This is a genomic window from Shewanella sp. SG44-2 (genome assembly GCF_014164215.1).
Lineage (GTDB): Bacteria > Pseudomonadota > Gammaproteobacteria > Enterobacterales > Shewanellaceae > Shewanella > Shewanella frigidimarina.
The window spans coordinates 1-55,149 of sequence record NZ_JACJEU010000009.1 but is presented as its reverse complement, the minus strand read 5'-3'; the positions used below and the strand labels follow the sequence as shown (position 1 = coordinate 55,149).

Here is a 55,149-nt window from a genome sequence, read left to right as displayed (position 1 = left end):
GCATTGTTGGCTGAGTTTGATATGCCAGCTGAATCGGACGATGTTGCTGTTGAAGAATCAGTAAAATCAGCAGAAACAAAGGCGGATGACGATATTGATGCATTGTTGGCTGAGTTTGATATGCCTGCTGAATCGGACGATGTTGCCGCTGAAGATCCGATAAAATCAGCTGAAACAAACGCGGAAGATGTTCTTGATTCATTATTATCAAAATCTGATTCAGAACAAACTGATGTTGATGCTCCTACTGCAACGGACGACGATATAGATGAACTCCTAGCTGGCTTGTCTGTGACCAAGGATGAGAACGAACAAGATAGTTCAGAAGATGATGGGGATACTGAACCTCAGCCACTAAACAGTGATTCAGTTGATAACGATGATGATATTACCGCGTTAATTGCCGTTGAGTTACAAGATGATGATGCTAACGAAGATATCCCAGACGTAGAGTCTAGTGACGATGACATTGATGCATTGTTGTCTAGCTTGAATGAGCCTGTTATTGAATCAGTATTTGACGAAGAAAGTGATGAATTATCTACAGGTGAACAACCACCTTCCGATAGTGATGATTTAGCGGCGCAAATTGCAGCTGAGTTAAGCGATGATGAAGATGTCGCTGACTCTATTGATGATAATGAAACCAGTGACGATGACATCGATGCATTATTAGCGAGTCTTAACGAGCCGGTGGTTGAGTCAGATGCTGATGTTCAGGAAAAAGCGGCAGTCCAAGCACAGATTGCAGCTGAATTAGATGATGATACGTCTAGCGAAGAATCTACATCTGATGATGAGTCACTCGATGATGACATTAATACCTTATTGGCAAGCTTTAAAGACGATATAAAAGACGACGCTCCGTTGATTGGCGAGACTGAAAATATTGACTCTGACAGCACTCAAATTGACGGCACTCAATCTGATAATGAAAGTATCGACGATAATGCATTGTTTGATGAGTTTGATGAATACCTTAATGATACCGATTTAGTCAACACAGATGATGTCGCAGATATTGAAACGACCCCGTTTATTGAGCCTGAAACCGATGCTGATAAAGCTGCAAACAGCGATGACGAAGATAACAGCTGGTTAGATGCTGAACTTGAAGCCGCGTTAGCATCAACGAGCAATAATGATGTTGAGTCCGATCAAGAAACTGCAGCTGCACCAAATCCTGTAGCCACGCCTACATCAGAAACTGATGCCGATGATGGCTTGGATGCATTATTAGCGCAAATGGACGATGATGATAAAACTTCATCTACAGCGCAAAATAAAGCCAATAAAGATTCAGGTTTCTTTAATGACCTTAAATCAAGCAAACCTAAACCTGAACTTTTAGATTGGGAAAGCGATTTACTTAAAGCTGCCGAGTCTGCTGCTGACGAGAGAGAAGTCGATGAAGCAGATGTGAGTGATGATGATCTACTGGCGGCATTTTCACAGTCACTCAAAGATGATGACAACGATGATGACTTTACCTCTGAAGATGAGTATATCCTTAGCGATGACAACTTAACGGTTGATGAAGCATTAGCAGCACTAGATCAAAAAGAACGAAGCCAATCAACAGAATATAAAGCCAGTGACGATGACTTAATGCGTTTTGAGCGTGAAAACGGTTATATCGACATTGATAAACTGTTGAACGATGCTGATGAAGATGACGATAAAACCGACCAGTATAAAGACGTCAATGTTGATATGGGCTCTGTGAATTCGTTAATCGGTAACCCGAACATGATCGATGTTGATGATGAAGAAAACTCCGTTAATGCGAAACTTGATTTAGCGAGGGCGTATATTGAAATTGAAGATCAAGACAGTGCCCGAGCGTTATTAAAAGAAGTGCAAATGGACGGTAATGAACGTCAACAATTAGAAGCCAAAAATTTACTGAAAAGTATTAATTAACGCGAGCAATTGAGGCTGAATAGGCAAAAACATAGGCTTATGTTGACCACATAAAAGCAAACGGCGCAGATACATGCGCCGTTTTTTTGTGATAAACTGCGCGCCATTATTGAGTAGAGGATATAGGCATGCGGGTCGCGTTAGGTATTGAATATGATGGTAGTAGTTTTTGTGGGTGGCAGCGCCAACTCGAGGTCGATTCAGTGCAAGCCCAGATTGAGAAAGCGTTAAGTTATGTGGCTAATGAACCTATAACCGTATCGTGTGCCGGAAGAACAGATACTGGTGTGCACGGTACCGGGCAGGTGGTTCATTTTGACACAGATGTTCAACGTCCAATGACGGCGTGGACACAGGGCGTTAATGCTAATTTACCTGACAGTGTGGCTATACGCTGGGCAAAAGAAGTCGATGACAGTTTTCATGCTCGTTACAGTGCTACAGCCAGACGTTATCGCTATGTGATTTATAATCATAAACTGCGCCCTGGTATTTTAAGTGCAGGTGTAAGCCATTATCACGGTGATATTGATGAAACCTTGATGCATAAAGCGGCACAGCTTTTTGTTGGCGAACACGATTTTACCAGTTTTAGAGCCTTGCATTGTCAATCTAAAACACCGTTTCGAAACGTGCATCAAGTCAATGTAACTCGCCAAGGCATGTATGTGATGGTCGATATTCAAGCTAATGCATTTTTACATCATATGGTGCGCAATATTGTCGGTTCATTACTGCAAATCGGCTTAGGTAATCAACCTATAGAGTGGATAACAGAATTGTTTGCCCTGAAAAATCGTAAGCTAGCGGCACCTACCGCTAAACCGAACGGATTGTATTTGGTCGATGTGACTTATCCTGAACATTATCAATTACCTAAGTTAGCTTTGGGTCCATTGTTTATGCTCGATTAAGCCCTTTAAGCTATCTATGTAATTTAAGTTAGCTAAGTTATCTTTATTGAAATGTAAAACGAATGTTCTGTATTCGCAGGCCGAGTAAGGTTTGAATAAGTTAAATGGTATTGAATTATGTCAATCGTGTCTGAAATAACTGTGCCCAATCAACAGTCAAGTTTAGCTCAATGGCTGGATTATTTGTTGGCAATTCATCCTAGCGAAATTGACATGGGTTTAACTCGAGTCAGCGCTGTTGCCGAGCGATTGAGTGTGCTTGATTTGGCGCCAGCTAAAGTGATTACCGTAGCTGGCACCAATGGCAAAGGCACAACCTGCGCCATGTTGGCTTCGATTTTACGTCAGGCTGGTTTGTCTGTCGGCGTGTATAGCTCGCCTCATTTGCTGCATTACAATGAACGGGTGCAAATAAATCAACAAGACGCTAGTGATGACGCTCTTATCGAAGCTTTTTGTGCCATAGAGGCGGCGCGAGGTGATATTTCATTAACCTTTTTTGAATATGCTACCTTAGCTGGTTTATATTTGTTTAAAGCTGCTAAAGTCGATGTGATCATCCTTGAAGTGGGTTTAGGTGGACGGTTGGATGCAACCAATATTATTGATTCCATAGCCACTATTTTGACCTCAATCGATCTTGATCATCAAGAATATTTAGGCGATACCCGCGAACTGGTTGGCAGAGAGAAAGCTGGTGTGTTTCGCCCCGATTGTGTCGCTATTATCGGTGAGCCAGACTTACCGTTGAGCATCACTGAATATGCGAATCAACTCCATACAACCCTTTATCGTGTTGGGCATGAGTTTAATTACCATAAAGATCAGACTCAACCAGCATTGTGGCACTTTGAATCTGCACGGCAGTCATATACAGGTTTAACTGTGCCAAGGTTACCGCTAGCTAACGCTGCTAGTGTTGTTGCGCTGCTAAGCCATATTTGGCCGCAAATAAGCCAACAGCACATAAACCAAGGATTACAACAAGCTCAACTCGCTGGGCGACTAGAGCAGGTGAGTCAGCAACCATTAGTATTATTAGATGTTGCGCATAATCCACATGCCGCCAGATATTTAGCGCAACAGTTACAGGCTTACCAAGGCCGTCGTATTGTAGCCTTGTGTGGCATGCTTAAAGATAAAGACATTAAGTCAGTATTGGCGACATTAGCCGAGCAAATTAGCCATTGGAACTTGGTGAGTTTAGATAATCCACGAGGCGCATCAGCACAAACATTGCGTCAAGCATTGCCCAATGACGGTAGCCGTGAGCATGTTAGTGAGTTTGCTGACATCGCTAGCGCATGGCAAGCTATACAAGCTACAGTCAATGCAGATGATGTGGTTATTGTCTTCGGTTCTTTTTATACTGTAGCTGGCTTTAAATCTTTATAAACACTATTTATGTCAGACGTCGGTCGTGCAAGCCATCATTAACGTCATTTGGTTAAAAAAGGGAATTAGCTTTGAATCGTCAATTTCAAAATCGTTTGGTGGGTACCATCGTATTAGTGGCCTTAGGTGTGATTTTTTTACCCGATTTGTTAGACGGTAAAAAAACGCAGGTGGTTGAGGAGTTTACTGAAATTCCTTTACGTCCAGCTCAGTCAAGTGCTTCAAATAAAGTCAATTCTGACAATAACGCTGAACCAGCGGAAGAATTCCAAGTGTTAACGATTGCTGAGCCACAAGATCTCAGTAATGATATCGTTGCATTAGGGGAAGCTGAACCGAAAAAAGAATCGACACAAGCTGTTAAGCAGCCGACTCCTGCTCCAGCTAAAATTACAACAGCAGTTAAAAAGCCTGAAACCCAGGTTGCTAATAAAGTGAAATCACCCATGACAGCTGGGTTTACATTGCAGTTAGGCGGCTTTAACAATATTACCAATGTAAAAGCATTGATAGCACAACTGCGTAAAGCAGGGTTTAACGCTTATACACTACCTAAAGTTCCCGTAGAAGGGAAACTAACCAGAGTGTTTGTAGGCCCTGAAGTATCAGAAGAAAAACTTAAAGCTCGTCAGCAACCTATATTCAAATTAACCGGATTAAAAGGCAAAATCGTAGCCTATAATCCACAGGAACAATAACCTCTTCAGACGGTGTTTTGCGTGCGTGATTAATATTTACAATTTGATTGTTCTTAATCACGCAAGAATAATTTGTGCAATCAGAGGTGAGAAACATCTCTGTCTCTGTTAGAATCCCGCCGTCTTGAACCCTATACCGGATCACCATCTCCATGGTTTGGATTGATTACGCAATAATTATTGTCATCGGGTTATCAACTATTATTAGTTTGATCCGCGGATTCGCCAAAGAAGCCATGTCTCTTGTGGTTTGGTTTGCCGCTTTCTTTATCGCTAGCCAGTTTTATCTTGATCTTGCTGCTCATTTAACCCAAATGCAGGACGAGTTAGTCAGAAACGGTGTGGCGATTGCCATTCTTTTTATCATTACCCTGATCCTAGGGGCACTCGTTAATTATTTATTAGGCCAGTTAGTGGCTAAAACCGGATTATCGGGCACAGACCGTGTTTTAGGCCTGTGTTTTGGTGCCATACGTGGCGCGTTAATCGTTAGTGCATTACTGTTTTTTATGGATGCTTTTACGGCATTCCCTGACACCAAATGGTGGCAGGACTCTGTTCTTGTACCTGAATTTGGCGTGGTTATTCAGTGGTTTTTTAACTACCTTGAAAATACCTCAAGCTTTGTACCCAAAATATAAACATAAAAACACCTTACAGTGAGGAACCTTACCCATGTGTGGTATCGTCGGAATAGTAGGAAAATCAACAGTTAATCAGACCATTTATGATGCGCTGACTGTGCTCCAACATCGTGGTCAAGACGCAGCAGGTATTGTGACGGTTGACATGAATGCGTTTCGTTTACGCAAAGCAAACGGCTTAGTCAAAGATGTGTTTGAACCTAAACATATGCAGCGTTTACAAGGCAATGCCGGTATTGGACATGTTCGTTATCCTACCGCTGGCAGCTCGAGTGCATCAGAGGCACAACCGTTTTATGTTAACTCGCCATTTGGTATTTCGTTAGCGCATAACGGTAACTTGACTAATACGATTGAACTGGCTGCTAGCCTAGTCACAAAGCGTCGTCATGTTAACACTACCTCAGATTCTGAAATCTTGTTAAATCTGTTAGCCGATGAATTACAAGAAACGCGCAGTTTAACTTTAAGTGCCGACGAAGTGTTTGACGCAGTTGCTAAAGTACATGCGCAAACGCGTGGTGCTTATGCGGTAGTTGCGATGATTATTGGCCAAGGTTTAGTGGCATTTCGTGACCCATTTGGTATTCGTCCTTTGGTATTGGGTAAACACGAAACCGCAACGGGTACCGAGTATATGGTTGCTTCAGAAAGTGTTGCTTTAGACGCTGTTGGTTTTGAAGTGATGCGTGACGTAGCACCTGGTGAAGCTGTTTATATTTCTCTTGATGGCCAGTTATTTACCCGTCAATGTGCAGCAGACCCAAGCTATGCCCCATGTATTTTCGAATTCGTGTATTTTGCACGTCCCGATTCGAGCATTGATAAAGTGTCTGTTTATGCAAGCCGTGTAAACATGGGCGCTAAATTAGGCGAAAAAATTAAGAAAGAATGGGAAGATCACGACATTGATGTTGTTATTCCTATTCCTGAGACTTCGTGCGATATCGCATTAGAAATTGCACGTTGCATGGATTTACCGTACCGCCAAGGTTTTGTGAAAAATCGTTATATTGGTCGTACGTTTATTATGCCTGGGCAGTTAGAGCGTAAAAAATCAGTACGTCGTAAACTGAATGCGATTAATACCGAATTTAAAGGTAAAAACGTATTATTGGTTGATGACTCGATTGTACGTGGTACTACGTCTGAACAGATCATTGAAATGGCGCGTGAAGCTGGAGCAAAGAAAGTATACTTTGCATCAGCAGCACCGGAAATCCGTTTCCCGAATGTGTATGGTATTGATATGCCAACGTCTAATGAGCTTATTGCTCATGGCCGTGATGCAGACGAAATTGCCAAAATCATTGGTGCCGATGGCATTATTTTCCAAGACTTAAGCGACTTAATTGAAGCGGTAAGAATGGAAAATCCAGAGATTAAGCGTTTCGAAACATCAGTGTTCGACGGTCATTATATTACCAACGACGTTGACCAAGCTTACTTGGATCATTTAACGCAGTTACGTAACGATGATGCCAAAGCCAATCGCTCAAAAGACATTGGCACTAACTTAGAAATGCACAACGAGTGTCATCCATAAGTTAACCACTGTTTGTGAGTGATAAAAACCAGCATGAAAATGCTGGTTTTTTTATTTTAAAGCCTAGATGCTAGAACGCTTCGCGGCTAGAGGCTATAAGGGCGGTAAAGATCGATATCAAGTGAATGCTGCGAAAATGCCTAGATGCTAGGTCGCTTCGCGGCTAGAGGCTATAAGAGTGATAAAGATTGATATCAAGCGATGACAAGCGAATGCTGCGAAAATGCCTAGATACTAGGTCGCTTCGCAACTAGAGGCTATAAGGGCGATAAAGATAGATAACAAGCGATGGCAAGCGAATACTGCGCAAATGCCTAGAGGCTAGGTCGCTTCGCTGCTAGACGCTATAAGAGCGATAAAGATTGATAACAAGCGGTAACAAGCGATAGATATAGAGATCAAGCGATCAAAAACGACAAACATCGATCACAAGTGCATCAGGCTTAAGGGGACGCTTTCAAATACGATCATCGAGCAATATTGCGGTAACGCTTTTGAGCCGGGATCCAGCTTTTAAAGTGGTGTAGCGCACTCGTCGGAGAATGTCCGTTGTAGATGCTATATAAGTGCTTTAATCGCCAAATAATCTTGCAACGTTTGTGAGGCTTTTTGTGGGTTCGACAGGTTTATTTTTTGGTAGTGGGTCAGCACTTTGTTTAAATATCGCTTAGCAATATCGCGCTCTTGGTCATTGTTACATTGCCAAAATTTAGTGCCTACAGCGCTAATTTTAGCCGTAGTACTATCGCTATTTATTTGTGATGATGAATTGCTACGCGTTACGTAGATAATTTCATAAAAACGACGGTTTTGTTCAATCAGTTTTTCATCAATTAATTCACAATCAAGTTTGATAAGTTGTTGGCGTAACTCATATTGATGGTGAACTGGACACAATAAAAAATCGATACTGCGATCAGAATATTGTTGGCAAAGTGAGTTAACGAACTCGATCATCAAATCTCCACCCACTCCGGCAATAATCACCAAGGGCGTATGCTCATCTTGATCCAAAGGTATTGCTGACACATCACTACAGTGTACTTGCCATTTTGGTGGATTTTGCGGTGGGTAAAAACATTCGAGCTTGGCGGTTAACTGCTGCATCAATGCTGGCACAATGTCGACGAAATGGATCATGGCTGCATGTCTGTCTAGCAACGCGGCGCCGAGTAATCCATGGTCGCAACAGCAATCCCAAATATGAGTGTAACTATTGGGGATCATCATGTTGATATGTGCTAAGCGGTGGCCGAGTTTCATCTATTTATCAAGTTTGGAAGTGAACCTGCGCATTGTAATGATTTAAGTGACAAAGTGGTTAATTATTTCATATTTGCAGCTTGGCGTATTTAACGCTAATCTATACTGTAAATTTATACAGTTAAGTGGCGCGGTTCATCTTTTGAACGCTAGCGACCCAACAGTGGATTATGATTTTATATATTGCTGAAAAACCCAGTTTAGGTCGTGCTATTGCCGATGTTCTGCCAAAACCACATAAAAAAGGTGATGGCTTTATCACTGCTGCTAATGGTGATTGCGTGTCATGGTGTATTGGCCATTTGCTCGAACAAGCAGAACCGGACGCCTATGACGATGCATTTAAGTCATGGAAACTCGAACATCTTCCCATCGTGCCACAAACGTGGAAACTACAGCCAAAACCTAAAACACGCAGTCAACTTACGGTGTTACGTAAACTGGTTAAGCACGCGTCATCGATAATTAATGCTGGCGATCCAGACCGAGAAGGGCAGTTGCTGGTCGATGAAGTGATTTCTTATTTGGGTGTGAAAGGAGACAAACTCAATCAAGTTCAGCGCTTATTAATTAGTGATTTAAACCCACAAGCCGTAAAACGCGCGCTAGGGCAGTTACGCAAAAATCGTGAGTTTGTGCCGTTATCGACCTCGGCATTAGCACGAAGCCGCGCTGATTGGTTATATGGCATGAACATGACTCGCGCTTACACTATCCAAGGACGAAAAGTCGGCTATCAAGGTGTGTTGTCGGTTGGTCGAGTACAAACACCGTTACTCGGGTTAGTGGTACGCCGCGATGATGAAATCGCTGATTTTACCCCTAAAGCATTTTACGAAGTATTAGCCCATTTATTGACAGACCAACAACAAGCATTCACCGCAAAATGGCAACCTAGCGAAGCATGTCAACCATATATGGATGAAGACGGCCGAGTGTTAGCTAAAGGTTTAGCCGAAAATGTCGTTGCCCGTATCAATGATAAACCTGCGGAAGTCACTAAAATTGAAGCTAAAGATAAGCGCCAAAACCCACCATTACCTTACAGCTTATCGGCTCTGCAAATAGATGCTGCTAAACGTTTTGGGTTATCGGCAAAAGAGGTACTGGATACTTGCCAAAGTTTGTATGAGCGCCACAAATTGATTACTTATCCGCGCTCAGACAGTCGCTATTTACCTAAAGAGCAGCATGCTTTGGCACCAAAAGTATTGGATGCCGTGCTCAAAGGCGCTTCAGGCTTAATTGAAGGTTGTGAGTCTCCTAATAGCAAACTTAAATCTAAAGCGTGGGACGACAGTAAGGTAGATGCTCACCATGCGATAGTGCCAACTGAAAAGGTGGCTAACTTATCGACATTATCAAGCAATGAAGCCAAGTTATATCAACACGTGGCAAGGCAATATTTAGCCCAGTTCTATCCCGCTTATATCTATGCAGAAACCGCAGTTGAAGTGACCATTGCCGGTGGATTATTTACCACTAAAGCACGTCAGGATAAAACTTTAGGTTGGAAGCAATTATTTAAGCGGACTGCCACAGTAAATCAAGCTAGTTCTAATTCAACTAGCAGCGATGACGACAATGATGATGCGGTACTGTCGTTACCGCCACTGGTTAAAGGGCAAATATTGCATTGTCAGCGTGGTGAATTACTACAGAAAATGACTCAAGCACCGAAGCATTTTACCGACGCCACTTTATTAGGCGCGATGACGGGCATTAGCCGTTACGTAACAAACAGTGAAATTAAAAAAATCCTTAAAGAAACCGATGGCTTAGGTACAGAGGCCACTCGTGCAGGAATTATTGAATTGCTGTTTAAGCGCGGTTATTTAGTTCGCCAAGGAAAATCAATATTGGCAACGCCCGTCGGTGTTGGCTTAATCCGCAGTTTACCCGAATCAGCAACCACACCCGACATGACCGCCTTATGGGAAAACAGCCTCGATGCTATCAGCCAAAAACGTTTAAAGTACGATGCCTTTATGCAGCCATTGTTGAGCCAGTTAGATGGCCTAATCACTCAAGCATCGAGCCAGTTACCATCAGCATTACAAGGTGTTACCAGTAGTGCACCAAAACGCAGTTTTAAGAAATCGTATAAAAAGAAGGCTAAAGCGAAAAGCTAAATTGGCAAGGGTTATTTGCATTACAGCCTAGGTATTTCGGGAATATAGTTGTGTAAACTCACAATTAGGAACTTTGTAAATGTCATTGTGAACTTTTAAACCATTAAGTTCATATAGTAGATATTTAGAGACAAACATACTAATAATCTAGGAAAATAAAGGAGAGTGTTATGAAAAGCACACTAGTGTTAACGATATTTGCAGCAAGTTTATTGTCTTATGCATCGAACGCCACCGCAGATAAAACCATTTTAGCTGGCGGATGTTTTTGGTGTATGGAGTCAGATTTTGAGAAACTTGATGGCGTAACCGATGTGATCTCTGGGTTTACTGGCGGAAACATCAAAGACCCTATCTATAACGGTAACCATCGAGGGCATTTTGAAGCGGTTGAAATAACATACGACCCTAGCAAAGTGAGCTATGCAGATCTGTTAGAACATTACTGGGTCAACATTGACCCTTTTGATGCAAGCGGACAGTTTTGCGATAAAGGTTCTAGCTATTTAAGTGCCATTTTTGTGGCAAACGACACCGAACGGCAAATTGCACAACAGTCTAAAAGCAAAGTAGAAAAGCTGTATCCCAATAGCAAAGTGGTCACGCCGATTTTGAATGCGTCTACATTTTATCCTATAAAAGGCGATGAAAGTTATCATCAGGATTACTATAAAAATAACCCTATTAGATACAATGCCTACCGCTGGAACTGCGGCAGAGACAAAAGATTAAATGAGATTTGGGGTGATAAAGCGACACATTAGGCTTAATTTATGGCAGCCGCTACTTGTATTTTGGCGCTTCAGGTATCACCCATACAAAAGCAATGGGGTATGAAGGTTGCGAAGAATTTGATTGTGAAAAAGAATGTGAGTGTGAAAAAAGTGAGTGTGTGAAAAAGAGTTCAACGCTTTAGAAAAAGTACTTTTTTGAATTAATCGGTTTTTAGGGTTATGTTGGCGTATAACAACATAACAAAAATATTATTTTGCTCGCAGGCAGGCTTAGACACTGACTTGCCGCAGTTCCGTGTATTATCACTATCAAATTGAATTATGATTTTATACGGAATAAAATAAAACAAGGAATAGGATTAATGAAAGATTCAAGGAATGAAATAGCGAAATATGGAATAACCTTTGGAACAGCGTTGTCTATCGCTATTTCATGGAGTGTAAACAAGTCTGTTTTATGGGCGATTTTTCATGGTTTTTTATCTTGGTTTTATGTCATCTGGCACGTCGTGACGCGATAATCTTTTGCTTCTTCAACGCAGGAGTTAGCGAACGTTAAAACGTTAATGCCGTAGGCCAGAATTGAATAAGATTATCGGAATAATGATGAATAAGATGTCATCGTTAGTCTTATCAATCTAACACGCTTTTATCTAAGATCCCTTTATCGATTAGCTGCAACAATATATTGCGAGTTTTATCTTTTAAGGTGTCACGTAGTAATCGGGCTGCGGGGGTAATCGATTGCCTGCTGGGAAATATGAGCCACAGTTCTGTTGGCTTTGTTTGGTATTCTGGTAATACATGCACGACGTTACCGTTAAGTAAGTCACTTGATATATCAAGGCAAGACTTAAGCCCAATGCCTTTGCCTGATACACACCAGCGATGCACTAATTCACCGTCATTTGAGATTCGGTTGCCTTTCATTTTGATTTTTAATAACTCATCGCCGCGATAAAACTCCCATACATCGTAAGTAATGTCATTGAGTTGATATAACAGTCCGTTATGTGAGGCGAGGTCTTGTGGGTGTTTTGGCATACCATGTTTTGCTAGGTAAGCTGTAGATGCACACAATAATCTGGGGACATTACAGATTTTAAACCCGTAAAGATTAGCGTCATTTGGCGAACCATAGCGCAAGGCTAAATCGACGGAGTCGCGGTAAAAATCGAGATTACTGTCATTGATATTGGCGCGAATACTGACCTTTGGATAAGTATCCATAAAGTCATCAATCCATGGAATGACAATATTACGCCCAAGGTCTGACGACATGGCTAAACGTAAATCGCCGTCAACAATGTCTAGCTCACCTTTCATGTTCTGCTTGGCTTGCTCTAGCATTAACATCGCTTGTTCACATTGTGGGATGTATTTCTCCCCCGCACTAGATAAGCGAAGTTGCCGGGTGGTGCGAATAAAAAGTTCAACGCCTAAACTGGCTTCAACCCTTTTTAATGCTGCACTTGCGGTGGCGGTGCGCATGTCTAAATTGGTTGCTGCGGCAGTGATGCTGCGAAACTCTGCGACTTTAAGCACCACATAAAGGTCTTCTAATAACATGATTATCCATTTTTAATTGATAATGTTTCAATCATTATGCTGTTTGTGAAAGATAAAACAAGCGCTAATATAGCTTCATCAAGTTTGAGCAACCTTATTTTATATATCACAGGAACAACCTTATGAAAGCTATTGGATATAAACAGTCTCTTGAAATTTCGAACCCAGAATCATTAATCGATGTGACATTGGATCAACCAATTGCAACAGGTCGTGATTTATTGATTAAAGTGAGTGCCATTGCAGTTAACCCTGCCGATTATAAAGTGCGCTTAAACATGCCACCTGCGGATGGTGAAGTTAAAGTGATTGGTTGGGACGCGGTTGGCGAAGTCATTGCAACAGGTGACAAGGCAAGTCAATTTAAACCTGGTGATGTGGTGTACTATGCTGGTGATATTACTCGCACAGGAAGCAACGCTGAATATCAGTTAGTTGATGAACGCTTAGTGGGCATGAAGCCTAAGAGTTTATCGAATGCAGAAGCTGCTGCACTACCTTTAACGGCGATAACAGCATGGGAATTGTTGTTTGAACATTTATCGATTAAGCAGCAAAGCCCTGGCGCTGTAGAGAAATCAAACGAAGTGATTTTGGTTGTTGGCGCAGCGGGTGGTGTGGGTTCTATATTTGTACAATTGGCTAAAGCCATTACGGGTGCAACCATTATTGGTACCGCATCACGTGCCAGCTCAAGTGAGTGGGTTAAGAAATTGGGTGCGGACTATGTTGTCGACCACACTAAACCGCTTGTTGCGCAAATAGCGGCATTAAACATTGGCCCTGTTACTCATGTTGCGAGTCTAAACAGCACCGATAGTTATTTTGACAGTTACACAGAGTTATTAGCACCGCTTGGTAAGATTGCGATGATTGACGATCCAGTTGCGCTTGATGTGACTAAATTAAAGCTAAAGAGTTTGTCATTACATTGGGAGTTTATGTTTGCTCGTTCGATGTTTAATGCAGTCGATATGGATGAGCAGGGACGTTTACTTAACCGAGTAGCGGATCTTGTCGACCAAGGTTTTATTCAAACTACGTTAGGCCAGCACATGGGCGCAATAAATGCTGCAAATCTTCGTGCTGCACATGAGGCGTTAGAAGCTGGCCGTGCGATTGGTAAAATTGTGTTAGAAGGGTTTTAATTAAGACCTTAAATTATATTATTGAGTAATGTTAAATACTTATATTATCGAACACTTATATTATCGAACAGGAATCAACATGTCACATTTAACGATTGTAGCCAATATTAAAGCCAAAGCGGACAAAATTGAATTGGTGAAAACTGAGTTACTGAAGCTGATTGACGTTACACGCGCTGAACAAGGGTGTATTAGCTATGAATTACACCGAGACAATGAAAACTCTGCCCACTTTATGTTTTATGAGACTTGGCAGACCCGTGAATTATGGCGTGTGCATATGGAAAATCAGCATTTAGCCGATTTTGTGGCTGCAACTCAAGATGCAGTTGATGAATTTACGTTGAATGAAATGACCGTTATCGGCTAGTTTTATGTAAGTTGGCGATTCAATTGAGTGACATCCAAAAGCAGAACATAAAATGTTCTGCTTTTTTGTCGATTTTTTTTAGTATCTTATGAGACACTCAAGTGATGAATCGCTTTAAATACAAGGATAAGTGACAAGATGGAAATCAGATTTACGCAGTTGCAGTGCAGTTCATCGAGTGTCACTGTCGACATTAATGATTGGGTTATTGAGCCTCAACAATCTTGGGGGATATTTAGCACCGAAGGTGATGTAGGTGCATTGCTTGGCCAGTTATTAACTCAGCAAGTTGATGCGCAAACCTTAACGTACAGTGGCGATATTATCGGTGTCACGCCAGCAAGTGTGGCATTAGTGTCATTGCTTGAGCAACAATCACTGCTTGAAGCTATTTTAGAGCAAGATGACAGCGAATCACTGGGATATACCGATCCTAAAGCGTCCGTGTTTGGGGTTGTTTTTAATCAATGCCATGACAATGACTTAACCCATCAATTGCTGCAGCAATTAGATTTAACGCATTTAAGCTTAAGTCCTTTTGCTCAATTGTCTACCGGTGAAGGCCGCAGAGTAATGCTTGCTCGTGCAGTAGCAACTCAAGTGCCTTTTCTAGTGCTCGACGAACCTTATGCAGGTCTTGATGTTGCACACAGACAGACTCTCACAGAATTTTTACAACAATTATCTCAAACCAAACAGATACTGGTCGTGGTGTCGCGTGAAGAAGATATGCCAGATTGGATTGAACATGTTGCTATGTTCAGTCATGGTAAATTAGACACTATGATGACCAAATCACAGTGGGATAACCATCCTGTTATTGCCCAGTTAACGGCGCAAGCGGGTCAACAAAGTGATGATATACTGGCACTTATTCGTCGTCACAGACACAAGCCATTATTTGCTAACCCAGTTTTTCAGTTAAACAGTGGGCGAGTGGCTTACAGCGATAAAGTGATTTTTTCGGGCGTGAACTGGCGTATTGATAATGGCGTGCATTGGCAAGTAAAAGGGCCAAATGGTTGCGGTAAAAGTACTTTACTGGGGCTTATTTTTGGCGACCATCCACAATGTTACAGTAATGACATTGATATTTTTGGTAACAAAAGAGGTTCTGGCGAAAGTATTTGGGAAATTAAAAAACACATCGGTATGGTGTCTTCGGCATTACATCTGCAATATCGGGTTAACTGTAGCGCACTGGATGTGATTGTTTCTGGTTTTTATGATTCTATTGGTTTGTACCAAAAACCGACGGCACAGCAAATATCTGTCGCTACAGAATGGTTGGCCATTTTACACATGGGCCATTTAAGTAAAACTGCTTTTCGACAATTAGAATATGGCCAGCAACGTTTATTACTCATCGCTCGCGCCATTGTCAAACAACCCACCTTATTGATCCTCGATGAGCCTTATCAAGGTTTGGATTATTTGGGGCGCCGACTGATTAAAAATGCGCTTGAACTCATTGCCAAAGAACACTTAAGTCAATTGTTGTATGTCTCGCATTATCAAGAAGATAGCCTAGACAGTATTCAGCACTATATTGAATTTGTGAAAGATGAAAACCAAGATGGTTATCGGGCGGTGGTTTCTCAGGGGTAATACCGTCGTGTTAAAAGAGTTTCTAAATAGCTAACTTAGGTTGGCTATTTTTGTTTGTGAGTTTATTTTCTAATAATAATTGATAATGTTTCAATTATTATGCTGTATATGGCGATTAAACTTTTGTATATCATAACCACATTAATGCAGATAGCCTTGAATATTGAGTGAATTGAGCTGTAATAGGGCTATAGACATACAGCGACACGCTTAAGGAAACTGATGCTACTTGATACACCCATTTGCGATTATGGCTGGAAAGCCCCTGATTTCACCTTGAAAGATGCCAATGGTAATGCTTTTACCATGAGTGAGCACTTAGGTGAAAAGGGCTTATTGATTATGTTTATTTGTAATCATTGTCCTTATGTTAAAGCCATTGCGACGCGTTTAGCTGTGGATACAAAGCAATTAATGGCTGAAGGCATCAATGTGTTAGCGGTCATGTCTAATGATTATCATGATGTTGAGGCTGACTCGCCACAAAATATGCTGAGTTTTGCTGAGCAACATGGTTTTGAATTTGCTTATTTAGTGGACGAAGATCAGCAAGTGGCTAAGCAATATGGCGCTGTGTGCACTCCTGACTTTTTTGGTTTTAATTATCTCGGTGAATTGCAATATCGTGGCCGCTTAGATGATGCGCGTTTGCAAGATGCGCCGAACAGAGAACCTGAACTACTACAAGCCATGCAAATGATTGCTGCAATAGGCAAAGGGCCTAAACAGCAAACTGCCAGCATGGGTTGCTCTATTAAATGGCGATAAGCCCGTTCAGTTGGCTATAAATTTAGTGCGCTATAAACCTTGAAAAATTGTTTTTAAGCACCATAACAGGGTAAACAGATTGTTGAGTAAATCACGTTGTTAACCAATTGTGTTTATTGTTAATTATTGTTTTATTTTTTTGTGTTTAGTTTGAATTTTAGATGTTATTTACGACCAATGGTTGTGACTAGCAAGGTTAGTTAATCGATAATATTAATCACCTGCATTAATCAATGTCGTTAACTGCCAGTCCTTTTACTCATTGTTAAAATCGAGATATCACATGACCAATGCCATTATTGCTGATTTAGAAAAACGTTACACTGCCAAACGCTATGATGCGACTAAACGCGTGCCTAAAGAAGATTTAGCCGTGATTTATGACGCTATGGTGTTATCGCCATCATCAATTAACTCTCAACCATGGAAATTTATCGTGATTGAAAGTGACGAAGCCAAGCAACGTTTACATGACTCTTATGCTAATAAGTTTCAGTTTAATCAACCGCATGCTAAAACGGCTTCACATACTATATTGTTTGCATATAACCCTAAGTATACCCGCGAAGACTATGCCAAAGTGGTTGATCAAGGCATTATTGATGGCCGTACTAAGCCTGAAGATCGCGAAAGTGCATTTGGTGGATACGCATTTGTTGATTTAAACACTGATGAAGCGGGTAACAATGCGGCTTGGACTAAGTCACAAACCTATTTAGCATTAGGTAACACTATGCATACGCTAGCACGCCTTGGTATCGACTCTACGCCAATGGAAGGTGTTGATAGTGAAATGCTAGGTCAAATATTTGCTAAAGAGCTGGACGGTTATGTGTGTGAAGTTGCATTAGCATTTGGTTATCATCATTCAGATGAAGACTACAACGCCAAGTTACCAAAATCTCGTTTAAACATTGATCAAGTGTTACAGGTTTTATAATTAACGAGTCGCTATTTACGCGGCTGATGTTAAAAAAAAGGGGGATAAGAGTAATCTTATGCCCCTTTTTTTATGTTATTGAAGCCAAAAGCTGAACACATTTACGAGTATTGAGTCACTAGCGTAAACAGTGGCCGCGATTGAGGCTTATCAATTTATCGAGTACGCGTTCGCCGTCCATACGAATGCCATTGTGCTCATATTCTGATGTGAGCCAATACTTAAGGTTCGCCACTTTTTTTGTGGTTTCTAAACTGTATTGCATTTCGACATACATATCTTCGCTGTATATTGCGGCTGCAACCGGGACTTTATTATTAGCCAGTTTTTCTAGGTCATATAACGCAGGCCAGTCTTTTTTCGCTGCGATAAGCTCAGCGGCTTGTTGCAGTGGAATGAGTTGTTCAAATTGGGCAAACATCCACGGATAGACCATTTCGCCAGTGAACAATAATGGTTTGTCAGGGCGATAGTTAAATTGGCTGTATTGTGCTCGTATTCTGTGTGCCGCCCAAGCTGATGCTTGTTGCTGACAATAAATAGACTCATGCATTAATGCAAAAATAGGGTTGGTGTTGTAGTCGAGAAATTGACTGAACTGATGTAGAAACAGTGGATTAACGTCGATACCATGCGGTGTTTCAATTAACGCTTGCTCAAGCAGATAGTAAACCGCTTCTGGGCCTTGTTCCATACCGATATTAATGCCTAGCAACTGCAACATTTCAACTGTGAGTTGCTCGCCAGTTGCTAAGTAGACTTTGTTTTCGTAAAGGTATTTGGCTAAGTCATCGACTAAGGTGCGTGCATCACTAAAGCGTTTGAAAAAGTCATTGTTTTTAGCGATGACACGTTGATAAGTGGCTTGGTAAACCTCTTCGGCAGGGCGGTCTACTGAAGGAATACCACCGGTAATGTATGCCTCTTTGAGGCCTTCTGGTGCAGCAGATAAATAATGCAATACACAAAATCCACCAAAACTTTGGCCTAAAATACTCCAAGGTTCATCTGGCGATAATTTTGCGCGAATATACTCTGCATCTCGAACAATATTGTCTGCACGGAAAAAGCTTAGGTAGTCTGCTTGGTCTGTTGAACTCATGTAACTTAAGCTGGTGGCATTAACCGGGCTTGATAGTCCGGTGCCTCGTTGGTCGAGTAATAACACTCTATATTCAGTTAGCGCGCGTTTTATCCAGCCACTATTGCTCACAGGTCTTACTGCACCAAAACCTGGTCCACCTTGAAAAAATACTAAATAGGGTAGTTTTTTATGTTGGTTTTCGACACTGACAATTTCCCGTGCGAAAACCGTAATCTGTTTACTTGGACTTTGTTGATAGTCTAACGGCACAGAGAAAAAATGTTTACGGGCGACGATGTCTGATAAGGTGAGATCAATGTGCATATAAGGCCTGCTGAGTCAGAATTAATGTGTATTGCCAGCGGTGATAACGCTATTTTATAAGCCATATTGTACATCAGTAATCAGTAACTTGATGGATATCACATTAAAAAGGTATCTAGATCAACGCTGCCTAGTTAAAATTAGTGATAATAAACCAAATGATCATAAGACGAGGTTGCCAATGAAGTATCAAATCATCCCCGTAACGCCTTTTCAGCAAAATTGTAGTGTTATTTGGTGTGAAAAAACCTTAAAGGCTGCGGTTGTTGATCCTGGTGGCAACATTGACCGGATTTTAGCTGAGGTGGCTAAGTTAGGAGTAAATGTTGAAAAAATATTATTAACCCATGGTCATATTGATCATGTCGGTGGTGCAGCTGAATTAGCCAAAAAATTAGCAGTGCCGATTATTGGTCCGCACATAGCGGATAAGTTTTGGTTAGAAAACTTAGTTAAACAAAGTCAAAACTTTGGTTTTCCACGCACTGAAGCTTTTGAACCAACCCAGTACCTAAATGAAGGTGATGAGGTTAGTGTAGGTGAGCAGCATTTACAGGTGTTACATTGCCCAGGGCATACACCAGGACACATTGTTTTTTATGATAAAATAGCTAATTTAGCTTGGGTCGGTGATGTGCTATTTAGAGGCTCAATTGGTCGTACTGATTTCCCCCAATCCAATCATCAAGACTTACTTCACTCCATTACCACCAAATTGTGGCCATTAGGGCTCAATGTCAGTTTTATTCCCGGCCATGGACCAATGTCGACGTTCGCCGACGAGCGACAACATAACCCTTTTGTTGCCGATCAGTTATTTGATTAACAATTTGTTATGTAATCAGGTCATTGAGGTTATTTATTAATAAGTTGAAACCATTGATTCTTTGCATTGTAAAGCCAGTCTGTTAGCTTAAGCTAATGCGTTTACAAATGATGGACAACCAACATGGTTCAACACCTCGTTGATTTACTCGATACCTGGTTACCTTCTTATCAAGAAGACTGGGTACTTGCCGTTCTTACCCAAGTAGAAGGGTCTTCTTACCGCAAACCTGGCGCCATAATGCTATTTCATCCAATGGGTAAAAGCCTGGGGATGTTAAGTGGTGGCTGTCTTGAGGCGGATTTACGTCGTCACGCCCAGCGCGCTATTCAAACTCAGCAAGTTATTCAGTTAACCTATGACGCAACGGATGAGTCTGATACCAGTTATCAGCTGGGCTGTGGTGGTATTGTCAATATCATGATGGTGTCGCTGAATAAAGCGAACAATTACCTTGGTTTGGTGAGTGTTCATGATGCTTTAATGCGTGGTGATCGTGGTACATACCAGCTTGAGATTGTTGCCGATGGCGTTTCAAGCCATCAGATATCTGGCCACTTTGTAGAGGCGTCTAGTGACGCAGCACCTATTACCCTAAATACCAAAACCCTTAAAGTGACTGAGCAACATAAAACGTTACTGCAAATTCCACTGCGCCCGCCGGTGCATATTGGTATTTTTGGCGGCGGATTAGATGCCAAACCTATAGCCCAAATGGCACAAACCATGGGCTGGAAAGTGACGATATTTGATGAGCGTACTGCTTATGCTCGCACCTATGATTTTCCGGGCTGCCACATTATGAAACACCCGACATCGTCGATATCTACTGATTTACTCAGTGGGTTAGATGCGGCTTTTATCATGAGCCATAATTTACAGATTGATGCTAAAACGCTAAAAACATTGCAACCGTTGCCACTGGCCTACATATCATTGTTAGGTCCAGTACATCGGCGCGATAAAGTATTGGATATGGCAGAACTCAGTTTGAAAGACTTTAGCGGTTATTTCTCTGCACCAGCAGGATTAGCGTTAGGTGGTGAACTGCCAGGCTCTGTTGCGTTGAGTATTTTATCTCAGTGTCATGGCGTGCTGTATAACAGCAAGCTCACTAGTCTTGATAGTGTGATGTTGTAATGGCGGGTCAATAATGAAGCCCAATATCATTACCGTTATTTTAGCCGCTGGTGCCAGTAGCCGATTTCATGGCGCCAAAATGCTCGCTAAAGTAAAAGGTAATCAAAGTTTATTAGCCCGCAGCATCGTATCACTTAACAAGGTGACAGCCACCGCAGGAATAAAAGCGCCAGCAGTAGTGTTAGGCGCTCATCTTAATGACGAGATCATGGCAATAACCGCAACAAGCCATCAGATCATTAACCCTGATTGGCAACAAGGGTTATCCAGCTCCGTTAAACATGCCAGCCAATACGCTATTGAACAGCAAGCCGATGCATTGTTGCTCGTGCTTGCTGACCAAGTCGCCATTGATGTTGATGACTATTTACACCTTATCGAACGCTATCAGCAAAATGGGTTAACAAGCTGTGCTTTTTATCGACAAAATGTGGGTGTTCCAGCGATATTTTTAGCTAAAGATTTTGCTGTGCTAATGTCGATCGATGGCGATAAAGGTGCTAAAAGTATTCTAAAACAACATGATAAAAATAATAGCTTGAACATTATTCCAATGGAACAAGCGCAATTTGATATTGATACGCCTGCTGACTTAGCGCGCTGGTTAGATAATAAGGATTAATTATGACAACCCCAACACAAAAATTAATGGTCAACGGTAAGGACTTTACCCTTGATGCCGATCCTAATATGCCAGTGCTATGGGCTTTGCGCGACATACTTGGTTTAACAGGTACAAAGTTTGGTTGTGGTGCAGGACTCTGCGGCGCTTGTACCATTCATGTTGATGGCAGCCCAATGCGTGGTTGTTTGACCAGCCTTAAGCAAGTACAGGGCAAACAAGTGACAACCATTGAAGGTCTTGAAGCGCAAAAATTGAAAGACGCTTGGCTTGAACATAATGTGCCGCAATGTGGTTACTGTCAGGCGGGGCAATTAATGTCTGCTGCTGCGTTATTAAAAACCACAGCTAAACCAACAGAGACGCAAATTGACGATGCAATGTCGGGCAATATTTGTCGTTGTGGAACTTACCCGCGTATTAAAGCGGCGATCAAATCAGCTTCGGAGGCGTAATCATGACGACATTTACCGCAGTTGAAAACATTAGTCGCCGTAACGTGCTTAAACTCTTTGGTGCTGTGGGCGGTGGTTTAGCCCTTAGTGGCACAAGTTTAGTGTGGAGCCCAATGGCACTGGCACAAGACAAACAGGCATTGATGAATTTATTTGTCGCCATCGGTGAAGACAACAAAGTGTATTTAACCTGCCATCGTTCAGAAATGGGCCAAGGTATTCGCACCGGTATTCCGCAAGTCTTAGCCGATGAATTAGAAGCCGACTGGGATAAAGTTGTAGTAGTGCAGGGGCTAGCTGATAAACGCTATGGTAGCCAAAACACCGATGGTAGCCGCAGTATCCGTAAGCATTATCATCGTATGCGTCAAATGGGCGCAACAGCACGTACCATGCTTGAACAAGCCGCTGCTGATAAATGGAAAGTACCCGTTACTGAGGTATATGCCAAGGCGCACAAAGTACACCATAAAGGCAGTAATAAAAGCTTATCTTATGGTGAGCTTGCATTAGCGGCATCAAAACTGACTATGCCAGAGCTGGACAAGGTTACGTTAAAGCCTGAAAGCGAATTTGTTCATATTGGCAAGTCTCATACTATTGTCGATATGGATGCGATGCTAACGGGCAAAGCAATATACGGATATGACATTAAGCTTGATGGAATGTTGTATGCCAGTATCACTCGCCCGCCAGTGTTAGGCAGTGATGTGGTTAGCGTTGATGATGCTAAAGCTCGTAAAATTGCTGGTGTGGTCGATATTATTACCTTACCAGTACCAAAAGGTGCGCCGTTATTTCAGGCTCTAGGCGGCGTAGCGGTTATTGCCACCAACAGCTGGAGTGCCATTGAAGCCCGTAAAGCATTAGCGATTACATGGTCAGAGTCAGTAAACGACAGTCATGACTCTGATGTGTATCTTAAAGGTTTGGTTGAGCGCGTTAAGCTGCCAGGTAAAGTGATCCGTCAGTTGGGCACTTCAGTAACGGACTGGCCAGCAGAACACACCTTGAGTGCCGTTTATACGGTTCCTTATCTTACTCATGCGATGATGGAACCACCAGTGGCGACAGCAAATGTGACCGCAGATGGCTGTGAGTTGTGGGCATCAAGCCAAACGCCGCAAAGTACCCAACAAAATGTTGCAGGTGCATTAGGGCTTAAAGAAGAGCAAGTCAAAGTCAATGTCACCTTATTAGGCGGTGGTTTTGGTCGTAAATCAAAACCAGATTTTAGTGTTGAAGCCGCTATTTTGTCGCAAAAGCTTAATAAGCCTGTCAAGGTATGTTGGAGCCGAGAAGATGAGATTCAAAATGGCTATTACCATGCCATTAGTGCGCAAATGTATCAGGCTAAAGTTGATGGCAACAGCATGCCTACAGCGTTGCTAGCCAGAACAGGGTTCCCTTCAATCAGCTCAACCTTTGCAGAAGGTGTTGAATATCCTTCTGATGGTGAATTAGATTTAGGCTTTAGCGACGTGCCGTTAGCCCTTGAAAGCATTCAACTCGAGTCAGTTAAGGCTAAAGCACATACCCGTATCGGTTGGATGCGCTCGGTATGTAACATTCAACATGCCTTTGGTATTGGTAGCTTTGTTGACGAACTAGCAGTAAAAACCAATAAGCCATGTGTACAAATGTGGCGTGAATTACTGGGTAAACCACGGATAGAAAACTTTGAAAACCAAGGTTTCAAATACGGTAACTATGGTGAAGAGCTAGCTGAGCATCCTGTTGATGTGGGCCGTTATCTCAAGGTGCTCGATACATTAGAAGCTGCATTAGCTAAAGCCCCTAAAGCGGGTAAAAACCAAGGTTGGGGGATGGCAGTGCATCGCAGCTTTGTGAGCTACGTTGCCGTTGCGACATTAGTTGAAGTGGTTGATAACAAACTTAAAGTGATTAAGTCTATTGCGGTAATGGATGCAGGGACTGTAGTAAACCCAGACCGTGTTAAGTCGCAGCTTGAAGGTGCGATTATTTTTGGCTTGAGTTTAGCTATGATGGGAGACATAAGCTTTAAAGGCGGTAAAGTCGTGCAGTCTAATTTCCATGATTATCCTTTATTGCGTTTACCTCAATGCCCAGAAATTGAAACTCATATTATTGCGTCAACCGCTAAACCGGCTGGTGTGGGTGAGCCGGGGGTACCTCCTGTGGCGCCGAGTTTAACCAATGCGATCTTTGCTGCAACCGGAACTCGACATCGTGATTTACCGCTCAATAAGTTTCTATCGGTCTAGCTATTTTCGTGAGCGATAGCACTTAAGTTTTACTCGTTTAAGTCGATAATAATTAAGTCAAATGCCTAAGTGTATGCACACTTAGGCATTGTTATTGTGTTAAGACAAAAAACTTAAAATTACGGTTATTGAATAGTAAATGAATCTGGATAATCAGACTCTTGTATAATATTAATTGACGTTTGTTTTGGTGTTATTTGTTTATGTCGTTTTGTTCTCACTTTGAGATAGTGGCAAATTGCCTTAGGAAGCTTATATGAAGCAAATCCAGTTTAGAAAAATTGATGCAATGTTAATTAAACTTAGCCTGAATGGAAAATTTTGGTTGGTTTGTTCGCTAGTTGCATTGATCACCAGTGTTGTTGCCTTAATGAATTACCAGCAAACACACGATTTAATTGAACAAACATCGTTACAGCGTGTTAAAGCAAGTATTGAAAGTTATGCTTCGGTAGCTAATAACCAAGGTTTAGCAAATGAAGCTCTTAAGCAATTTGCCCAAGATAATCAATTGCAACTATCTGGGCGCGACAATACGTTAAGAAGTGGTGACGTGATAACAGCATCTGCGGGTGTTGGCAATCAGTTTTTAACGATAAATCAAAATGTTCAGCAGTGGGAACAAGAGCCGTTAAGCCAAATTAATTTTATGTTAATCATGGCATTAGTGGGCTTGTTACCATTATTTCAATTGAGTTACTGGATCTCTACTTCACTAGGCGGAGGTTTGTGGGATATGTACATGGCAATCAAACGTTTAGCCGACGGTAATTTAACCATGAGATTAAATTTTTTTGGTACTGATGACTTTAGTTTAATTGCTAATGAGGTCGACCGTTGCGCTGACAACATGAGTGAAATGGTTGGTGCTATCCGTAGTAATGCTGAAACCTTGGCTATTGCTGGCAACGAGTTTAATAATCAAGCCAGTACCAATGACGAACTGATAGATCAACAACATCACTTTTTAGACTCTGTGGCACATGCCATGGATCAAATGACCGCGGCTATTGCCGATGTGTCACATCACGCAAGTGATACGTCATTAAATACTAAGCAAAATGCAACGCAAATAGAGCAAAGTCAAAGTAAGATTAACGATGCGGTTAAACGTATTAGTTACCTATCTGAGCGTATCGCTGAAGCATTTTCATCTGTAGAGCAACTTTCTCGTGATGCTACCCAAATTAATGATGCCGTTACCACTATTGATAGTATTTCCGAACAAACCAATTTATTGGCATTAAATGCCGCCATTGAAGCGGCGCGTGCCGGTGAGCAAGGTCGTGGTTTTGCGGTCGTGGCGGACGAAGTGCGTACCCTTGCAGGGCGTACCCAAAAAGCCACCGTAGAAATTCAAAAAATGATTGAAGGGTTGCAACAAGGCTCCAAAAAGCTGACCGGTATTACCAATGTGATAGTTACTGAAGCAGACCAAGGGAGTGCCAGTATCAAAGCGGTGGGTGATGATATTACTCATATGGCTGAGTCTATTAATGCGGTGTTCGATATGAGCAGCCAAATAGCTGCATCCGCGGAACAACAAAGCATGTCTGCAAGGGATATTGCCTCACAACTTAATCAAATTCGTCATCAATCGGAAACGATTCGCAGTACTTCTAAACAAGCTGGTGTATTAGCTAAAGATTTGAATCAATCGTCTAAAGGTTTAGCGGCGATTTTAAGTCAATATAGAATCTAGCGCTTACGGCTTTATCAATAAAGAGGAGATCGTTGATATATTTTTGATTAGCTTGAAATAAAGTACTAAGGTATCTGGTCTGTTACTAAGTTGTTAAGTGGGGTTTGAGTGTTCGGACTCGAATTAAGCGTTGAACACCACTTAAATTAGTAACATTACACGATTAGATATCTGTGAATAGCATGGTGCATGTTTGTTATCGCCACCTTATTTCGGTGCTTTCTTGTGTCATTAAGCAAACATCATCAGGAGTATCAATGATCATTACCTCTACACGTGTTGCTATAACGCTGACCTTAAGCGGTATATTATTTGGCATCTCTATCGTGAACGCGGCACCTCAAAACATTGTGGTGCTAAACGCTCAAGGTCAACCAGCACAAAACATGGTGGTGTATTTACTCCCAAGCGCTCCTGCCAATATTGTGACCACAGTTGCTCCACATAAAGCTGAAGTTCATCAAAAAGATAAGCAATTCTCTCCTTATATTACCGTTGTACAAAAAGGTAATGATGTGGCTTTTGTCAATGAAGATGATATTACTCATCATATTTTTTCAGCACTAGGGCCTAAGCGTTTTTCATTCAAACTTCGTCATCAGCAACAACAGCAAATATTGAGATTTGAGCAAACAGGGCATGTGTCTATGGGCTGTAATGTGCATGACTGGATGTCGGGGCATTTATTGGTGGTCGACACCCCATTTTATGCTGTGACTAATTTACAAGGAAAAGTGACATTTGAGCATTTACCGGCAGATGACTTTAAGCTGGTTGTGTGGCATCCACAGTTAAAAATGCCTGATAATCAGCAAGTGAAACCTGTTCATTTTCCCAGTGATAACACGATGACTATTACACTGCAGGCAGATTTTGATAGTATCCCCAGCCAGCAAAGTTTAGATGAATTTGAATTTTTAGAAGGATACTAGTATTGCTATTTTTTAATCGGCTGCAAACACGGATTTTTGCTTTTTTTGTATTGTTAATCATTACCGTATTGAGTTTGTCTTTTTGGTTAACATACCAAGCTAATCAAAGGTTAGAGCAACAGTATGTGGCCAATCAACTTGAAGTAGCGAGCTTAGTTTTCGAGTCGCAATACGATAACCGAAACTATTATTTGGCGGCATTTGCCGCGACGGCCGCAAAAGACTTTGGCTTAAAAGATATCTTTATTGATGGTGATAATCGTAGTTTTCTGGTGGCATTAAATAATCATCGCAGTCGGATTAATGCATCTTTAGCAATGGCGGTGTCTGCCGAAGGTAACGTTATTGGCCAGCTGGTGGCCTCGCAAGGTGAATTAGGTCGTGAATCCGTTGCTTTGGGCTCGGAACAGAGTGAAGTGTTTCGATACAAGTTAGGTTCCGAGTTTGAAACACTGAGCCCATTTTATTTATTAGATAATAAACTGTATCAAATTAAGTTTTCACCACTCACCAGTGGCGGTAATAGCGTTATCGGTTGGGTGGGTTTTGGGTTTCTTATCGATGATACCTTAGCTAATTCGTTGCAGAAGCTCACCGGTTTAAACAGCGGTTTTATGTTAACAACCGAAAATAATGTCATTGCGGTTGGCCATTCTGGTCTGTCGTTGCCAGACGATGAAACCTCACTATTATCGCGTTATATCATCGAAGAGAAAACCAACCACGATTATATTCTGTGGAAGCAATTTTTAGGTGAAGTCGATGGCCAGTCTTTACATGCCTATATGTACAAATCCCGCTCTGATTTGTTGGCTTCAATAGAATCACAGTGGTTACAACAAGTCGCAGTGTTAGTTATGATGTTACCGGTGTCTTTGTTGTTGGCATTTTGGATATCGGGCAGTATCACTCGGCCGATCACACAATTAATAGCCCAAGCACGTTTTATCGCACAAGGTAATTATGACTCCAGTGTGAGTGTCGATTCCAGTATTGAGCTACAACAATTAGCCACTGAATTTACCTCAATGCAGCAAGCTATTTTACAACGAGAAAAAGCCATTGCTCATCAAGCTTATCATGACCCATTAACCAATTTAGGCAATCGTAATGAATTACAGCGCACGATTGAACCTTGGTTAGTCGCGGGGTCAACGATGGGGCTGTGTTTAATTAATATTCGCCGCATGACTGAAATTAATGTCACGTTAGGTCACGCTGTAGGCGATGAGGTGATTAAAGAAGTGGCTAAGCGTTTATGTGAGGTAAATCCCGATGCCCTAGCTTATCGATTATCGGGTGATGAATTCGTTTTAGCATTTAAGCATTGTGAACATCAATCGTTTGATGTGCTTCTCAAAAAGCTCCAACATCAAATTGGCCAAGATTATCACTATCAAGATGTAATGTTACATTTGCAGTTTACTGCTGGTGTCAGTTTTTATCAGCCAAACGTAGATATTGTTACCCTACTAAGACAAGCTGATACCGCTCTGCAGCATGCTAAAATAAATAAGCGTGACTATCAAATCTACGACGCCAATATCGATAAAAATAGTATTGAACGTTTTCAGCTCATTAATGAACTTAAAGTGGCTATTGAGCAAAATCAGTTAGTGTTGTATTACCAACCCAAATTAAACTTAGCCAAACAAAAAATTACCCATGTTGAGGCACTCGTTCGTTGGAATCATCCTGCTAGAGGCATTATTCCACCTGATACGTTTATCCCTATCGCCGAGAAAACCATGCAAATGGATGCATTAACTCGTTGGGTGATTACCGAAGCGATGGATCAATATCATCGTTGGCAATTACTGGGTATTAATATGTGTATAGCGGTAAATATTTCGGCTGAAAATTTAAAAGATGAACAATTTTGTCACTGGGTTATTAATGCTCTCGCTGAGCATAATGTTCCGGTTGCGGCGATGACGTTAGAAATAACTGAAGATGCGGTAGTGTCAGATCCTGAACTTGCGGTAAAGCAGCTTACCTTACTGCGTAAAAATGGACTGACGTTATCAATAGATGACTATGGCACGGGCTATTCTTCATTGGCGCAATTGAAACAACTGCCAGTCGATGAACTTAAAATTGATAAGTCATTTGTGCAAAAGTTGCTGGAAAATGAAGCTGACCAAATTATAGTGCAATCGACGCTACAATTAGCTCATAATTTGGGCCTTAAAGTGGTTGCCGAAGGCATAGAAGACAAGGCTACTTTAGAATGGTTAACCAAACTTAACTGTGAAATGGGCCAAGGCTTTTACTTGTCGCGTCCATTGCCTGAGCAGCAGTTTAATGACTGGTTAGGGCAATCTGATTACCTGTAGGAGAATTGATTATTTGCGGCTTACTTACAAGGATAGTGTGTTGCTTACTGTATGTGAGTAGCTGTGTTTATGCCGACTCATTGGACCCTGACATGAATGGTCGTATGGATGTTGAGCATGATGTCAGTGGCGTGATTGATGTCCGTGTTGGTTATGCTGATAGCATCGATTCATATTTGGATGGTGGATTGGGCAAGTTTGGCGTTGATAATGGTGCACACTTAGCCTTATCACAACTGGGGTTAAGTTATCACAGCCAATGGGGCGATGCTTGGTCGAGTCGTATTGTGGCGAATGGATATGTTGATGGTATCAATAATGGATTAGGTATCACTGAAGCCATTTTACGTTATCGTGATATTCCGAGTGAGCAAGGTATTCGGTTTGATGTTCAGTTTGGCTTGATGTATCCGCAAATATCGTTAGAAAATGTTGCTACAGCGTGGGCGTCGCCTTTCACCTTAAACTATTCAACCATTAATAGTTGGTTAGCCGAAGAAGTCAGGCATGTTGGCCTGTCGACAACGGTTGAATCATTAGGGAAATATCGGCAATCAGAGCATGATTTTTCATTAACAGCTGAAGCATTTATGTTTAACGATACCACTGGAGCTATGTTGGCCTGGCATGGCTGGACTCAAACCTCAAGACAAACCTTAGTGCAAGAAACCATTCCCATCACTGCCATTCCTGCAATGGAAGAGGGTGGTATGTTAGATGTTCAAGCCGCTAACTCAGATCCTTTTACTGAACTTGACGACCGTATCGGTGGCCATGTACTCGCAAAGTGGACTTGGCGTAATAAAGGCAGTGTTCAAGCCGGTTATTATGACAATAACGCCAATACGCATATTGTTCAGCAAGGTCAATATGTGTGGTTGACCCAGTTTGGTCACATCGGGGCAAAATGGCGTTTGCCATTTGGTGTCAGTTTAATCAGTCAATTTATGCAAGGAACCACCTTAATGACCAATACTGACGGTTATCCTGTGGTCGATAATGATTTTTATTCTGGCTACGTGTTATTGAGCAAACGTTGGGACAAGCACAGATTAAGCCTAAGAGTTGAAGACTTTTCTGTTACCGATAATGACCTTACTCCTGAAGATAATAATAATGAAGATGGCCAATCATTGACCCTTGCGTATCAATATCAACTCGATAGACCGTGGTTTATTCAATTTGAATATAATGCTGTCGATTCAACTCGACCTGCTAGAGCGTATCTTAATGAATCGGCCGAACTGCTTGAGCAACAATGGCAAGTGTCTAGCCGTTACTTTTTTTAGTTAAGCCTACTGCAAGTTAATTCAATAAAGTTAGCAAGATAGGGGGCAGTTTGAAAGGTGTTTATTATTCCAAGTTTAAGTTAGTTAACGGCTTGTATGGGTTAACTACTAACAAGAGCTAATGGCTAACGCAGAGTCAACAATCATAAAAAAACGCTATGCTGTTAGGCATAGCGTTTTTTGTTCAAGCGTTATGTCGTTTAATCTAAGCGTCAGTTAACATCCACTTCGATTAACTAAATGTGCTCCAAATTGGCGCGTGATCTGATGGTTTATCAATACCGCGTAATTCGTAATCTACATCTGACTCAACTAATAGTGGCAACATTGACTCTGTGACCAGAATGACGTCAATTCGAAGTCCACGGTTATCATCAAAACCTTTACTACGATAATCAAACCATGAATAACGTTCAGTGCGAGTAGGGTGTAATTGACGGAAACTATCGATAAAGCCCCATTGCTGTAAACGTGCTAACCATTCACGTTCTTCTGGTTGGAAACTACATTTACCGGTTTTTAACCAACGTTTGGCGTTAACCTCACCAATACCGATGTCTAAATCGGTTGGCGAAATATTAATGTCACCAATAATCGCGATGTCTTCATCTGCGCTATGATGCTTTTCTAAATGCACCATTAAGTCTTGATAAAACTTACGTTTCGCAGGGTACTTTGTTTCATGATGGATGCTTTCACCTTGTGGAAAGTAGCCATTGAAAACGGTTAATATGCGGCCATTATCTTGCTTGAATTGACCAATAATCAGGCGGCGTTGCGCGTCTTCATCATCGGTTTCAAAACCTTTAATAACATTGACAGGTTCTGCTTTTGACAACATAGCCACGCCATAATGTGCTTTGCCACCATGATAATGGACCTTGTAACCCATAGCCTCAACATCAGCTACTGGGAAAGCTTCGTCATGCACTTTGGTTTCTTGTAAGCCAATTATATCGGGTGAATGACTGTCAATGAGAGCTTGCAGTTGATGCAAACGAGCACGAATACCATTGATATTAAAAGAAACTATTTTCATTAAGGAAGCACTCGTTTAAATGGCTTAACGATAACGCTTTTGTACACGCCAGCACCGATATAAGGATCCACATCAGCCCAAGCTTGTGCATCTTCTAATGAAGGAAAGTCAGCAATAACTAATGATCCTGTGAAACCCGCTTCACCAGGATTTTCATTATCAATTGCAGGGTGTGGTCCGGCAGTTAATAAACGGCCTTCATCGGCTAAAGCTTGTAAACGTGCTAAATGTTCAGCACGAACAGATAAACGCTTTTCTAGACTGTTTTCAACATCTTGAGATGAAATCATATACCACATATAGCTGCTTCCTTTATTTGATTTTACATAAACAATTATTGGTTATCAGTAGGTTGCGAGTTGTCATCTTGCATATTTTTATACAGATAAACTACCGTTATTACTGTGTTAATTAAGGTAAGGGCGGTTAAGCCAAATACTTTGAAATTAACCCAGGTTTCTAAAGGTAAATTAAACGCAATATAAATATTGGCGAAACTACATAATACAAAAAATCCAACCCAATACCATGTGACTTGGGCCCATATTCTATCGTCCACTTTCATTTCTTTGCCTAACATGCTCTTAAGCGCAGATTTTCCCATGATTTGTGAGGCAATTAACCCTATAGCAAACAAGGCATAAACGATACTGACTTTCCATTTGATAAAAGCATCATCGTGGAAAAATAGGGTGAGGGAACCAAATACCGTCACCATGGCGAAGGTGGCTAAATGCATTTTTTCAATATGTTTATAAATCAGATAGGTAATGACGAGTTGAATAGCCGTGGCAGCAATCAATACTCCTGTTGCTGCGTAGATATCATAGAATTTGTAAACGGCAAAAAAAATGACAAGTGGTAAAAAGTCTAACAGTTGTTTCATAAAAATCTCTTGCAGGAAAAGGACAACAAACCGCTGTCACTACGACAATATATGCCGATTGTAACATGATGAGATAGTGTTTATGAACCATAAGCAGTTGTGCTATTGCTCCCTGAGTGATCATTGTTGCTTTAAGGTGAGCCATAACTGAGTTTCGTTGAGTAGATCAGCACTCTTTTTAGATAAAAAGGGATTATGCAACACAAATTCAGTGCGGTTATCCAGCTCTGATTTACTGAGCATACCTTGAGTGATTGGATGGTTGTAGAATAAGTCGTCGAAACTACCGTCATCGATGGCTTTTCTTAGGCCGAATTCAATGCGACTAGCTAAGGATGTGTTGTCTTTACTGACAAAAAAATAAATGGGGGCGGGGTATTTTAATAAAATTTTTCGTTCAAGTACGACATCTGGATAACGGTCCAAGTCTCGCCATGGTTCGTGTATTGAGCGGGGATAGTAGTCAAAGCGACCTTTCAGTAACATCGCTATTAAACGACTATCACTGCCCGATGTGACTGTAAAACCATTACTGTTCAAAATTGGCACATCTGGCCAATCAGCGCCTTGGCCAATTAAGGTTTTTTTGATGTCTTCTATGGAGTGTATGTTATCAAATTTAGCTTGATCATTTTTACGGATTAACCCAATTCGGTAACCCATTAGTCCTTTAAGCAATGGCACATAAATAGCTTGTAATTGATCTTCTCGTTCGATGCTGGTCATGGTCCAGACAACATCAATAATCGTGTTATCAGCCACCATTTTAAGTGCTCGACCCTGTGGCATTTGGATCATGGCGGCATTCATTTGAAAGTCACCATATTTATCGCGACTTTTTTCTAACGCAAGTTCAAGTAACGAGACAAAATACGCTTGTTTTGGGTCAATCCCATGAATTGCAGCATTATAAGTGACGATAGTTTTAGGTTGTGGGGAAGTGTCTACAGCCTCAAGACTGTAGCTAACAAATAGAATGGTAATCGTTAAAATCCCTATTAACGAACTTTTCATATAACACCGAGTTGGTTGATATTTGTCCTAGTATAACGGACATAAAAAAAGGAGCAATAAAATTGCTCCTTTTTCGACCAAAAATGGGGCTTATGTCGCCGCTTTCATTGTAGCGGTAAATTCAGCCAGTTTCGCGAGTAACGTGGCTTCATCATGTTGATGTGCTTCAATGATTTTAACCACTGCAGAACCTGAAATAGCACCAGCGGCTCCAGCCTTGATAGCGGCGCGCACTTGCTCAGGCTCGGCAATACCAAAACCTAATAGCGGTGGCGGCGCATTAAACTCGGCCAGCTGTGCCAGAATGTTTTCAATTGGCTCACCAGCTTTGGATTCTGTACCCGTGACGCCAGCTCGTGATAATAGATAGGTGTAACCTTCACCTTGTTCACTGACCATTTTTAAGGTGTCAGAATCAGCATTGGGCGGTGCAATAAAGATCGGTGCAATACCATGTGCTTTGGCGGCTTTACTAAAGGGAGCAGACTCTTCAACAGGCACGTCAGCAATCAACACTGAATCAACACCAGCAGCTTGAGCTTTAGCGTAAAACTCATCAATACCATTAGCAAAAACTAGGTTGGCATAAAGCAATAATCCGATAGGCATATCAGGGTGTTGAGCGCGGACTTTAGTGATGATGTCAAAACAATCACTAGAAGTTGTACCTGCCGCTAATGACCGTAAGTTAGCACCTTGTATAACAGGGCCATCGGCTAATGGATCTGAAAAAGGAAAGCCTAATTCAAGAGCATCCGCACCATTATCGACTAAGGTTTGAATAATTTTTAACGATAATTCAGGGCTCGGATCGCCAATGGTCACAAAAGGAACAAACGCACCTTTATTTTGTGCTTTCAGTGCAGCAAATTTTGCTTTATAACGGTTACTCATTGCCGCTCTCCTGTTGTTTTTGTTTGGCTTCTAAAATATCTGCCACTGTAAAAATATCTTTGTCACCACGGCCGGATAAATTAACCACTAAAATAGTTTCTTTAGTGGCTTCTTTTGCCATGCGTACAGCATAGGCTAGGGCATGGGCAGACTCTAATGCAGGAATAATCCCTTCGCAACGAGCGAGCGTTTGAAACATTTCAAGTGCTTCATCATCGGTTGCTGACTCATAACGAGCACGACCAATGGCATTTAAGTGTGCATGTTGTGGCCCAACGGATGGGAAATCAAGCCCCGCTGAAACCGAATATGACTCTTCAATTTGACCGTCGCTATTTTGCATTAAGGGTGATTTCATCCCAAAGAAAATACCGGTTTTACCATGTTTAAGCGGCGCGCCGTGCATCGGGGTATCAATGCCTTTACCAGCAGGTTCTACACCAATTAATTCCACTGACGGTTCGTCAATAAAGTCGGCAAACATGCCTATAGCGTTCGAGCCACCGCCTACACAAGCGATAACGGCATCAGGTAAACGACCTTCTTTTTCAAGAATTTGTTTCTTGGTTTCTTCACCAATCATTCGTTGGAATTCACGCACAATTGTCGGGAATGGGTGCGGGCCGGCTGCTGTACCTAATAAGTAATGCGCTTTATCATAACTTGCAGACCAGTCGCGCATGGCTTCGTTACAAGCATCTTTTAAGGTTGATGAACCCGATGTCACTGGAATAACCTCAGCGCCCATTAGCTTCATTCTAAATACGTTTGGAGACTGACGCTCAATGTCTTTTGCACCCATGTAGACTTTACATTTTAAGCCTAAAAGCGCACAGGCTAGGGCTGTGGCCACACCATGTTGGCCAGCGCCTGTTTCGGCAATGATTTCTTTTTTACCCATACGCTTAGCTAACAAAGCCTGACCTAATACCTGGTTGGTTTTATGCGCACCACCGTGGAGTAAGTCTTCACGCTTTAGGTAGATTTTCACCAGCGGATTTGGACTTAAATTACGGGTAAGTGTTAGCGCTGTTGGGCGGCCAGCATAGTTTTTCAACAGGTCGGTAAACTCAGCGATAAAGCTTTCATCTTGTTGTGCTTCAACAAAGGCCGTTTCGAGTTGTTTTAATGCAGGCACTAAAATCTGCGGTACGTACATCCCACCGTATTCGCCGAAATAAGGGTTAAGCTTGAGCTCGGTCATAAATATTCCCTTCGAGTAATAATGTTTTTAACTAAAAAAAGTGTCGTAAATAGAAAATTAATTACGGCGTAATTGAGTAAATGCAGCAATCAGTTTTTGGTGGTCTTTATGGCCAGGGGTAGATTCTACTCCTGAATTTAAGTCGACCCCATAAAATCCTTGTTGGCTTGCTAGATAAACATTGTCTGGGGTTAATCCTCCCGCCAACATCGCATCTTGTTTATCATCAATATCTGCTTGCCAATTAAACGTTTGACCGGTGCCGCCAAATTGTTGTGCTGACTTGCTGTCGTATAAATAACGATCGGCGCCAGCAGGTTTTTGGCTCACTTCGCCGCTATTACTGTCAATTGCAACGGCTTTCCAAATTTCGGTATTGAGCTGTTGTTGCTTAAGTAACGCTTTTAATTCTGTGATTTCAAGTTCAGTTTCATTGCCGTGTAATTGGACTGCAAAAAGATTCAGTGTTTGGGCTAATGAAGCGATATCTGCAACGGGGTGATTAACAAACACACCCACCATATTTAAGCCAATATTACGTTGCTGCATTTGGGTGATTAATTCACTTGCTTGTGCAGGTGTTACGGCTCTAGGTGATTTGGGATGAAAAATTAACCCTCCAAATACCGCCCCAGCTGTAGCTACTGCCTCAATATCGTCAATTCTAGTCAAACCGCAGACTTTATTGTTTCCAAAAATAAGCTGTCTGCACGCTAAATCAATATCGTCTTGCGCCATAATTGAACTGCCAACAAGATAACCGTCAACCAATGGATTCAGGCGGCAAACTTGTTGATGGTTATAAATGCCTGATTCACTAATGACCACTCTGTCTGCTGGGATTTGTGGTGCTAATAACTCAGTTGTCGCTAAATCAGTACTTAAGTCGCGTAAATTACGATTGTTAATACCAATTATTGGGGCAAGGAGATCAATCGCTCGAATCAATTCTGCTTGGTTACTGACTTCAGTTAAGGTATCTAATTGATACTTAGCCGCTTCGTTGGCTAATAAACGATATTGCTTATCATCAAGTACTGACAACATCAGTAAAATGGCATCAGCACCTTGATGGGCTGCCAATTTCACTTGATACGGGTCAACAAAAAAGTCCTTACAGATAATCGGTTGAGTTACCCTTGCGCGGACTTTTGGGATGTAGTCCATGTCACCTTGGAAAAACTGTTCATCGGTTAGCACAGAGATGCCAGCAGCGTAATGGACATAAATATCTGCGATGGCTTCAACATCAAATACAGGGCGAATAAGCCCTTTAGAAGGGCTGGCCTTTTTGCATTCAAAAATAAACTGAGCATTAGGTGCTTTCATGGCATCGTATAAGCTACGGTCAGATATTTTAGGCTGTAGACTGGCTTCAGGGAAACGCAGTTTTAGCGCGGCGATATGTGCCACTTTAGTATCAATGATACGGGTTAATACATTACTTTCTGGCTTACTCATTGTGTTCTCCAGCTTGGCTCGCGGCAGCTAAATCGGTTAATAAGGTAAAAGCTGTACCGCTGGCGAGTGTGGCAAGTGCTAGCTGAGTACCGGCTTGAACTGAGTCGCAAATACCACTGATATACAAAGCACAACCTGCATTAATCGCCACGGCATCTCGATGAGCAGGGAGGCCTTTACCTTGTAAAATGGCTTGAGTGATTAAAGCGTTGTCTGCTGGTTCTCCACCCGTTAGCTGTGCTATGTCTGCACGGTTAACACCGAGATCTTCAGGGCTAAGTTGGTAAGTACGCACCACACCGTCTTTTAGTTCTGCCACATGAGTATTATCATGTAATGCTACTTCATCTAAACCACTGCCATACACCACCATAGCGCGTTTAACCCCAAGGGCATGAAGTACTTGCGCAATAGGTTCGATAAGTTCAAGTGTATAGACGCCCAATAGCATAAATTCTGGGCTTGCTGGGTTAATTAATGGGCCTAGCACATTAAAAATAGTCCGAGTTTTTAACGCTTGTCTTACTGGTACTGCGTGTTTCACTCCGCCATGGTAATGCGGCGCAAATAGAAAACATAAGCCAAGCTTATCTAAACATAGGCTTGCAGCGTCTGGTGCCATGGTGAGCGCAATACCGCAATGTGACAGTAAGTCAGAAGAACCAGACTTACTTGATACGCTGCGGTTACCGTGTTTTGCTACTTTTGCCCCCGCAGCTGCTGCAACAAATGCGGCTGTAGTCGAAATGTTGATGGTGTTATGGCCATCGCCACCTGTACCGACAATATCAACAATGCCGCTTTGTTTTGAGGCATCACTGCGTGGGAAAGGTTTAGCGGCTTGGCGTAATGCGTCTGCTGCACCGGCTATTTCATCAATGGTTTCGCCGCGCATTTTTAGCGCCACTAACATACCCGCCATGGTAGCAGGTTGCATATCACCTTGAATAATAGTGCTAAACACTTGTGCCATTTGTTCGCGAGTTAATGGCTTACCTTGGTACAGATGGTCGAATAAGGTTTGCAGATTATCCATTACTTACCTCCAGTAAAGGCATTGTCTTGGGTTAAATACGCCAATGTCTGCGTAAGTAACTGACTGCCTAAGGTGGTTAAAATTGATTCTGGATGAAATTGAAAGCCCATTGCTTGATGTTGTGGATGCAATACTGCCATTGGCATGTCATCTGTGGTGGCAATAACGTCTAAACAGTCAGGTACTTTAGTCGCAACTAAGCTGTGATAACGGGCAACCGGTAATGGGGAGGGTAAATTGGCAAATACGCCCTGACCATTATGGAAGGTCGGGCTGGCTTTACCGTGGACAACAAACGGTGCTCGTTCTACTTTGCCGCCATAATATTCAACCATGGCTTGATGACCTAAACAGATGCCAAGCATTGGGACTTTACCAGCCACTTTGCCAATGAGTTCCATCATGCAACCCGCTTCATGAGGCGCACCAGGTCCGGGTGATAACACCAATGCCGTTTTACCGGTTTCATTGATGAGCTTTTCAGCCACATAATCGGCACTGACATCATTACGATAAATGACAACTTCACAACCTAGGCTGCGGAATTGATCGACTAGATTGTAAGTAAACGAATCGAAGTTATCGAGTAGGTATAATTTCATCGGTTTATTTGCTTGTGTGGTTGCAGTGCTCATAGCCCACCTCCCATTTTTATCGCAGAAATGACCGCTTGGGCTTTTTGACGTGTTTCATCCGCTTCGGCTTGTGGATCTGAGTCAAACACCACTCCAGCACCTGCTTGTATATGGGCAACATCATTTTTAACAAAGGCTGAACGGATAACGATGCAGGTATCCATGTCGCCGAGACCATTGAGGTAACCCACTGCGCCACCATAACTGCCGCGACGAGCTTGCTCTGCTTGGCGTACTAATTGTGATGCACGTACTTTTGGGGCACCCACTAAGGTTCCCATGTTCATGCAGGCTTGATAAGCGTGCAGAGCATCTAAATCTAAGCGTAATTGACCGGTAACACGACTGACTAAATGCATCACGTGCGAGTAACGATCAACTTTTAACAGTTCAGCTACTTTACGGCTACCGCTTTGGCTAATGCGAGCGATGTCGTTACGGGCTAAATCGACCAGCATTAAATGTTCTGATAATTCTTTCTTATCTAAACGCAGCTCAAGTTCGATACGGCTGTCTAGGTCAAAATCAATCTCACCTTGGGCATTTTTACCGCGCTTACGCGTGCCTGCAATGGGATATACTTCGACTTGGTTACTGGCCGCATCATATTTCAGGGCACTTTCTGGCGATGCACCAAATAAGGTGAAATCAGGACCTCTAAAATAGAACATATACGGACTTGGATTGGTTAAGCGCAAAGCGCGATATGCACCAAGCGTATTCGGGCAAGGTAAGCTGAAACAACGAGATGGCACCACTTGGAAAATATCACCGGCGACAATGTGTTCTTTCAAATCAATCACGGTTTGCTTAAATTGTTCGTCAGTAATGTTAACTTTTTCGTCGGTTGTCACTGGTGTTAACGGAGCAATATCACCTAGCTCGGCGCATTGTTCGATGACGTGTTGCAGTTGCAGATCTAATTGTTGTGCAATGATGTTATCTTGACTGAATTGGTGGCTAACAATCTCGGCTTGCTGAGTTTGATGGTCAATTAAAATAAGTGTTTCAGCAAGATAGAATAAATAGTCAGGGCAATCGTTGTGAGCGTTGGGCGCAGCAGGGAGTGGCTCGACGGTATCAATTAAGTCATATGCTAATACACCCCCTAAAAATAAATCTTCAAATTTAAGTGGATTATTGGTTTGAATGTGCTTAATAAACATTCTTAAGCCATCAAGAGGAGATGTTGACTTTAAGCGTGCATCTTCGTCTTGTAACTCGGTGGCCTTTTTCAACGTGACGATTAAAGTATCATTATCTCGTTGTTGCTGTGCATTACTGAAGAAGTTGGCAATTGGCGCTAACAAGGCCGCACCATTGTGCGTTAATGCACTAAACGTGAGTTGATAACCGTCGCAACGTATCATCATTGCCGCATGGGTGAGTACGATACTTTTTAAGTGGTCTTTACTTTCGACCTCAGCTGACTCTAACAGCATGGTATGCGGCGCATTGTTAGTGACTTGCTGATACAGTTTTAGCGGATCAGTATGGTAGGTTAATGGCTGCTTTTGCGTGGTAACCTGAGCGAGTTGGTTTGGTGTAGTCACTGTTGTCGTCATCACTATGTCGCCGCTCCTTGTATCCTGTTTGTTTATCATCTGTTGGCCTTTAATATTATGTAACCCGAGTGACTAAATTGAATGGGCCAAATAACAAGAAAGCCCACATCTCTGCGGGCTTTTTGGTAAAATCTTGTCTCTTAAAAATGAGCACAACGCTTCACACCACCCGTTAATTTGGGAAGTGCCACCACCATGTAATGTGTAATGAAGCTAAAGAGTGTGTCATCGTTAATCGCTGTATTATGTCTGTGTTTAATGCCTATAGGAAAACCCAGCTGGAGGTTAATGTCAATTGAATATTTCTCAAAAGCTGACAAAAAATGACAATCAGGATAGATCTAGTCTATTTATTGAGCCCTCTAACTAACTTATGCATAAATAATTCATCAATTGCCATCATTTATTCATAAATCCAAGCAGTATTTTTATCGCCACTCTAGTACAATAACCACATGATTACAGAGACTCTCTTGGCCGATCTTCACAGCCACACGACCGCATCAGACGGTCAATTAACACCAACAGAATTATTAACTCGCGCTATTGAAAAAGGCGTTGAGATGTTTGCTATTACTGACCATGACACTGTCGGAGGGTTAGCAGAAGCGCATCTTGCTAATCAAAACCATGCCACGCCGTTATTATTAATTAACGGTTGTGAGATTTCGACTCGTTGGAACAGTTTTGATATTCATATCGTCGGATTAAACTTAGATATCGCTCACACAGGATTGTTGGACTTTTTAACTCATCAACGTGAGTTGCGTGAAGTCCGAGCCCAAGAAATTGGTGAACGTTTAGCTAAAGCTGGGATAGAGGGTGCCTATGAAGGTGCTAAAGCTATTGCCGGTGATGCAGCGCTTAGCCGCGGCCATTATGCTAGATGGTTAGCAGATAATGGTCATGCGACAGATATGCCTAGCGTATTCAAACGCTACTTAGCTCGAGGCAAAACAGGTTATGTACCCAATAATTGGGGCGATATGGCCAATGCGATAGAGCATATTCATCAAGCCGGTGGTGTTGCTGTATTAGCTCATCCCAGCGGTTACAAATTATCGGCCAAATGGCTTAAGCGCTTAGTGCGTGAATTTGCAGAGGCCGGTGGCGATGCGATTGAAGTTATTTTAGGTCAGCAAACATTAGACGACCGTAATAATCTTATTGCATTAAGTAAGCAAAATAACCTACTTGCTTCAGTGGGGAGCGATTTTCACTTTCCCAGTAATTGGATCGAGTTAGGTAAAAACTTATTCCAACCACAAGGTGTGGAATGGGTTTGGCAATCACAACATTGGACGAAAAGAGTATGAGTCAATTTTTTTATATTCATGATGAAAACCCACAAGCACGATTAATTAATCAAGCTGTGGCGATTCTTAAACAAGGTGGAGTCATTGTTTACCCAACTGACTCAGGTTATGCATTGGGCTGTATGATTGGTGAAAAAAATGCCATGACGCGTATGGCACGTATCCGCCAGATTGAAAATGACACCAATTTTTCATTAATGTGTCGTGATTTATCTGAGCTGGCTAATTTTGCCCGCGTTGATAACCAAGCATACCGTTTATTAAAAAGTTGTATGCCTGGCCCATATACATTTATTTTCAAAGCCACTAAAGAAGTGCCACGCCGTTTACAGTGCGATAAAAAGCGCACTATAGGCATTCGCGTACCTAATAATATTATTGCGCTCGCGTTACTTGAAGCATTGGGCGAACCAATGATGACCACCAGTCTAGTAATGCCAAATGAGCAATTTGCTGAATCAGACCCAGAGCATATTCGCGATATACTCGATCACTTGGTCGACGGTATTATTCACGGTGGTTATTTACCTGAAAATCAAACGACAGTGATTGATATGTCTGAAGATGAGATGGTGATATTACGTCATGGTGCTGGCGATACCAGTGCATTTGAATAACTCAAAGTGATACCCGTAGACGAATCATCTAAGATAAACATGCCAGGCAGTCAGCAAAGCTTGCCATTAGCAATGGTTCGTGGCCAAGCGCTTAATAGCATGCCCCTAGACTTGTTTATTCCGCCTGAGGCCTTAGAAGTGTTTCTTGAAACCTTTGAAGGCCCATTAGATTTATTGTTATATTTAATCCGTAAACAAAAATTAGATGTGGTTGATTTGCCTATTCAACAAATCACCCAACAATATTTACTCTATATTGAAATTCTCACTGAAGCGCGGATTGAACTGGCTGCCGATTACCTTGTGATGGCGGCAACATTAGCGGAGATTAAATCCCGATTATTGTTACCTAAAATGGCCAGTGAAGATGATGAGGAAGAAGATCCTCGAGTGGTGCTTATACGGCAATTAAAAGCCTATGAGGTGATCAAACAAGCTGCAGCCGATATTGATACGTTACCGCGGATTGAACGAGATGTGTTTCAAGCATCCGTTAGCGCGGCTCCAGACATTAAACCTATAACAGTACCGCCTGAAGTGTCGCTGGTGGATATTGCCCGTGCGTTTGGCGAAGTACTAAAACGCATTGATGCTAACGAAGATCATCACGTAAAGCGTGAACATTTATCTACCCGTGAACGCATGAGCCAAATTTTAGCTAAATTATCCAGTACAGAATACATTGGTTTTGAGTGTTTGTTTGATGTCAGTGAAGGTCGAGCCGGTGTAGTGGTGAGTTTTTTGGCACTCATGGAGCTGGTTAAAGAGTTACTCGTTGAGTTAGTGCAAAATGAACCGTTTTCACCCATCTATGTAAAAGCGTATTAATTAACGATATTCGAAGAGATCCATGAAGCCAATTAATCCTATTCAGTTAAAACAGCTTATTGAAGCCAGTTTGTTTGTCTTAGCTAAGCCGTTGTCGGTAAAAGCCATTAAAGAAACGGTGTTAGCTGACTTTAGTGTATCGCGTACGCGCATTCAGGAAACGCTTGATGAATTACAGCAAGATTATCAAGAGCGAGGCGTACAGCTAGTTAAAATCGCTAGTGGCTATCGTTTTCAAACTCAAGAAATACTCAGCCCTTATTTACAACCTCTTTGGCAAGAAAAATCCCCTAAGTACTCTCGTGCAACGCTTGAAACGTTGGCGGTGATTGCATATCGACAACCGGTAACGCGTGGTGATATTGAATATATTAGAGGCGTGGCGATTAGCAGTCATATTATAAAAAGTTTAGCGGATCGGCAGTGGATTAAAGTGGTTGGCCATAAGGAAGTGCCCGGAAAACCAGCATTATATGCGACCACCCCTGCATTTCTGGATTATTTTAATTTAACAAAACTTGCCGATTTACCTGCATTAACGGATGCCGCATCACTACAAGGGTTATTTGATAAAGTGCAAGTTGCTCTCGATGAATCTAACGATGATGACAGTAGTGATGATCACCAAGACGATGATCAACAAGTCAATGACGAGCAAAACGATAGCGAAAACGGCAGTGATACAACGACAAATGAACTTGATGAAGTAGACGACGAAGCCGTCGATGTTGTTGAAAAAGGCCAAAATCTAACCCATTAAATCCACACTTTAGTATTGGTTGTCGTCGTTTTTTCGCTGGTTTGCACGGGTAGTTGTGCGAGCATGTAATCGAGTAAGCGCTGACCCGTTAAGCTTAAAAATCGTCTTGATGGATACACTAGAAATACCACGCCTGTATAAGGCGCTAAATCATTAAATAAACGTACTAACTCCCCTTGCTCTACGTCATCGTGACATAATTTTTGTGGTAAATAACCTATCCCTCGGCCTAATTTTGTCGCTTCATAAGCCAGTTGAATGCTGTTGGTGCATAAGTTGCCTTTTACGGCCTGCATTGCATCATTGGCGAGTGGAACTTCACTGAAGGTTTTACCATTTGGGAAGCGAAATAGAATTGAGTTGTGTTGTTCAATATCACTCAAGGTGACAGGCATGCCAGCTTTGGTTAAGTATTCTGGGCTGGCAAAGAAACACATATCTTCACTGATAACTGGTTTTGCCACCATGTCGAGTTCACTAAACGTTTCATTCACCATAAACGCGATATCAATATTGTTACGTACCATGTCTAAGGGCTCAGTACTGGTAATAATTTCAATCGAACAGTTAGGATTTTCATCCATAAAGGCAAATATTTTACTCACAATATCCATTATCTGTGGGATAGGAAATATCAAAATCCGCAAGTGGCCAGTCAACTCTGCTTTGTTGTCGGTGATATCTGAAAGGGTTCTGTCTAAGTCAGCTAACATCACCAAGGTTTTTTCATAGAAATGACTGCCTGCAGAGGTCAGTGTTATTGCCCGGCTTTGACGATGAAATAACTTTAAATTTAATGACTCTTCCAACGATTGCAAGCGTCTGCTGACCGTCGATTTAGGCAAATTCAATAAGTTAGCGGCTTCAAGTATGCTGCCTGTTTCGACAATTCGGTGAAATAAGGCAATGTCTTCGGTTTTCATATTGATTACTCTGATAATGGCAAATAAGTCAAACTCAAATAATGAGACTGATATTCCCAAATAAACCCATTTATTGCAACTATGATTCAGGGTATTGTTCAGCCAAATTGTAAATTAACTGTTATCCCTGAAAAGGGAAATATTGTTATCACCACGTCTTTTTAACGCTTAGTTCCCAAGGATCATAGTCGATGAAACATCGCTCAACATTGCCGTTGGCACTGCTTATTTCTCTTATTTTAGTCGGTTGTACGCCTGTTGAAAGCGCTGTACAAGAAGTGCTTGTGCGCCCAGTAAAATTGTTTGAAGTGGCACAGTCGTCAGGCAATACCATTCGTCAGTTTCCTGCAAGAGTCGAGGCCAATAGCCGTGCAGAATTATCATTTAGGATTTCAGGCCAACTTGTCAGATTGGATCTCGTTGAAGGCCAACACGTAAAACAAGGTGTTTTACTGGCTCAATTAGATGATCGCGATGCGCGTAATAATTTAATGACTCGAGAGGCCGAGTATGACTTGTTGCTTGCTGACTTTAGCCGTAATCAAACCTTATTAGAACGTAAATTGATTTCACAAGCGTTATTTGACAGCAGTAAGGCCCAGCTTAAATCGGCCAAAGCAGCGTTAGCCGCTGCCAATGACCAAGTTAGTTATACCCGTTTAGAAGCGCCATTTAACGGCACCATTGCAAAACGTTTGGTGGATAACCACCAAATTGTTCAACCGAATCAAGGCGTAATGACTCTGCAAAATAATCAGTTACTTGATGTCAGCATTCAAGTCCCAGAAGCAATGGCCGCAGTATTAACTCAAGATATTGCCAACGGTTTAGCCGCAAAGGTACGCTTTAGTGCACTAGATGACATGGTGTTTGATGCCAAATTTAAAGAATACTCAACTCAAGTGACACCAGGCACACAAGCTTACGAAGTGGTGTTTTCATTACCACAACCTGACAATGTACAGCTATTACCAGGCATGAGTGCCGAGTTAACTTTAGCGACACTCAATGACTCGCAACAGAGTTTTAGGACTATTGTTCCTATTTCTGCCGTAGACAAGCAAGACCAAAATGGTGATGTAACCGTATGGCGTTATCAGCCAGATAGCGGAGATGTTAGCCCGGTAAAAGTGACTCTCGGGCGGGTGAGTACTGACGGCGTCGAAGTGTTAACTGGGCTAAAAAAAGGCGATGCTATTGTTGCCGCAGGATTATCGCAATTATCTGAAGGCATGAAAGTAAAACCTTTACGCTGGCAACGAGGAGTGTAATTGATGAATGTTGCTGAGTATTCCATCAATCACAAAGTCATTAGCTGGATGTTCGCGTTTTTACTGCTTATTGGCGGCAGTGTTGCTTTTACTGGATTAGGACAATTAGAGTTCCCCGAATTTACCATTAAGCAAGCGTTGGTGATCACCGCTTACCCTGGTGCGTCGCCTGAACAAGTAGAAGAAGAGGTGACATTACCGCTTGAAGATGCATTACAGCAGCTTGATGGTATTAAACATATCACCTCTATTAACAGTGCTGGACTATCACAAATTCAGGTTGAAATTAAAGACAGTTATGACAAACATCGCTTACCACAAGTGTGGGACGAGGTACGTCGAAAAGTTAATGACACTACAGGGCGTTTACCACCCGGCACCGCAAAGCCACAAGTGATTGATGACTTTGGTGATGTATACGGTATTTTACTTAACTTGTCAGGTAACGATTTTAGTAACCGAGAACTGAGCAACTATTCAGATTATTTACGCCGCGAACTGGTGCTTGTTCCCGGGGTAAAAAAAGTCTCTGTGGTGGGTGATGTGACAGAGCAGGTTGTGATTGAAATTTCACAACAAAAATTGTCAGCGCTAGGTTTAGATCAAAATTACATCTATGGATTAGTCAACAATCAGAACGTGGTGTCTAATGCTGGCAGCATTGTCATTGGTGATAATCGTATCCGTTTACATCCTACTGGTGAGTTTAGTTCGGTAGAGGAATTGTCTCGTTTAGTGGTGAGTTCACCAGGTAGCACTGAGCTTATTTACCTTGGGGATATTGCTAACATTGAAAAAGACTATGACGACACCCCAAATGTGCTTTATCACAATAGAGGTGAGGCGGCATTGTCGTTAGGTATTGCGTTTTCTGGCGGCGTAAACGTGGTCGATGTTGGTCAACGTGTTAGTGAACGCTTAGTTGAGCTTGAATCCCAACGACCGTTAGGGATGAGCCTTGATACGGTTTATAACCAAAGTTCTGCTGTCGATAATACCGTACAAGGTTTTTTGATTAACCTTTTAGAGTCAATTGCGATTGTTATCGCGGTATTGTTATTGTTTATGGGCCTTCGTTCTGGGTTATTGATGGGTCTAATTCTGTTGCTAACGATTTTAGGTACTTTCATTGTGATGAAAGTATTAGACATTGAATTGCAGCTTATTTCTCTGGGGGCGCTGATCATTGCCTTAGGTATGTTGGTCGACAACGCCATTGTGGTGACCGAAGGTATTTTGATTGGCTTACAACGGGGTAAAACCCGCCTTGAAGCGGCTAAGCAAGTGGTATCGCAAACACAGTGGCCATTGTTAGGCGCAACGGTAATAGCCATTATTGCTTTTGCACCCATTGGTTTGTCCCAAAATGCTGCCGGTGAATTTTGTCGTTCATTGTTCCAAGTGTTGATGATTTCACTGTTTATCAGTTGGATAACGGCAATTACTTTAACACCATTTTTCTGTAATTTATTATTCAAAGAAGCCTCGCCACAAGCTGAACAGGTTGACCCTTATAAAGGTTGGTTGTTTACCACTTATCGCAGTTTTCTGTATTTTGTATTGCGCTTTCGTCTAGTTACGTTGTCAGTGGTGTTGGCGATGTTAGTCACTGCTGTAATAGGCTTTGGTCATATTAAAAACGTGTTTTTCCCCGCATCTAATACGCCAATATTTTTTGTTGATGTATGGATGCCAGAAGGGACAGACATTAAAGCAACTGAGCGTTTCACCAGCGAAATAGAGAAAAAGCTACTGCAAGAAAGTGAGCTTAATGACAGCGGTTTAGTACACCTCACATCTGTCATCGGCCAGGGGGCTCAGCGTTTTGTATTACCTTATCAGCCTGAAAAAGGCTATCCAGCTTTTGCTCAGCTTATCGTAGAAATGCGTGATTTAGCCGCTGTTAAGGCTTATATGCCGCAAGTTGAACAGCTGTTAAATAGCCATTTTCCCCAAGCACAATATCGCTTAAAAAATATGGAAAATGGTCCGTCTCCAGCGGCCAAAATCGAAGCGCGTTTCTATGGCGAAGATCCTCAAGTGCTGCGCAGTTTGGCGGCACAGGCTGAAATGGTGTTTAGAAACGAGCCGACAATGGATGGTGTTCGCCATGATTGGCGCAATCAAGTGCCACTCATTCGTCCGCAACTGCAAAATGCACAAGCACGTGAAACCGGCATCAGTAAGCAAGATTTAGATAATGCCTTACTGGTTAATTTTAGCGGCAAACAAATTGGTTTGTATCGTGAAACTAGCCACCTGTTACCGATTGTTGCTCGTGCACCTGCAGCCGAACGTCTTCAAGCTGATAGTTTGTGGAAAATGCAAATATGGAGCACTGAGAACAATATATTTGTACCCGCAACGCAAGTAGTGAGTGAGTTCAGCACGGAATGGGAAAACCCTCTCGTGATGCGCCGTGACCGAATTCGTATGCTGGCAGTATTGGGCGACCCCAAATTGGGATCTAATGAAACGGCAGACTCGGTACATAAAAAAATCAGAAGTAAAGTTGAGGATATTCAGTTGCCTGCAGGTTATCGCTTGGAGTGGGGCGGTGAGTTTGAATCAGCAGGTGAAGCTCAAACAGCCGTATTTAGCTCGATCCCAATGGGTTATTTAGCCATGTTTTTAATTACGGTATTTCTGTTCAATTCAGTTAGGCAGCCTTTAGTTATTTGGTTCACTGTACCATTAGCGGTCATCGGTGTTTCAGCGGGGTTACTATTGTTCGATGCCCCATTCAGCTTTATGGCGCTACTTGGATTATTGAGTCTTTCTGGAATGGTGATTAAAAATGGCATTGTATTAGTGGACCAAATCAATCTCGAACTTGAAGAAGGTAAAGAACCTGGATTTGCACTGGTTGATTCGTGTGTGAGCCGTGTTCGTCCGGTGATGATGGCGGCCATTACTACTATGTTAGGCATGATCCCATTAATCAGCGATGCTTTCTTTGGTTCTATGGCCATCACTATCATTTTTGGTTTGGGCTTTGCTTCTCTACTCACCTTAGTGGTGTTGCCGGTAATGTATAGTCTTGTGTTTAATCTTAAAGTGACACGTTAACCTGTACATTTCATATTGAGTTGTTTAATAAGGCTGCTGACGGTTTCGCGTCAGCTGCCTTTTTTGTGTGATTCAATGGCTTGGTCTGTAAACTCTATGATGATTTTGGTGATTAACGGTGGTATTTTTTGCTCACAAGCCCCATTCAGCGTATAATCTACGCACTTTTCTAATTGTATGCGCCATTGGCGGGTACAATCCTAAAAAGACAATAAAATAAAAGTGATTAACCTTTTGTTTTTTATTAAATTTCTTTAAAGAGTCCCCGCTAATGAGTGAAAAATTGCAGAAAGTCTTGGCCCGTGCAGGCCATGGCTCCCGTCGTGAGATGGAGGCATGGATTGCTGCAGGCCGAGTTAGTGTTGACGGTGAAATTTCTGGCTTAGGTGATCGTGTCGAGGCTGATGCCAAAATACGTATTGATGGCCGTGCTGTTTCATTAAAATCAGCTGACGATATTATTTGTCGTGTGCTGGCATATCATAAACCTGAAGGTGAAATTTGTTCGCGCAAAGATCCTGAAGGCCGTACTACTGTGTTTGAACGTCTACCTAAAGTGCGCGATGCTCGCTGGGTTGCGGTAGGACGTTTAGATATTAATACTTCAGGGTTGTTGTTATTTACCTGTGATGGTGAATTAGCTAACCGTTTAATGCATCCGTCAAATGAAGTAGAGCGTGAATATGCAGTGCGTACTTTTGGTGAAGTGCCAGAAGCAGCTGTACAGCGTTTACGTACCGGCGTGACTTTGGAAGATGGTCCAGCACAGTTTGATACCATTAAAGCCGCTGGTGGCGAAGGCATAAACCAGTGGTGGCATGTCACCCTTCGCGAAGGGCGTAATCGTGAAGTACGTCGTTTGTGGGAATCACAAGACGTACAGGTCAGCCGTTTAATCCGCGTACGTTATGGCAAGGTTGAGTTACCAAAAACCTTACCGCGTGGTGGTTGGATTGAGTTGCCGATGGATCAAGTTAACTATTTACGTCAACTTGCTGGCTTAGAAGCTGAAACACGCTCTGTTTTAGGATCGGACAAACACAGTGTTGCTCGTTCTAAAGTTAAAAGTGCTAAAATCCGCCGTGCAGTTCATAAGCATAAAGTGGTTGGAAATCATGGTAAACCAACACGTCAGCGTAGCTAATGTTTTGATTTAGATTACTTTATAGAAGGTCGCAGATGCGGCCTTTTTTATTAACTTTTTTCGATAAAAATTAATTGTTGCTCGCCTACTTGTCAAAAGTTTTTTCTCAGATATTATTCTCAAAATTTACGACTTATAGTGCTGTTATTCGACGATTTATGCGCCGCAGCATTTACATTAGTTATTAGGACTGTATGAAAAAATTATTGTTAGGTTTATTAGTATCATTATTGGTAGCGTGCGCATCGGCCCCTAGCTGGCAAGGGATGTCTGAACGTGAGATAAGCCAATGGAAAGCAATAGGTTTTGATTCAACTCAAGCACAAAATTGGCGTTTAAGAGGTTTTGGCCCTACTGAGTCTGATGGTTGGATAAAAGCTAACTTCAATTTAGATACTGCAACCATTTGGGCGAAAGAATCGTTTAATGTTGAAGAAGCGCAAGTGTGGAGCGAAGCCGGTTTTGAAATTGAGGAAGCGGTCACCAATCGCAGTAAAGGGTTAACCCCTGTTAGAGCCAATTAATCATTTTTTTGTGCTAAGCATCTCGTTTTGTTGAATTTTACATCGGATTGGCGTTTTTTGAAGCGTTCAGTTCGGTGTGATGAATATTTTAGTTGCTTGGCTAAAAAAAATCAGTAAAGTGTGCACCAAGTTAAGCAGGACGCGAAAGCAACGCTGTTTATCTTATGCAAATATGAATTAAGTGATTTGATGTTTGTTATCAAAACACACTCAGTTTGCCCGAGTGGTGGAATCGGTAGACACAAGGGATTTAAAATCCCTCGCTGAATAAGCGTGCCAGTTCAAGTCTGGCCTCGGGTACCATTATAATCTCTAGCAATAGAGAGTGGTGTAAAAAAGCCTCAACTTCTGTTGGGGCTTTTTTACGTCTGAAATTTGGTAGTTAAGGGTAACAAACGCAAAAGAAGGTGAGGGCGATAAGAGCCTAGATGCTAGGGCGGACTTCGGCCTACTAGTTCGCTACGCGGCTACAAGAGCGGGTTATTGGGAAAGTCGTTGGCTAGTTTCAGTTAGGTAGAGTTAAACGGGATAACTGCAGTTATAGCCTCTAGCCGCGAAGCGTTCTAGCACCTAGGCTTTTAATCTCCAGACGTTGAGCACTCTACGCTCAGCATGCAACAATAATCCGCAAATCGTTTTCTCGTGACGCAGTTATAGCCTCTAGCAGCGAAGCGCTCTAGTACCTCGGCTTTTAAGGTTTCTACCACTTTGGCTTAAGCGTTGATCAATGCTTTTAATGCGGGTGAGACTTTAAAACTGGGTTGATTAAATCCGTCAATCTCTATGGCTTCACCCGTTTGTGGATTACGACCTACTTTTGGTAAGTAAAAGCGTAATTCAAATGTACCGAATTGTGGGATGTAAATTTTTTCACCTTCAGCTAAACCTTGATGAATTACCGCGAGGATTTGTTCAAGTTGTTGCTTAGCTTGAACTTGGGGAATGTCCATTTTACTGGCCATAGTTTGAGCGAGTTGTTTTTTATTCATGTGATTCTCTACTGCTTTAGTACTTCTTAATCCACTTATAACAATTCAGCATGGTCCTTCCTAGTTGTGTATTCATAAATTAATGTTAACTGGTTACTTTTCATCTAGATGATTAATTTCCATTTATTTAAGTAGGGCATAGGTAGTGCGTTGGTAACGCTTTGGTATTCATTTTTGTTGATTAATTGTTTCTGACATCCAGGTGCATTTATTATTTAGCATAATGGCTATATTCATTCCACTTGTGTGAAAAACATGACAATATCAGTGTGTGGGCCAATGGGGGATAGCATGTTCAGAAAACTGAAACTGTCTGTAAACGTTTGCATAATAAGCATATTGCTTTTGTGTATGTCGCCATTTGTCTTGGCCAACACTGAAGCTCAATATGAAAATTTAACTCAACACCTGCAATTACAGTATTTGGCTGAGCCCACCGCACAGCGGGCACAATATTTAGCGATATTACAGATGGGGTCCGCTGCCGAGCAATTAGAATATATCGACAACATTCAACAGAGTGTGGCTGCTTTTTGGCATAATAAACAAGTTTCTCTGCCATTTGACTCAATGGATAACACCACTTCGTTACGTGACAAAAATATTGCACTGGAGCCTAGCGTGGATGATTACCTGGGGGTGATAAACGATCTGCGTAAGTTAATGCGGTTATCACAAACGCAAGATTGGCCAGCCATCACGCTTGAAGGGCTGTTACGCCCTGGTGACCGTCATCCCAGCATTAAGCAAATTAATCAACGTTTGTGGTTATTGGGTGATGCATACGAATACCTTGCGGACGAAATAGATTATCAACCAGCTTTGGTGCAAAGCGTTAAACGCTTTCAGTCTCGGCATGGGTTAAAGACTGATGCCGTTATTGGCCCTAAAACCTTATTCTGGTTAAATCAAACACCACAACAACGAGCCTCTTTATTAGCAAAAAGCTTCGTAGAAAAAACGGTCTATTTGAGTCAGCTGCCTCAACCTTATTTGTTGATTAATATTCCCGCTTTTCAAATGGTGCTAGTGGACCAAAATCAAGTAGTGATAGCGTCTAAAGTGATTGTAGGTAAGCCATATCGACAGACGCCGGTGATGACGGGACAAATTTCCAATATAGTTATCAATCCCACATGGACGGTACCTCGACAACTTTTACGTAAGGATATTTTACCGCAAGTTAGGTCAAATGGGGCTTACTTTGCCGATAGACATTTTGATGTGTTTGATTATGAAGGTCATCGTGTTGATAAAACACCTCAACAATGGCAACAGGCTGCAACAGGTAAGTTCCCTTATAGAGTAGTTCAGCGCCCCGGTAGCGGTAATGCATTAGGCCGCTATAAATTTCATTTTAACAATGACCAGAGCGTGTATTTGCATGATACGCCAACACCCGAAATGTTCGCACATGTGGAGCGGGATATATCATCAGGCTGTGTACGAATTGAAAAGGTGCAACAGTTAGCCGATTGGTTTGCTAACCATTTGGTTATCGACAAGCGTACTTGGGCCCATTTGCAGTCTAATCACACTCAAACTCAATGGTTTGCCTTATCGTCATCTTTACCTGTGCACATGGTGTATTGGCGCGCTTGGGTGGATGAACAACATGTTGCGCAGTACCGAGATGACATTTATCAATTAACCCCTGCAGAGTCGATGAAGTTATTAAGCCATAAAGCCATCAATAACGATATTGTGCAATAATCTTAATTGATGAAACAAAGTTAATGACGTTTTACTTTGCCCTAAGCGCTTGAGCTATATCACACTCTTATAGAGATTAGCGTATTTGTTGCTCAGCTCAACATGGGCAGACTTGCATTTATCAGCATTAATGGTTAATTTATTCGCCAGTTGGATAAAAAAGCAACAACAAAATAAAGACGTTGTGAAGATGAAATCGTGCTTTTAAAGTCGATAAGTATCGTAATTTAGATAATTTAAGTGGTGTATAAATGACAATAGAGTGCCTAACTCGTCGGCAGTTATTATTAGGATTAAGCGGTGCCGCAGTGGTAACTATGTTACCTAATACCGCGCAAGCAAGTCGTTCTACTATTGGTGTTAAAGATTTACGTTTTTATAACTTGCACACAGGTGAGAGAAGCCAGGGAAGTTTTTGGGTTGATGGTCAATATCAATCGGAAACATTGACTGAGTTTAATCAAGTATTACGTGATCATCGCCAGAATGTAGCCGCACCGATTGATAAAAGATTATTTGAATATTTGTATAAATTACAGGCTACATTAGATAATCAAGATGAAATCCATGTTATTTCAGCTTATCGTTCACCAAAAACAAATCAAATGCTCGCTTCTCGCAGCAACGGTGTAGCCAAGAAAAGTTATCACATGAAAGGGATGGCGATGGATATTGCCTTACCCGGAGTGAAAACTAAGCACTTACGCGATGCTGCTGAGTCGCTTAAGTTGGGTGGTGTAGGATTTTATCCTCGAGATGGGTTTGTGCATATTGATTGTGGGCCTGTGAGGCGTTGGGGTTAATTAATACCAATCTCATTAATATCTAGTCAGTTCAGAGTCTCTCAGGTTTTACAATTCAAGGTGCATTGATGTAGAAATGGTTGTTCCCTTTTAAATCGATGCAACACAGAAGTGGAATACCTGAGAGATTCCATTCCGGTGGGTTTCAAAGTACTTTATGCTTCGTTAGATGCTTTCAAAATACTACGCTATGGTCTATTTTTTCCATAAAAAATAAAATATTCCCACCATCCATGGCGGTCAGATGTTGATGGCAGAATAACGCAGGAGCTTGTTACCGAGCCTCACTATTCGTTTCAATCATCTGCCTTGCCTACAGCACTTTGAACTCCCGCTGAAATATCACATATTTAATAGGATTGGTATATCTTCTTGTGGGTTGATAATGGCTGTGGTAATATCCGCGCGCTTTATTTGAGTCATCGTTGGTCGAAAATGATGACGCCTTCATACTTTATTAATTATTAAGTGAGTGACTAATGTCTTACACAATCAACGCAGTAACCCGCACAGAAATCGGGAAAGGTTCGAGCCGCCGCCTACGTCATGCCGGTAAAGTTCCTGCAGTAATTTATGGTCCAGGTAAAGAGCCTGTATCAATCAAGTTTGAACACAAAGACATCATTAACATCCAGTTAAATGATGACTTTTACACAACTGACTTAACCGTTTCTATTGAAGGTAAAGAAGTTAAAGTTCGTGTAAAAGCTATCCAACGTCACGCATTCAAGCAATTGGTTGAACACATTGACTTCATGTTTGCTTAATCGCAAATGTGAAAAAAAAGCGCCTTAGGGCGCTTTTTTTATGGGTGATTTTTATCAATAAATTTATTCTTATAATGCCAAAT

General features: G+C 41.9%; 48 protein-coding genes and 1 tRNA gene. 34 read left to right on the top strand and 15 right to left on the bottom strand.

Annotated elements, in window-relative coordinates:
• From H5181_RS09340 to purF, 6 genes are all read left to right on the top strand, one after another.
• Positions 1-1,923 (top strand): FimV/HubP family polar landmark protein (locus H5181_RS09340; RefSeq protein WP_310734275.1); only part of this gene is annotated, 1,923 nt, incomplete at its 5' end.
• Between the two features lie 128 nt (positions 1,924-2,051).
• Positions 2,052-2,837 carry a tRNA pseudouridine(38-40) synthase TruA gene (gene truA / locus H5181_RS09335; RefSeq protein WP_011636868.1) on the top strand — a complete coding sequence of 262 codons (786 nt, stop codon included), beginning with the start codon at positions 2,052-2,054 and terminating at the stop codon, positions 2,835-2,837.
• A 117-nt stretch (positions 2,838-2,954) separates the two neighbouring features.
• The gene (gene folC / locus H5181_RS09330; RefSeq protein WP_182750867.1) at positions 2,955-4,232 is read left to right on the top strand and encodes a bifunctional tetrahydrofolate synthase/dihydrofolate synthase; all 1,278 of its coding nucleotides are present in this window, start codon (positions 2,955-2,957) and stop codon (positions 4,230-4,232) included.
• A 71-nt stretch (positions 4,233-4,303) separates the two neighbouring features.
• Positions 4,304-4,930, top strand: coding sequence for an SPOR domain-containing protein (locus H5181_RS09325; protein ID WP_123884064.1), 627 nt, complete (start codon positions 4,304-4,306; stop codon positions 4,928-4,930).
• A gap of 152 nt (positions 4,931-5,082) precedes the next feature.
• Entirely contained in the window at positions 5,083-5,571 is a 489-nt protein-coding gene (locus H5181_RS09320) for a CvpA family protein (protein ID WP_011636871.1), read from the top strand.
• Positions 5,572-5,605: 34 nt separating this feature from the next.
• Positions 5,606-7,120, top strand: a complete 1,515-nt coding sequence (gene purF / locus H5181_RS09315; protein ID WP_011636872.1) for an amidophosphoribosyltransferase — start codon at positions 5,606-5,608, stop codon at positions 7,118-7,120.
• A 558-nt stretch (positions 7,121-7,678) separates the two neighbouring features.
• Here the strand turns inward: purF and H5181_RS09310 are convergent.
• Positions 7,679-8,383 (bottom strand): tRNA (adenine(22)-N(1))-methyltransferase TrmK, encoded by a 705-nt coding sequence (locus tag H5181_RS09310; protein WP_011636873.1) that lies wholly within the window; start codon positions 8,381-8,383, stop codon positions 7,679-7,681.
• Positions 8,384-8,553: 170 nt separating this feature from the next.
• Between H5181_RS09310 and H5181_RS09305 the strand changes: the two genes are divergently transcribed.
• The gene (locus H5181_RS09305; RefSeq protein ID WP_182750866.1) at positions 8,554-10,515 is read left to right on the top strand and encodes a DNA topoisomerase III; all 1,962 of its coding nucleotides are present in this window, start codon (positions 8,554-8,556) and stop codon (positions 10,513-10,515) included.
• A 170-nt stretch (positions 10,516-10,685) separates the two neighbouring features.
• A complete protein-coding gene (gene msrA, locus H5181_RS09300; RefSeq protein ID WP_182750865.1) occupies positions 10,686-11,279 on the top strand; it encodes a peptide-methionine (S)-S-oxide reductase MsrA in 594 nt (197 codons plus the stop codon).
• A gap of 603 nt (positions 11,280-11,882) precedes the next feature.
• Here msrA and H5181_RS09295 read toward each other — a convergent pair.
• Positions 11,883-12,818, bottom strand: a complete 936-nt coding sequence (locus tag H5181_RS09295) for a LysR family transcriptional regulator (RefSeq protein WP_059747420.1) — start codon at positions 12,816-12,818, stop codon at positions 11,883-11,885.
• A 122-nt stretch (positions 12,819-12,940) separates the two neighbouring features.
• On the opposite strand from H5181_RS09295, the gene H5181_RS09290 reads away from it, so the two are divergent.
• The 5 genes from H5181_RS09290 (at position 12,941) to H5181_RS09270 (ending at position 17,652) form a co-directional block, all read left to right on the top strand.
• Positions 12,941-13,966: a zinc-binding alcohol dehydrogenase family protein gene (locus tag H5181_RS09290; protein ID WP_182750864.1), complete on the top strand. Its 1,026-nt coding sequence runs from the start codon at positions 12,941-12,943 to the stop codon at positions 13,964-13,966.
• 79 nt (positions 13,967-14,045) lie between these two features.
• The gene (locus H5181_RS09285) at positions 14,046-14,336 is read left to right on the top strand and encodes a putative quinol monooxygenase (RefSeq protein WP_182750863.1); all 291 of its coding nucleotides are present in this window, start codon (positions 14,046-14,048) and stop codon (positions 14,334-14,336) included.
• Between the two features lie 138 nt (positions 14,337-14,474).
• Positions 14,475-15,944 carry an ATP-binding cassette domain-containing protein gene (locus tag H5181_RS09280; RefSeq protein WP_182750862.1) on the top strand — a complete coding sequence of 490 codons (1,470 nt, stop codon included), beginning with the start codon at positions 14,475-14,477 and terminating at the stop codon, positions 15,942-15,944.
• A 222-nt stretch (positions 15,945-16,166) separates the two neighbouring features.
• Complete coding sequence (locus H5181_RS09275) at positions 16,167-16,712, top strand: thioredoxin family protein (protein WP_123884059.1); 546 nt, start codon at positions 16,167-16,169, stop codon at positions 16,710-16,712.
• Positions 16,713-16,995: 283 nt separating this feature from the next.
• On the top strand, positions 16,996-17,652 hold the full coding sequence (locus tag H5181_RS09270) for a nitroreductase family protein (protein ID WP_011636882.1): 657 nt from the start codon (positions 16,996-16,998) through the stop codon (positions 17,650-17,652).
• A 118-nt stretch (positions 17,653-17,770) separates the two neighbouring features.
• On the opposite strand, the gene H5181_RS09265 is transcribed toward H5181_RS09270, so the two are convergent.
• A complete protein-coding gene (locus tag H5181_RS09265; RefSeq protein WP_182750861.1) occupies positions 17,771-19,060 on the bottom strand; it encodes an alpha/beta fold hydrolase in 1,290 nt (429 codons plus the stop codon).
• A 181-nt stretch (positions 19,061-19,241) separates the two neighbouring features.
• Here H5181_RS09265 and H5181_RS09260 point away from each other — a divergent pair, with 181 nt between their 5' ends.
• The 9 genes from H5181_RS09260 (at position 19,242) to H5181_RS09220 (ending at position 30,608) form a co-directional block, all read left to right on the top strand.
• Positions 19,242-19,886, top strand: a complete 645-nt coding sequence (locus H5181_RS09260; RefSeq protein ID WP_011636884.1) for an MBL fold metallo-hydrolase — start codon at positions 19,242-19,244, stop codon at positions 19,884-19,886.
• Positions 19,887-20,009: 123 nt separating this feature from the next.
• Positions 20,010-21,026: an XdhC family protein gene (locus H5181_RS09255; protein WP_182750860.1), complete on the top strand. Its 1,017-nt coding sequence runs from the start codon at positions 20,010-20,012 to the stop codon at positions 21,024-21,026.
• Positions 21,027-21,039: 13 nt separating this feature from the next.
• Positions 21,040-21,648, top strand: a complete 609-nt coding sequence (locus tag H5181_RS09250) for a nucleotidyltransferase family protein (protein WP_123776920.1) — start codon at positions 21,040-21,042, stop codon at positions 21,646-21,648.
• A gap of 2 nt (positions 21,649-21,650) precedes the next feature.
• Positions 21,651-22,103, top strand: coding sequence for a (2Fe-2S)-binding protein (locus H5181_RS09245; protein ID WP_059747435.1), 453 nt, complete (start codon positions 21,651-21,653; stop codon positions 22,101-22,103).
• 2 nt (positions 22,104-22,105) lie between these two features.
• Positions 22,106-24,349 (top strand): molybdopterin cofactor-binding domain-containing protein, encoded by a 2,244-nt coding sequence (locus H5181_RS09240; RefSeq protein WP_182750859.1) that lies wholly within the window; start codon positions 22,106-22,108, stop codon positions 24,347-24,349.
• Between the two features lie 256 nt (positions 24,350-24,605).
• Positions 24,606-26,051, top strand: a complete 1,446-nt coding sequence (locus H5181_RS09235; RefSeq protein ID WP_182750858.1) for a methyl-accepting chemotaxis protein — start codon at positions 24,606-24,608, stop codon at positions 26,049-26,051.
• A 257-nt stretch (positions 26,052-26,308) separates the two neighbouring features.
• Positions 26,309-26,983 (top strand): hypothetical protein, encoded by a 675-nt coding sequence (locus tag H5181_RS09230; RefSeq protein ID WP_259397017.1) that lies wholly within the window; start codon positions 26,309-26,311, stop codon positions 26,981-26,983.
• A gap of 2 nt (positions 26,984-26,985) precedes the next feature.
• The gene (locus tag H5181_RS09225; RefSeq protein ID WP_182750857.1) at positions 26,986-29,319 is read left to right on the top strand and encodes an EAL domain-containing protein; all 2,334 of its coding nucleotides are present in this window, start codon (positions 26,986-26,988) and stop codon (positions 29,317-29,319) included.
• Between the two features lie 92 nt (positions 29,320-29,411).
• Positions 29,412-30,608 carry a hypothetical protein gene (locus H5181_RS09220; RefSeq protein WP_220491685.1) on the top strand — a complete coding sequence of 399 codons (1,197 nt, stop codon included), beginning with the start codon at positions 29,412-29,414 and terminating at the stop codon, positions 30,606-30,608.
• 232 nt (positions 30,609-30,840) lie between these two features.
• On the opposite strand, the gene xthA is transcribed toward H5181_RS09220, so the two are convergent.
• From xthA to H5181_RS09170, 10 genes are all read right to left on the bottom strand, one after another.
• A complete protein-coding gene (gene xthA / locus H5181_RS09215; RefSeq protein WP_182750855.1) occupies positions 30,841-31,647 on the bottom strand; it encodes an exodeoxyribonuclease III in 807 nt (268 codons plus the stop codon).
• Positions 31,647-31,946, bottom strand: coding sequence for a YciI family protein (locus H5181_RS09210; protein ID WP_011636894.1), 300 nt, complete (start codon positions 31,944-31,946; stop codon positions 31,647-31,649). The genes xthA and H5181_RS09210 overlap by 1 nt, the downstream gene beginning before the upstream one ends.
• A gap of 35 nt (positions 31,947-31,981) precedes the next feature.
• Entirely contained in the window at positions 31,982-32,533 is a 552-nt protein-coding gene (locus tag H5181_RS09205) for a septation protein A (RefSeq protein ID WP_011636895.1), read from the bottom strand.
• 120 nt (positions 32,534-32,653) lie between these two features.
• A complete protein-coding gene (locus tag H5181_RS09200; RefSeq protein ID WP_182750854.1) occupies positions 32,654-33,547 on the bottom strand; it encodes an ABC transporter substrate-binding protein in 894 nt (297 codons plus the stop codon).
• 90 nt (positions 33,548-33,637) lie between these two features.
• Positions 33,638-34,441, bottom strand: a complete 804-nt coding sequence (trpA, locus tag H5181_RS09195) for a tryptophan synthase subunit alpha (protein WP_182750853.1) — start codon at positions 34,439-34,441, stop codon at positions 33,638-33,640.
• Positions 34,434-35,645 (bottom strand): tryptophan synthase subunit beta, encoded by a 1,212-nt coding sequence (trpB, locus tag H5181_RS09190; RefSeq protein WP_011636898.1) that lies wholly within the window; start codon positions 35,643-35,645, stop codon positions 34,434-34,436. The genes trpA and trpB overlap by 8 nt, the downstream gene beginning before the upstream one ends.
• Before the next feature lie 57 nt (positions 35,646-35,702).
• On the bottom strand, positions 35,703-37,106 hold the full coding sequence (gene trpCF, locus H5181_RS09185) for a bifunctional indole-3-glycerol-phosphate synthase TrpC/phosphoribosylanthranilate isomerase TrpF (RefSeq protein WP_182750852.1): 1,404 nt from the start codon (positions 37,104-37,106) through the stop codon (positions 35,703-35,705).
• The gene (trpD, locus tag H5181_RS09180) at positions 37,099-38,142 is read right to left on the bottom strand and encodes an anthranilate phosphoribosyltransferase (RefSeq protein ID WP_102036508.1); all 1,044 of its coding nucleotides are present in this window, start codon (positions 38,140-38,142) and stop codon (positions 37,099-37,101) included. The genes trpCF and trpD overlap by 8 nt, the downstream gene beginning before the upstream one ends.
• On the bottom strand, positions 38,142-38,744 hold the full coding sequence (locus H5181_RS09175; protein ID WP_182750913.1) for an aminodeoxychorismate/anthranilate synthase component II: 603 nt from the start codon (positions 38,742-38,744) through the stop codon (positions 38,142-38,144). The genes trpD and H5181_RS09175 overlap by 1 nt, the downstream gene beginning before the upstream one ends.
• 29 nt (positions 38,745-38,773) lie before the next feature.
• Positions 38,774-40,342, bottom strand: a complete 1,569-nt coding sequence (locus H5181_RS09170; protein ID WP_182750912.1) for an anthranilate synthase component 1 — start codon at positions 40,340-40,342, stop codon at positions 38,774-38,776.
• Positions 40,343-40,797: 455 nt separating this feature from the next.
• Between H5181_RS09170 and H5181_RS09165 the strand changes: the two genes are divergently transcribed.
• The 4 genes from H5181_RS09165 to scpB are packed head-to-tail and all read left to right on the top strand — an operon-like array spanning position 40,798 to position 43,863.
• Positions 40,798-41,658 (top strand): RNase RNM, encoded by an 861-nt coding sequence (locus tag H5181_RS09165; RefSeq protein WP_059745488.1) that lies wholly within the window; start codon positions 40,798-40,800, stop codon positions 41,656-41,658.
• Positions 41,655-42,275 carry an L-threonylcarbamoyladenylate synthase gene (locus H5181_RS09160; RefSeq protein WP_011636904.1) on the top strand — a complete coding sequence of 207 codons (621 nt, stop codon included), beginning with the start codon at positions 41,655-41,657 and terminating at the stop codon, positions 42,273-42,275. The genes H5181_RS09165 and H5181_RS09160 overlap by 4 nt, the downstream gene beginning before the upstream one ends.
• A 39-nt stretch (positions 42,276-42,314) precedes the next feature.
• Positions 42,315-43,103 carry a ScpA family protein gene (locus tag H5181_RS09155; protein WP_182750851.1) on the top strand — a complete coding sequence of 263 codons (789 nt, stop codon included), beginning with the start codon at positions 42,315-42,317 and terminating at the stop codon, positions 43,101-43,103.
• Positions 43,104-43,125: 22 nt separating this feature from the next.
• A complete protein-coding gene (gene scpB, locus H5181_RS09150; protein WP_182750850.1) occupies positions 43,126-43,863 on the top strand; it encodes an SMC-Scp complex subunit ScpB in 738 nt (245 codons plus the stop codon).
• Here scpB and H5181_RS09145 read toward each other — a convergent pair.
• Positions 43,860-44,786: a LysR family transcriptional regulator gene (locus H5181_RS09145; RefSeq protein WP_049763578.1), complete on the bottom strand. Its 927-nt coding sequence runs from the start codon at positions 44,784-44,786 to the stop codon at positions 43,860-43,862. The genes scpB and H5181_RS09145 overlap by 4 nt on opposite strands.
• 191 nt (positions 44,787-44,977) lie before the next feature.
• Between H5181_RS09145 and H5181_RS09140 the strand changes: the two genes are divergently transcribed.
• The 5 genes from H5181_RS09140 (at position 44,978) to H5181_RS09120 (ending at position 51,097) form a co-directional block, all read left to right on the top strand.
• Positions 44,978-46,057 carry an efflux RND transporter periplasmic adaptor subunit gene (locus tag H5181_RS09140; protein WP_059745491.1) on the top strand — a complete coding sequence of 360 codons (1,080 nt, stop codon included), beginning with the start codon at positions 44,978-44,980 and terminating at the stop codon, positions 46,055-46,057.
• Between the two features lie 3 nt (positions 46,058-46,060).
• Positions 46,061-49,126 (top strand): efflux RND transporter permease subunit, encoded by a 3,066-nt coding sequence (locus H5181_RS09135; protein ID WP_182750911.1) that lies wholly within the window; start codon positions 46,061-46,063, stop codon positions 49,124-49,126.
• A 271-nt stretch (positions 49,127-49,397) separates the two neighbouring features.
• Positions 49,398-50,270 (top strand): 23S rRNA pseudouridine(2605) synthase RluB, encoded by an 873-nt coding sequence (gene rluB / locus H5181_RS09130; RefSeq protein ID WP_011636910.1) that lies wholly within the window; start codon positions 49,398-49,400, stop codon positions 50,268-50,270.
• A gap of 194 nt (positions 50,271-50,464) precedes the next feature.
• Positions 50,465-50,794, top strand: coding sequence for a hypothetical protein (locus tag H5181_RS09125; protein WP_011636911.1), 330 nt, complete (start codon positions 50,465-50,467; stop codon positions 50,792-50,794).
• A 217-nt stretch (positions 50,795-51,011) separates the two neighbouring features.
• Positions 51,012-51,097 (top strand) — tRNA-Leu (locus H5181_RS09120).
• A 410-nt stretch (positions 51,098-51,507) separates the two neighbouring features.
• Here H5181_RS09120 and H5181_RS09115 read toward each other — a convergent pair.
• Positions 51,508-51,783 (bottom strand): HU family DNA-binding protein, encoded by a 276-nt coding sequence (locus H5181_RS09115; RefSeq protein ID WP_011636912.1) that lies wholly within the window; start codon positions 51,781-51,783, stop codon positions 51,508-51,510.
• Positions 51,784-52,134: 351 nt separating this feature from the next.
• Here H5181_RS09115 and H5181_RS09110 point away from each other — a divergent pair, with 351 nt between their 5' ends.
• From H5181_RS09110 to rplY, 3 genes are all read left to right on the top strand, one after another.
• Positions 52,135-53,496, top strand: a complete 1,362-nt coding sequence (locus H5181_RS09110) for a murein L,D-transpeptidase (protein ID WP_259397016.1) — start codon at positions 52,135-52,137, stop codon at positions 53,494-53,496.
• 251 nt (positions 53,497-53,747) lie between these two features.
• Entirely contained in the window at positions 53,748-54,299 is a 552-nt protein-coding gene (locus tag H5181_RS09105; protein WP_011636914.1) for a DUF882 domain-containing protein, read from the top strand.
• Between the two features lie 479 nt (positions 54,300-54,778).
• Positions 54,779-55,066: a 50S ribosomal protein L25 gene (gene rplY / locus H5181_RS09100; protein ID WP_011636915.1), complete on the top strand. Its 288-nt coding sequence runs from the start codon at positions 54,779-54,781 to the stop codon at positions 55,064-55,066.
• Positions 55,067-55,149 lie beyond the last annotated feature (83 nt).

Excerpts from the sequence above, each read along its gene's own strand:
- truA (WP_011636868.1), top strand. The coding sequence starts at position 2,052 with ATGCGGGTCGCGTTAGGTATTGAATATGATGGTAGTAGTTTTTGTGGG.
- folC (WP_182750867.1), top strand. The coding sequence starts at position 2,955 with ATGTCAATCGTGTCTGAAATAACTGTGCCCAATCAACAGTCAAGTTTA.
- H5181_RS09320 (WP_011636871.1), top strand. The coding sequence starts at position 5,083 with ATGGTTTGGATTGATTACGCAATAATTATTGTCATCGGGTTATCAACT.
- purF (WP_011636872.1), top strand. The coding sequence starts at position 5,606 with ATGTGTGGTATCGTCGGAATAGTAGGAAAATCAACAGTTAATCAGACC.
- H5181_RS09310 (WP_011636873.1), bottom strand. The coding sequence starts at position 8,383 with ATGAAACTCGGCCACCGCTTAGCACATATCAACATGATGATCCCCAAT.
- H5181_RS09305 (WP_182750866.1), top strand. The coding sequence starts at position 8,554 with ATGATTTTATATATTGCTGAAAAACCCAGTTTAGGTCGTGCTATTGCC.
- msrA (WP_182750865.1), top strand. The coding sequence starts at position 10,686 with ATGAAAAGCACACTAGTGTTAACGATATTTGCAGCAAGTTTATTGTCT.
- H5181_RS09295 (WP_059747420.1), bottom strand. The coding sequence starts at position 12,818 with ATGTTATTAGAAGACCTTTATGTGGTGCTTAAAGTCGCAGAGTTTCGC.
- H5181_RS09290 (WP_182750864.1), top strand. The coding sequence starts at position 12,941 with ATGAAAGCTATTGGATATAAACAGTCTCTTGAAATTTCGAACCCAGAA.
- H5181_RS09285 (WP_182750863.1), top strand. The coding sequence starts at position 14,046 with ATGTCACATTTAACGATTGTAGCCAATATTAAAGCCAAAGCGGACAAA.
- H5181_RS09280 (WP_182750862.1), top strand. The coding sequence starts at position 14,475 with ATGGAAATCAGATTTACGCAGTTGCAGTGCAGTTCATCGAGTGTCACT.
- H5181_RS09275 (WP_123884059.1), top strand. The coding sequence starts at position 16,167 with ATGCTACTTGATACACCCATTTGCGATTATGGCTGGAAAGCCCCTGAT.
- H5181_RS09270 (WP_011636882.1), top strand. The coding sequence starts at position 16,996 with ATGACCAATGCCATTATTGCTGATTTAGAAAAACGTTACACTGCCAAA.
- H5181_RS09265 (WP_182750861.1), bottom strand. The coding sequence starts at position 19,060 with ATGCACATTGATCTCACCTTATCAGACATCGTCGCCCGTAAACATTTT.
- H5181_RS09260 (WP_011636884.1), top strand. The coding sequence starts at position 19,242 with ATGAAGTATCAAATCATCCCCGTAACGCCTTTTCAGCAAAATTGTAGT.
- H5181_RS09255 (WP_182750860.1), top strand. The coding sequence starts at position 20,010 with ATGGTTCAACACCTCGTTGATTTACTCGATACCTGGTTACCTTCTTAT.
- H5181_RS09250 (WP_123776920.1), top strand. The coding sequence starts at position 21,040 with ATGAAGCCCAATATCATTACCGTTATTTTAGCCGCTGGTGCCAGTAGC.
- H5181_RS09245 (WP_059747435.1), top strand. The coding sequence starts at position 21,651 with ATGACAACCCCAACACAAAAATTAATGGTCAACGGTAAGGACTTTACC.
- H5181_RS09240 (WP_182750859.1), top strand. The coding sequence starts at position 22,106 with ATGACGACATTTACCGCAGTTGAAAACATTAGTCGCCGTAACGTGCTT.
- H5181_RS09235 (WP_182750858.1), top strand. The coding sequence starts at position 24,606 with ATGAAGCAAATCCAGTTTAGAAAAATTGATGCAATGTTAATTAAACTT.
- H5181_RS09230 (WP_259397017.1), top strand. The coding sequence starts at position 26,309 with ATGATCATTACCTCTACACGTGTTGCTATAACGCTGACCTTAAGCGGT.
- H5181_RS09220 (WP_220491685.1), top strand. The coding sequence starts at position 29,412 with ATGAATGGTCGTATGGATGTTGAGCATGATGTCAGTGGCGTGATTGAT.
- xthA (WP_182750855.1), bottom strand. The coding sequence starts at position 31,647 with ATGAAAATAGTTTCTTTTAATATCAATGGTATTCGTGCTCGTTTGCAT.
- H5181_RS09210 (WP_011636894.1), bottom strand. The coding sequence starts at position 31,946 with ATGTGGTATATGATTTCATCTCAAGATGTTGAAAACAGTCTAGAAAAG.
- H5181_RS09205 (WP_011636895.1), bottom strand. The coding sequence starts at position 32,533 with ATGAAACAACTGTTAGACTTTTTACCACTTGTCATTTTTTTTGCCGTT.
- H5181_RS09200 (WP_182750854.1), bottom strand. The coding sequence starts at position 33,547 with ATGAAAAGTTCGTTAATAGGGATTTTAACGATTACCATTCTATTTGTT.
- trpA (WP_182750853.1), bottom strand. The coding sequence starts at position 34,441 with ATGAGTAACCGTTATAAAGCAAAATTTGCTGCACTGAAAGCACAAAAT.
- trpB (WP_011636898.1), bottom strand. The coding sequence starts at position 35,645 with ATGACCGAGCTCAAGCTTAACCCTTATTTCGGCGAATACGGTGGGATG.
- trpCF (WP_182750852.1), bottom strand. The coding sequence starts at position 37,106 with ATGAGTAAGCCAGAAAGTAATGTATTAACCCGTATCATTGATACTAAA.
- trpD (WP_102036508.1), bottom strand. The coding sequence starts at position 38,142 with ATGGATAATCTGCAAACCTTATTCGACCATCTGTACCAAGGTAAGCCA.
- H5181_RS09175 (WP_182750913.1), bottom strand. The coding sequence starts at position 38,744 with ATGAAATTATACCTACTCGATAACTTCGATTCGTTTACTTACAATCTA.
- H5181_RS09170 (WP_182750912.1), bottom strand. The coding sequence starts at position 40,342 with ATGACGACAACAGTGACTACACCAAACCAACTCGCTCAGGTTACCACG.
- H5181_RS09165 (WP_059745488.1), top strand. The coding sequence starts at position 40,798 with ATGATTACAGAGACTCTCTTGGCCGATCTTCACAGCCACACGACCGCA.
- H5181_RS09160 (WP_011636904.1), top strand. The coding sequence starts at position 41,655 with ATGAGTCAATTTTTTTATATTCATGATGAAAACCCACAAGCACGATTA.
- H5181_RS09155 (WP_182750851.1), top strand. The coding sequence starts at position 42,315 with ATGCCAGGCAGTCAGCAAAGCTTGCCATTAGCAATGGTTCGTGGCCAA.
- scpB (WP_182750850.1), top strand. The coding sequence starts at position 43,126 with ATGAAGCCAATTAATCCTATTCAGTTAAAACAGCTTATTGAAGCCAGT.
- H5181_RS09145 (WP_049763578.1), bottom strand. The coding sequence starts at position 44,786 with ATGAAAACCGAAGACATTGCCTTATTTCACCGAATTGTCGAAACAGGC.
- H5181_RS09140 (WP_059745491.1), top strand. The coding sequence starts at position 44,978 with ATGAAACATCGCTCAACATTGCCGTTGGCACTGCTTATTTCTCTTATT.
- H5181_RS09135 (WP_182750911.1), top strand. The coding sequence starts at position 46,061 with ATGAATGTTGCTGAGTATTCCATCAATCACAAAGTCATTAGCTGGATG.
- rluB (WP_011636910.1), top strand. The coding sequence starts at position 49,398 with ATGAGTGAAAAATTGCAGAAAGTCTTGGCCCGTGCAGGCCATGGCTCC.
- H5181_RS09125 (WP_011636911.1), top strand. The coding sequence starts at position 50,465 with ATGAAAAAATTATTGTTAGGTTTATTAGTATCATTATTGGTAGCGTGC.
- H5181_RS09115 (WP_011636912.1), bottom strand. The coding sequence starts at position 51,783 with ATGAATAAAAAACAACTCGCTCAAACTATGGCCAGTAAAATGGACATT.
- H5181_RS09110 (WP_259397016.1), top strand. The coding sequence starts at position 52,135 with ATGTCGCCATTTGTCTTGGCCAACACTGAAGCTCAATATGAAAATTTA.
- H5181_RS09105 (WP_011636914.1), top strand. The coding sequence starts at position 53,748 with ATGACAATAGAGTGCCTAACTCGTCGGCAGTTATTATTAGGATTAAGC.
- rplY (WP_011636915.1), top strand. The coding sequence starts at position 54,779 with ATGTCTTACACAATCAACGCAGTAACCCGCACAGAAATCGGGAAAGGT.